51 protein-coding genes, 1 pseudogene and 1 riboswitch are annotated in these 45,949 nt (G+C 64.0%); of the genes and pseudogenes, 14 read left to right on the plus strand and 38 right to left on the minus strand.

The genetic code is table 11. The annotated features are described in order from the left end of the window. The 9 genes from Q0316_RS08775 to Q0316_RS08815 all read right to left on the minus strand — a co-directional run. On the minus strand, positions 1-1,059 hold a 1,059-nt coding region (locus Q0316_RS08775), incomplete at its 3' end, for a hypothetical protein (protein ID WP_298671397.1). Positions 1,060-1,093: 34 nt separating this feature from the next. Continuing rightward, on the minus strand, positions 1,094-1,375 hold the full coding sequence (locus tag Q0316_RS08780; protein WP_298671399.1) for a hypothetical protein: 282 nt from the start codon (positions 1,373-1,375) through the stop codon (positions 1,094-1,096). Between the two features lie 28 nt (positions 1,376-1,403). Further along, the gene (locus Q0316_RS08785; protein ID WP_298671401.1) at positions 1,404-2,114 is read right to left on the minus strand and encodes a hypothetical protein; all 711 of its coding nucleotides are present in this window, start codon (positions 2,112-2,114) and stop codon (positions 1,404-1,406) included. Positions 2,115-2,309: 195 nt separating this feature from the next. Continuing rightward, positions 2,310-4,214: a hypothetical protein gene (locus Q0316_RS08790; RefSeq protein WP_298671404.1), complete on the minus strand. Its 1,905-nt coding sequence runs from the start codon at positions 4,212-4,214 to the stop codon at positions 2,310-2,312. Between the two features lie 267 nt (positions 4,215-4,481). After that, positions 4,482-4,658 carry a hypothetical protein gene (locus Q0316_RS08795; protein WP_298671406.1) on the minus strand — a complete coding sequence of 59 codons (177 nt, stop codon included), beginning with the start codon at positions 4,656-4,658 and terminating at the stop codon, positions 4,482-4,484. Between the two features lie 97 nt (positions 4,659-4,755). Further along, entirely contained in the window at positions 4,756-5,886 is a 1,131-nt protein-coding gene (locus Q0316_RS08800; RefSeq protein ID WP_298671409.1) for a PepSY domain-containing protein, read from the minus strand. Position 5,887: 1 nt separating this feature from the next. Then, positions 5,888-7,987 (minus strand): TonB-dependent receptor, encoded by a 2,100-nt coding sequence (locus Q0316_RS08805; RefSeq protein ID WP_298671412.1) that lies wholly within the window; start codon positions 7,985-7,987, stop codon positions 5,888-5,890. Between the two features lie 136 nt (positions 7,988-8,123). Then, on the minus strand, positions 8,124-9,524 hold the full coding sequence (locus Q0316_RS08810; protein WP_298671415.1) for a hypothetical protein: 1,401 nt from the start codon (positions 9,522-9,524) through the stop codon (positions 8,124-8,126). 228 nt (positions 9,525-9,752) lie between these two features. Further along, positions 9,753-10,070, minus strand: a complete 318-nt coding sequence (locus Q0316_RS08815; protein WP_298671417.1) for a hypothetical protein — start codon at positions 10,068-10,070, stop codon at positions 9,753-9,755. Positions 10,071-10,399: 329 nt separating this feature from the next. On the opposite strand from Q0316_RS08815, the gene Q0316_RS08820 reads away from it, so the two are divergent. After that, positions 10,400-10,699 carry a hypothetical protein gene (locus tag Q0316_RS08820; RefSeq protein WP_298671420.1) on the plus strand — a complete coding sequence of 100 codons (300 nt, stop codon included), beginning with the start codon at positions 10,400-10,402 and terminating at the stop codon, positions 10,697-10,699. 38 nt (positions 10,700-10,737) lie between these two features. Here Q0316_RS08820 and Q0316_RS08825 read toward each other — a convergent pair whose 3' ends face one another. From Q0316_RS08825 to Q0316_RS08855, 7 genes are all read right to left on the minus strand, one after another. Continuing rightward, a complete protein-coding gene (locus tag Q0316_RS08825) occupies positions 10,738-12,234 on the minus strand; it encodes a M48 family metalloprotease (protein WP_298671422.1) in 1,497 nt (498 codons plus the stop codon). Between the two features lie 163 nt (positions 12,235-12,397). Then, positions 12,398-12,826 (minus strand): hypothetical protein, encoded by a 429-nt coding sequence (locus tag Q0316_RS08830; RefSeq protein WP_298671425.1) that lies wholly within the window; start codon positions 12,824-12,826, stop codon positions 12,398-12,400. Between the two features lie 379 nt (positions 12,827-13,205). Beyond that, on the minus strand, positions 13,206-13,862 hold the full coding sequence (locus Q0316_RS08835; protein WP_298671428.1) for a hypothetical protein: 657 nt from the start codon (positions 13,860-13,862) through the stop codon (positions 13,206-13,208). Positions 13,863-14,158: 296 nt separating this feature from the next. Further along, entirely contained in the window at positions 14,159-14,605 is a 447-nt protein-coding gene (locus Q0316_RS08840; protein WP_298671430.1) for a hypothetical protein, read from the minus strand. Beyond that, positions 14,605-15,417: an FAD:protein FMN transferase gene (locus Q0316_RS08845; RefSeq protein WP_298671433.1), complete on the minus strand. Its 813-nt coding sequence runs from the start codon at positions 15,415-15,417 to the stop codon at positions 14,605-14,607. Before Q0316_RS08845 ends, Q0316_RS08840 begins: the two co-directional genes overlap by 1 nt. A 4-nt stretch (positions 15,418-15,421) precedes the next feature. After that, positions 15,422-15,940, minus strand: a complete 519-nt coding sequence (locus Q0316_RS08850) for an FMN-binding protein (protein WP_298671434.1) — start codon at positions 15,938-15,940, stop codon at positions 15,422-15,424. A 14-nt stretch (positions 15,941-15,954) separates the two neighbouring features. Continuing rightward, positions 15,955-16,869 carry a hypothetical protein gene (locus tag Q0316_RS08855; protein WP_298671436.1) on the minus strand — a complete coding sequence of 305 codons (915 nt, stop codon included), beginning with the start codon at positions 16,867-16,869 and terminating at the stop codon, positions 15,955-15,957. A gap of 203 nt (positions 16,870-17,072) precedes the next feature. Between Q0316_RS08855 and Q0316_RS08860 the strand changes: the two genes are divergently transcribed. Further along, positions 17,073-17,453, plus strand: a complete 381-nt coding sequence (locus Q0316_RS08860) for a glycine zipper 2TM domain-containing protein (protein WP_298671438.1) — start codon at positions 17,073-17,075, stop codon at positions 17,451-17,453. A 53-nt stretch (positions 17,454-17,506) separates the two neighbouring features. Here the strand turns inward: Q0316_RS08860 and Q0316_RS08865 are convergent, their stop codons facing one another. Beyond that, entirely contained in the window at positions 17,507-18,919 is a 1,413-nt protein-coding gene (locus Q0316_RS08865; RefSeq protein ID WP_298671440.1) for a hypothetical protein, read from the minus strand. A 65-nt stretch (positions 18,920-18,984) separates the two neighbouring features. Continuing rightward, positions 18,985-19,713, minus strand: a complete 729-nt coding sequence (locus tag Q0316_RS08870; protein ID WP_298671442.1) for an RNA polymerase sigma factor — start codon at positions 19,711-19,713, stop codon at positions 18,985-18,987. A 161-nt stretch (positions 19,714-19,874) separates the two neighbouring features. Here Q0316_RS08870 and Q0316_RS08875 point away from each other — a divergent pair, with 161 nt between their 5' ends. Both Q0316_RS08875 and Q0316_RS08880 read left to right on the plus strand, forming a co-directional pair. Further along, positions 19,875-20,405 (plus strand): DUF4142 domain-containing protein, encoded by a 531-nt coding sequence (locus Q0316_RS08875; RefSeq protein ID WP_298671444.1) that lies wholly within the window; start codon positions 19,875-19,877, stop codon positions 20,403-20,405. 26 nt (positions 20,406-20,431) lie between these two features. After that, positions 20,432-20,731 carry a cupredoxin family copper-binding protein gene (locus Q0316_RS08880; RefSeq protein WP_367179671.1) on the plus strand — a complete coding sequence of 100 codons (300 nt, stop codon included), beginning with the start codon at positions 20,432-20,434 and terminating at the stop codon, positions 20,729-20,731. Positions 20,732-20,759: 28 nt separating this feature from the next. Here Q0316_RS08880 and Q0316_RS08885 read toward each other — a convergent pair whose 3' ends face one another. Continuing rightward, the gene (locus Q0316_RS08885) at positions 20,760-20,981 is read right to left on the minus strand and encodes a GDCCVxC domain-containing (seleno)protein (protein ID WP_298671447.1); all 222 of its coding nucleotides are present in this window, start codon (positions 20,979-20,981) and stop codon (positions 20,760-20,762) included. Next, complete coding sequence (locus tag Q0316_RS08890; RefSeq protein WP_298671449.1) at positions 20,974-21,330, minus strand: mercuric reductase; 357 nt, start codon at positions 21,328-21,330, stop codon at positions 20,974-20,976. Before Q0316_RS08890 ends, Q0316_RS08885 begins: the two co-directional genes overlap by 8 nt. A gap of 93 nt (positions 21,331-21,423) precedes the next feature. Here Q0316_RS08890 and Q0316_RS08895 point away from each other — a divergent pair, with 93 nt between their 5' ends. Beyond that, positions 21,424-21,840 carry a helix-turn-helix domain-containing protein gene (locus tag Q0316_RS08895; RefSeq protein WP_298671451.1) on the plus strand — a complete coding sequence of 139 codons (417 nt, stop codon included), beginning with the start codon at positions 21,424-21,426 and terminating at the stop codon, positions 21,838-21,840. A gap of 80 nt (positions 21,841-21,920) precedes the next feature. Here Q0316_RS08895 and Q0316_RS08900 read toward each other — a convergent pair whose 3' ends face one another. Beyond that, positions 21,921-22,487, minus strand: coding sequence for a manganese efflux pump MntP family protein (locus Q0316_RS08900; RefSeq protein WP_298671454.1), 567 nt, complete (start codon positions 22,485-22,487; stop codon positions 21,921-21,923). Further along, a riboswitch (yybP-ykoY riboswitch) is annotated at positions 22,486-22,668 on the minus strand. Its footprint overlaps the gene before it by 2 nt. A gap of 130 nt (positions 22,669-22,798) precedes the next feature. Here Q0316_RS08900 and Q0316_RS08905 point away from each other — a divergent pair. Continuing rightward, the gene (locus tag Q0316_RS08905) at positions 22,799-23,689 is read left to right on the plus strand and encodes a nickel/cobalt efflux transporter (protein WP_298671457.1); all 891 of its coding nucleotides are present in this window, start codon (positions 22,799-22,801) and stop codon (positions 23,687-23,689) included. Between the two features lie 17 nt (positions 23,690-23,706). After that, positions 23,707-23,973: a metal-sensing transcriptional repressor gene (locus Q0316_RS08910; protein WP_298671460.1), complete on the plus strand. Its 267-nt coding sequence runs from the start codon at positions 23,707-23,709 to the stop codon at positions 23,971-23,973. A 132-nt stretch (positions 23,974-24,105) separates the two neighbouring features. Here Q0316_RS08910 and Q0316_RS08915 read toward each other — a convergent pair whose 3' ends face one another. The 4 genes from Q0316_RS08915 to Q0316_RS08930 are packed head-to-tail and all read right to left on the minus strand — an operon-like array spanning position 24,106 to position 27,817. Beyond that, positions 24,106-24,627, minus strand: coding sequence for a hypothetical protein (locus Q0316_RS08915; RefSeq protein ID WP_298671463.1), 522 nt, complete (start codon positions 24,625-24,627; stop codon positions 24,106-24,108). 6 nt (positions 24,628-24,633) lie between these two features. Beyond that, on the minus strand, positions 24,634-25,557 hold the full coding sequence (locus Q0316_RS08920) for a DUF1259 domain-containing protein (RefSeq protein ID WP_298671466.1): 924 nt from the start codon (positions 25,555-25,557) through the stop codon (positions 24,634-24,636). Beyond that, positions 25,554-26,954: a chromate efflux transporter gene (gene chrA, locus Q0316_RS08925; protein WP_298671469.1), complete on the minus strand. Its 1,401-nt coding sequence runs from the start codon at positions 26,952-26,954 to the stop codon at positions 25,554-25,556. Before chrA ends, Q0316_RS08920 begins: the two co-directional genes overlap by 4 nt. 8 nt (positions 26,955-26,962) lie before the next feature. Continuing rightward, positions 26,963-27,817: a sulfurtransferase/chromate resistance protein gene (locus Q0316_RS08930; RefSeq protein WP_298671472.1), complete on the minus strand. Its 855-nt coding sequence runs from the start codon at positions 27,815-27,817 to the stop codon at positions 26,963-26,965. A 746-nt stretch (positions 27,818-28,563) separates the two neighbouring features. On the opposite strand from Q0316_RS08930, the gene Q0316_RS08935 reads away from it, so the two are divergent. Beyond that, a protein-coding gene (locus Q0316_RS08935; RefSeq protein WP_298671476.1) for an IS5 family transposase occupies positions 28,564-29,321 on the plus strand; the annotation gives its coding sequence in 2 pieces (ribosomal slippage) (positions 28,564-28,882 and positions 28,882-29,321; 759 coding nt in all). A gap of 228 nt (positions 29,322-29,549) precedes the next feature. Here Q0316_RS08935 and Q0316_RS08940 read toward each other — a convergent pair. Further along, complete coding sequence (locus Q0316_RS08940; RefSeq protein WP_298671479.1) at positions 29,550-30,599, minus strand: HAMP domain-containing sensor histidine kinase; 1,050 nt, start codon at positions 30,597-30,599, stop codon at positions 29,550-29,552. After that, positions 30,596-31,276, minus strand: a complete 681-nt coding sequence (locus tag Q0316_RS08945; RefSeq protein WP_298671482.1) for a response regulator transcription factor — start codon at positions 31,274-31,276, stop codon at positions 30,596-30,598. Before Q0316_RS08945 ends, Q0316_RS08940 begins: the two co-directional genes overlap by 4 nt. Positions 31,277-31,634: 358 nt before the next feature. Between Q0316_RS08945 and Q0316_RS08950 the strand changes: the two genes are divergently transcribed. From Q0316_RS08950 to Q0316_RS08960, 3 genes are read left to right on the plus strand one after another with little or no spacing between them, the layout of a single operon-like run. Next, complete coding sequence (locus Q0316_RS08950; protein WP_298671484.1) at positions 31,635-32,813, plus strand: TolC family protein; 1,179 nt, start codon at positions 31,635-31,637, stop codon at positions 32,811-32,813. After that, positions 32,810-33,838 carry a hypothetical protein gene (locus Q0316_RS08955; RefSeq protein WP_298671486.1) on the plus strand — a complete coding sequence of 343 codons (1,029 nt, stop codon included), beginning with the start codon at positions 32,810-32,812 and terminating at the stop codon, positions 33,836-33,838. The genes Q0316_RS08950 and Q0316_RS08955 overlap by 4 nt, the downstream gene beginning before the upstream one ends. Further along, the gene (locus Q0316_RS08960; protein WP_298671489.1) at positions 33,838-36,957 is read left to right on the plus strand and encodes an efflux RND transporter permease subunit; all 3,120 of its coding nucleotides are present in this window, start codon (positions 33,838-33,840) and stop codon (positions 36,955-36,957) included. The genes Q0316_RS08955 and Q0316_RS08960 overlap by 1 nt, the downstream gene beginning before the upstream one ends. A 33-nt stretch (positions 36,958-36,990) precedes the next feature. Here the strand turns inward: Q0316_RS08960 and Q0316_RS19720 are convergent, their stop codons facing one another. Next, positions 36,991-37,197 (minus strand): MFS transporter, encoded by a 207-nt coding sequence (locus Q0316_RS19720; RefSeq protein WP_367179674.1) that lies wholly within the window; start codon positions 37,195-37,197, stop codon positions 36,991-36,993. A gap of 27 nt (positions 37,198-37,224) precedes the next feature. Between Q0316_RS19720 and Q0316_RS08965 the strand changes: the two are divergent. Further along, a pseudogene (locus tag Q0316_RS08965) lies at positions 37,225-37,458 on the plus strand (ATP-binding protein); the annotation flags it as partial. Positions 37,459-37,551: 93 nt separating this feature from the next. On the opposite strand, the gene Q0316_RS08970 reads toward Q0316_RS08965, so the two are convergent. From Q0316_RS08970 to Q0316_RS09010, 9 genes are all read right to left on the minus strand, one after another. Then, positions 37,552-38,109: an exonuclease domain-containing protein gene (locus Q0316_RS08970; RefSeq protein ID WP_298671495.1), complete on the minus strand. Its 558-nt coding sequence runs from the start codon at positions 38,107-38,109 to the stop codon at positions 37,552-37,554. 57 nt (positions 38,110-38,166) lie between these two features. Then, a complete protein-coding gene (locus Q0316_RS08975; RefSeq protein WP_298671497.1) occupies positions 38,167-38,463 on the minus strand; it encodes a hypothetical protein in 297 nt (98 codons plus the stop codon). 14 nt (positions 38,464-38,477) lie between these two features. Continuing rightward, entirely contained in the window at positions 38,478-39,089 is a 612-nt protein-coding gene (locus Q0316_RS08980; protein WP_298671500.1) for a hypothetical protein, read from the minus strand. Position 39,090: 1 nt separating this feature from the next. After that, positions 39,091-39,573: a hypothetical protein gene (locus Q0316_RS08985; protein ID WP_298671502.1), complete on the minus strand. Its 483-nt coding sequence runs from the start codon at positions 39,571-39,573 to the stop codon at positions 39,091-39,093. Between the two features lie 132 nt (positions 39,574-39,705). Further along, entirely contained in the window at positions 39,706-40,680 is a 975-nt protein-coding gene (locus tag Q0316_RS08990) for an AAA family ATPase (protein WP_298671505.1), read from the minus strand. Further along, the gene (locus Q0316_RS08995) at positions 40,680-41,219 is read right to left on the minus strand and encodes a hypothetical protein (RefSeq protein ID WP_298671508.1); all 540 of its coding nucleotides are present in this window, start codon (positions 41,217-41,219) and stop codon (positions 40,680-40,682) included. Before Q0316_RS08995 ends, Q0316_RS08990 begins: the two co-directional genes overlap by 1 nt. A gap of 347 nt (positions 41,220-41,566) precedes the next feature. Beyond that, on the minus strand, positions 41,567-42,076 hold the full coding sequence (locus Q0316_RS09000) for a hypothetical protein (protein WP_298671510.1): 510 nt from the start codon (positions 42,074-42,076) through the stop codon (positions 41,567-41,569). A gap of 46 nt (positions 42,077-42,122) precedes the next feature. Beyond that, positions 42,123-42,305: a hypothetical protein gene (locus Q0316_RS09005; RefSeq protein ID WP_298671512.1), complete on the minus strand. Its 183-nt coding sequence runs from the start codon at positions 42,303-42,305 to the stop codon at positions 42,123-42,125. 9 nt (positions 42,306-42,314) lie between these two features. Next, positions 42,315-43,568, minus strand: coding sequence for a hypothetical protein (locus tag Q0316_RS09010; RefSeq protein WP_298671514.1), 1,254 nt, complete (start codon positions 43,566-43,568; stop codon positions 42,315-42,317). 131 nt (positions 43,569-43,699) lie between these two features. Here Q0316_RS09010 and Q0316_RS09015 point away from each other — a divergent pair, with 131 nt between their 5' ends. Further along, entirely contained in the window at positions 43,700-43,936 is a 237-nt protein-coding gene (locus Q0316_RS09015) for an HNH endonuclease (protein ID WP_298671517.1), read from the plus strand. 443 nt (positions 43,937-44,379) lie between these two features. On the opposite strand, the gene Q0316_RS09020 is transcribed toward Q0316_RS09015, so the two are convergent. Further along, entirely contained in the window at positions 44,380-45,012 is a 633-nt protein-coding gene (locus Q0316_RS09020) for a tyrosine-type recombinase/integrase (RefSeq protein ID WP_298671518.1), read from the minus strand. A gap of 92 nt (positions 45,013-45,104) precedes the next feature. Here Q0316_RS09020 and Q0316_RS09025 point away from each other — a divergent pair, with 92 nt between their 5' ends. Continuing rightward, positions 45,105-45,701, plus strand: coding sequence for a hypothetical protein (locus tag Q0316_RS09025; RefSeq protein WP_298671520.1), 597 nt, complete (start codon positions 45,105-45,107; stop codon positions 45,699-45,701). Positions 45,702-45,949 lie beyond the last annotated feature (248 nt).

Below are 45,949 nucleotides of genomic sequence, written 5' to 3' on the forward strand. Positions count from 1 at the left end.
GGCGTCGCACTTGCTACCGCGATCGCGTTCTGGCTTTGATTGAGTCTGGAGCCTAATCTTGTGCGTTCCACCTGCGCCGCGAATAAATTCTAAGATATTCTGGCTGCGCCTCGTCCTGCTCTCCTCAAATCCCGCGATGATCGGCATTAATTTATTTTGAAGAAAATCCAGATATTTCGCGACATCGACAACATCAAATTCACCGCGATCTATTTTTTCCTGTTTTATACCGAGGGATGCAGCATTCCTCGCCGCATGCTTCATCAACTCGTGTTCATCAACGAACATACGTAATTTATTATCTACCGAATCGATCGACTTTCCATCATTGAATTCATCTTTGGCAAGTTTTGCCATTTTGTACATTTCATTGATAACGTTTGCGACGCTCTCCAGCGTCGCATTTTCTGGATTATCCAGGCCAGCCTCCAGTGGATTCCATTCGGCATGATGGATTCGATATGCGATGATCTGAAGGTCAAATAGCCCCCACATTATCGTCATCAGCCGTATCATTTTACGCTTTTTAGCGCCCGCATTGCTCCCATCGGCACAGACAACGTCGCAAGCATCGCCAAGGCGTCCAGAAAGGAGAAGCTCTGCCAAATTCCGATCCGTCTCCATTAGATCTTCGAGATTCGTAGCGACGAAAGATAACTCAAATCTCGGCAAATCACTTCCCATGCGCCCGGCTGGGGATAAGACACGAGAAAATACGGCGGACATTTTCTTCACCACATCCGGATTTCTCCGGCTATCGATCATCCATTCTAATTGCTTTAGAATACCAGCTCGATTATTCGGCAATCGATCAATCGGCAGCGTAATTCTTAGGTCATCGAACCAGCCAGACTGCAGTTCGGCAAAGTTACCCGAATCCATAAACAGCGCACCGATAGCGTCTCCCTCCCAGGGCGCATTCGTTACCCCAAATCTCCTCGCACGCCATATTTCAACGAGCTGTTTATTGAATCTACGCGGATCAAGATTGTCCAAATTTATAGCGTCAAATAAGTGCCCGATTCTCACGCCACGCCCTTTTTCCAAACGGAAGGGCATGGCGAGAGATAAGTTACCGAACAATAGATTTTAGCTAAATTCTGCTTTCCAACTTGATGAGCCAACCCTCCAGAAGGGCGATTTTCGCAGTTGCCTTATTAACCAAGTCACGCAACTCGGTCTGACGTCGTTGTGATTCGACTTTACCCATCTCGCCTCGTCTAGCTCGCTCCACGAGATCGGCCTGATCAGCCGCATACCGGTCGATTTGCTCCGCGATCGCGTCGATGCTTTCGCGTACAATCGCGCTTTTTGCACCGGGCGAACCGGTACCGTCCGCAACCCCTTCCAAAAGACCCGCTACTGGACTTTCCATATTGCTTCTCCTCTTGCTGATAGTAACTTTAATCGAGCCGCCACGGAGGCGGACGTGCGGGCGCAACCCAAAAATTAGGATGCGCGCCATTGATGCTGATCCAATCGTGCGCCGGACCGCAGCGTAGGTTGCCAGGCATGGGAATGGCGCCGCGAACCGAGATGAGTGTCATCATATAGTGCTGACGCGCGGTCATCGGCCCCTTCCGCCAATGCTGGGTCTTTCCCTCCCGACGCTTGTGGAATAGCGCCGACTCCGCCTCTCGCGCTGCTTTTGCATGCTCCCAGGCGAGCCTGGCGCCTTCCTTCCGACACCAATCCAAACGACGCGGATCTGCAAACACATGCCGCAGCAGTTCACCGCGGCTGCTCGCGAGCGTTTCAACCGCAGCTTGGGCTATCCAGAGCGCGTAGAGTTGGCCGTGGTGTTCAATGCCCGCGACCGCATAATCGTCGAGATCGAGATATCCCTCGCGCTCGACAATCGCACCAAATGCAAACAATAGATTTGCCGGTGAACGCCGCTGCTCTCGAACATCCGCCTGCTGACGGATGTGGAATGCCAGCACCTTTGCTTCACCCTGACGTACCCGAGCGGCGTTCTCCAGTATCCGCGCACGCGCCTTGAGCAGCCGCAGCGGATCGCGTAATTTGATAGCGATCTCGTTGACGAGGTTGTTGTGTGCAAGTTCCATGGCACGACCGTAGCGCCCCAAACCGCCAAAAATTGCCGGGGTCACTCGCCGAGAATTGCATCGCGCTATCGGAAGCCCAAAATCCGCGGCGCCCCGTTCGCGCTGCCTGATGACAAAGCGCTTGGAGATGCACGCACCTCAGGACTCGGGACCGCCTGCCAACCAAAATCGCTGACGAACCACCCTCGCCACTCTTCACCCTGACAGGTAAGCTTGTCGTCGCCCCTGGGATGCACGAGATCAACGCCCGCGATCATCACGATCGCGAACGAACCGATGATGCTCCGCTAGGCCACTGCCAGCAGGCCGATCGAGCCGCAGCTTCGACATAGATCGGGTCGGCGGCGCGTCGTTGATCGCCAAGGCCATATCCATCAACGCCAGCCAACCAGGTTGCGAATCCGCAATCTTTTGAAAGATGCGCGCCAGATCGTCGGACTGCGTGAAAAGATCGAGCTCCCCCTGAGACGCTCTTAGCGCCACGCTCTGCATCGACAGATATCGAACCGCCTCGTCGATATACGCGTCGTGGACCTCACGCTCGCGAAGACTCAATGCTCGATACTCAGCACGCTTCCGCGATTCGCGTGCCGCCGCTGCGAGTTTGCGCCGCCGCATTTCGTCGTCATCCATCAGCGCTGGCCCCGGCGAAACCGGCCTATCCGTAGCGCCGGTCCGCACTGTGGACGGCGCATCGACCGGTTTCAAAGGCTTGGTAACGCGTTCGACCAAGCCACCTTCTCGACCCGGCGCATCAGCGCGAGGCACCATGGCCTTATGCGCCGCAGTCGGCACGAATTGCGGATTCGCAATGCCCGTCACAGGGCCTGGAAGATCACCGCTTGCTCGATCGATATCAGACTGGCGCGCGCCAACAGCAGCGCCTGTACCGTTCCCCGCCACGACGGCGTCGTTCGCGGTGTTCGGCATTGCTCGATTTCCGGTCAGTTCCTCGGCGGCACGTTCGGCCTGATCGAGAATTCTAGCGCTAGCCTCGAGCTTCTCGACAATCGTCTCCAGGCGCTCGATTTCCTGAACCACCGCCTCCGAGTCGCTCACCAACTCGTTCTCCGAAGCGGTTTCAAGCATCTCCGTTGCTCGGTGACGGCGAGACACGCCGCCGCGCTTGGTAAAACCGCCAGGACTCAGCCCATCATCAGCCCGCGATCGATGCGTCCAGCGCGCGACGATCTTCTCAGCCTCGAGCGCACGGTTGAATGCCCGCGCAATCATCCGGCGCTGCAATCTCAAGCCAGCCGGCGTGCTCAACCACGTCAGCTTTGAAGCCGCGAATTCCCAGTGGTCGCCACGGCGTCTCATCGGACGCAGACTGAGCACGATATGCGCGTGAAAATTCTTCTGGCTGTTCGCCGCGTCGGGCTTATGCAGCGCCGCCGCGTAAGGAAGGTGGAGCCGCTCGTAGTGACCGCATAACTCCTTCAGCACCACCGCACGACCTTCAGGGGACAGATCGGCCGGCAGCGCTAGAATCGAATGCACGTAAACGCCGGCATCCTTTCGACCGAGGCCTTCAAGTTCCTCGATTCGCTCAGCACAGCCCAACCGTTCGGCCCGATCTTCCCCCATGTTGCTCAGCAGGTTCCCGGCAACAGGCTCCAGCGCCTCTTCGCGTTCGATATAGTCGATCTTGCTCTGAAACTCGCCCTTCTGCCAGGTGGCCGTCCGCGCATTAATTCGGGGTGACCCGCTTTTCTTGTAGCTACGCCCCTTGCCCGATCCGTATCCTCGCGAAATCCATTCGAAGTATAGGTCCCGACCGTCGCGACTGCGGCCGCCTGACTTGCCGGGGCTAAACTCGAACAGCGGGCCGTTTCCGCTCCCCCGCCCAGCGCGATCGGCGTCACGTTGATTTCGACGGATCGCGGCCCCCACCCGACGCGCGTCGCGATCGCGCTCGGCCTCTTCTCGCTGCCGTTTACGACGTACAAACGAGATGCTCTTGCGCCATTCCTGCCGCGAAAGAATCTCAGCGCGTGCGCCATCGCCACTGTCGCGCGCCGAAACAATTTTTGCCTTCAGCGCCGTATTGTCTGCCCTGCCGTTCCGATGTCTGCGCTTGTGCGCTTCCGCCAGCCACTTCGCCGTCTCGGCGCGCGACATCGTCCATCCGTTCCATTCATCCATGTGAGCCTAATAGGGTTTCGGATGCTGACGGGACCTTAATCCGCCTCGATAGGTGATTCCGTTTTGGGAGGGGGGACATGGGAATGCGCGGTCTTGTTCTTCGAGAACAAGACGTTGACGCGCCACCCCCCTCCCAAAACCCCTACCCAGTCAAAATCGCTCATCGGCGCGATTCTCTGACCGACGAGACCGAGCGCCGCGCCCAGCTCATCGAGAGCAGGTCAAATGGATTGAATGGTGGGAACGCTCAACAAAATCGCGAGCATCTCACTCCACAGACTTTTCTATGAATCCAAGGGTGTTGGCGTTCTCCACCAGGGCGCGGACCTTGGCGCGCTCAAGGCCGCCCGGCACATCAGCCTCGATCTCAAGCCTGAGCTTCACTTGACTGCCTGGCAAGGTGGTGAGCTTGTCGCGCCTCGCGGCCGAGGGCGCGGACGGCATCTGCCGGTGCCCGACGGGGGCTCACGCAAGGGCATAGGCAGGAGGTTCGCGACGCAGTCTTCAACCGCCCGCGGCGACGCCGGAGTTATCAACCCGTTTATCCAGATCCGGGTTCGCCACTTGAGGTGTAACGCCTGCAATCGCGACGGCTGACGCGTCCCGGGCTTTTTATCCAAAAGCTCCAGACCGAAAATGACCCGAGCAGCGCGAGCCCGATACCGACGATCGTCATGATCAACCGGTGGATGAACCCTCCAGCCTTGGCCGCGTGAAGCGGATAGGCAAGATCGAGTATTTTCACTCCTTTCGGAAAGGTGCGGGCGTCTTTCGCCGCAATCAACTGCGCACCACAGGGGGCAAACCATAGAAAGGTATGTCCGTTAGGCAGCCATTCGTCGGGCTGGCGCATCCGCACGAGGATCGGATCGCCCGCTTCGGCGGGAAAGCCGATCAGCCTGATCTCGGCCGCGGGAAACCGGCGCCCGGCGGCGGAGATGATCCCCGGCCAGTCCAGCGGCTCGCACCGATCGGGGAATTGCAGTCCGGGCCGCGCGGTCGCCGCCGCGATCTCGCTCGCCGACGACCAGGGGCTGACCAGCATCAGCCCCACGGGCTTCAACGCCATCGCGGTGCCGGTGACGAACGAGAGCAACAGCAGCGGCGCGATAACGATGCCGAGATCGCGATGATGCCGGACGATGGCGGGGCGGCTGATCCGCGATGGCCATAGCCTCGGCGCGAAGCTACGCCGGCGTTGCCACCACAGGAATATGCCGGTGACGACGAAGCCGATCCCCAGCAGCGCGGCGATCCCGACGATCGTCTCGCCGGCCTTGCCGATGAACAGATGGCGGTGAAGGTCGAACAGCCAGATTTCCGGGCGGCCCCATTGGCTATGCCACTGGCTGGCGATGCTGCCGGCGGAATCGAGATAGCGGCCCGATCCGTCGCGATAGGCGATGCGATGGAACGGGAAATCGCGCGAGGCGAAGATGATGTAATCGGGTCGGGCGGTCGCATGTTGCTCTACCCCGGCCGCGATCGCGGACAGCGACGCCGTGCGGTCGACGACGCGGGCGGCGGGCACGAACAGGCTTTCGGCATTGACGAGCAGCGCCCCCGACACACCGAGCAATGCGAGCAGCAACCCGATCACCGCTCCGGTCCAGCGGTGCAGCCAATCGACCGCCCCGATGAACGGCCCGGTCGATCGGCTTCGCGCGCCCATCTTACAGCTTGATCGAGAAGGCGAACTTGACCGACATCGGCAAGCCTTGCGCGAGCAGGCTGGAGCCGGTCGACGCCCAATAGCGTTTGCCGGTGATATTCTCGCCATAGACGCGCAGCATCGCCTGCTTCCCGAGCAGATCGAACGCGTAGCTCGCGCCCGCATCGAACGTCTCGTAGCCCGGCACGAAACCCTGGTTCAGCGCATTGACCGCGCGTCGCCCGACATGGAACACGCCGGCGGAAACGCGCAGCCCCGAAACCTGCGGGACGCGATATTCGAGAAACAGCGAGCCGGAGAATTTCGCGACATTCTCGATTCTTTTGCCGACGACATTCGCCGCGCCCGATTGCTGCTTGGCATCGAGCAACATCGCGCTGCCCGAAATCGACAGGTTCGGAATCAGTTCGCCGACCCCGCTGAACTCCGCGCCCTGATAGACCGCCTCGCCATCCTGAACGTAGAAATTGGCGCTGTTGAGATAGGCCGACGGCCGCTTGATGTGAAAATAGGCGCCGGTCAACAACAGGCCCCGCATCGGCTCGATCTTGGCGCCGGCCTCATATTGCTTGCTGACCGCCGCAGGCAGGATTTCACCGGCATTGTTGGCGATCTGCTGCGCGATCGGCCCCGGCTCCAGCCCCTCGATATAATTGCCGTAGAGGCTCGCCCATGCCGTGGGCTTCACCATCACGCCGTAGGAGAAAGTGTCGGGCTTGATGCTGTATCGGCTGGTACGGCTGACGTCGCGATAGTCGGTCTTACGATAGCCGATCGTCGCCTGCAGCCAGTCACCGAGCGACGCGCGATCGAAGATATAGAGCCCGAGATCCTCGGTGCGCGACGGGTTGGGGATGATGCGCGGCGCCGGCGCCTGCTGCGGGATCGGCACCGGATTGTAGAGATTCTGCGCGAAACTGCGGCGCACCGCGGTCGGCACGTTGCTGTTGCGCGTCAAATAGGCGGCGCCGACGAGCAGGTCGTGCCTGATCGGCCCGGTGCGGAACGTGCCGGATACGTCCGCGCGATAGATCACGTTGCGATAATCGTTACCGCGGGTCTGCGCGACCGAGACGATGCCGTTGCCGGTGGCGAGATCATAGCTGCCGAACGACGAATAAGCGCGATCGCGGCTGAGGAACGACTGCCCGATCGCGGTCGACAGGCGCCAACTCGGCGCGAAGGTGTAGTTGACGCGCGCGAGCAGGTTGGTTTCCCATCCCCGCCCCTGCATCCATTTGCCGCCGAGGTTGGTCGAGGGGGACTGCAATGGCGGCAGAGTGACGACACCATTGACCGCGCTCAGGCTGAACTCGGTCGGCTCGGTGATCGTCTTGTAGATATATTCCGCGTCGAGCAGCACCTCGAGCCCGGCGAGCGGCTGCCAGTCGAACGCGGCGGTCGCGAAATGGCGCTCGCCGCTGGTCAGCCGGACGCCGGTCTCGAGCAGGAAGGTGCCCGCATTCACCCTGATGCCGCCGTTGCCGAAGCTGCGGCTGATATCGACATCGGTGCCGATCGACCCGTTGCTGTCGCCGGTCACGCTGACCTGCGTGATCGGTGCGGCCGTCGGACGCTCGGTTACCAGATTGACGATGCCCGAGGGCGTGGCGAAGCCGTAATAGAGGCCCGCCGCCCCCTTCAGCACCTCGATCCGGTCCTTGCTCTCGATCGGCTGCTCGACGAGGTTGATGATGGGGAGGACGCCGTTCCACCGCACGTTGGCGAAATTGCTGAGCGTGATGCCACGGATCGCGAGGTTGCTGTAGATGCTCGTGTTGATCTGCGCCTGGGTGACCCCCGGCGTGTTGCGCACGGCATCGATCACCGACCGTGCCTGCTGCGCGTCGAGCAATTCCTTGGTCATCACCGCGACGGTCAGCGGCGTATCGAGCAAGCGCGCATCGCGGAAGGTACCGGCCTGCACGAAGTCGGCGCCGAAGCTGTCCTGGCGGTCCGCGGTGACGACGACATCCTCGCCGGCGCCCCGGTCACTCGCGGTCTGGGCTTGCGCGGGAACGCCGGCCAATACCGCAAGGGCGACGCCCAGCAGGATCGAATCCGAAGCGCGGCTACGGCCAAAACGGACAGCGGAAGACATGGAACGCTCACCCCCGATTAATGTCACGAGGGCTCATACGGTATTGCAACTCATTTGCAAATAAGATCCAGAGGCAGCAGGAACCCGAGGCTCCCAATACAGATCACGCTCGGGTTCCCGCCCGAACGAGCCGGGCCTATCGCACCCGGCGGATATCGCGACGCAAATAGACGAGCAGATGGTCGGCGCCGCGCGGTGCGACCATGATCAGGCGATACCCCTGCGCCAGCGCGCGCGCCACGACCGCATGCGTGGCGAGGTTCCACGGCGCGAGCGGATGATCCATGGTCACCACCACCGGCGGGCGCCTGGTCATGATCCGGCGCACCTCGGCGGTCTCGTCGATCCCGCTCGCGCCACGCTCGGCGTCATAAGCGAGCGTCGAGGGAAAAGCGTAAGCCGTGGGCAGGCACGTCCCGGCGAGATAATAAAGGATCGAATCCCCCGCGAAGACAAAGGGGCATTCCGCCCCGCTATCGGCCTTGATCACCCGCGCGATGGCGCGCGCCGACGTTCCCTCGTCGGGCTCGGTGACGATATGGAACGTCAATAAAGCGACGCCCCATCCGAGCGTGGCGACGAGCGCCGCGCGGTGCCGCCCCAGGACGGGCGCCGCGACGATCGCGAGCGGCACCATCAACGGCAGTGCGTAATGATCGAAGAAGGCCCCGATCATCACGAAGGCGACCAGCGCCGCCGCCAGCCATCCGCAAGCGAGGATCGTCTCGGCGCGCCGCGGGCGATCCCGCCAGTGAAGGGTCGCGATCAAGGCAAATGGCGCGAGTTGCGTCGTCGTCCCGGCAAGCCGCGCCGCGATCTTCGCGGCGGGATAGCCTCTGCGCAACCCGACCGATACGAAATTGGCAAACCAGAACGCCTGGAACACGGCCGAACCGCGCTCATAATAGTAAGCGACCGCCAGCGCCGTCGGCGCCAAACCCAGCGCAGCCCATAAGATCGCAGCGCCGCCGACCGCGAACAAAGATGCACCCGCCCGCCGCAGATACCAAAGGTGCGCGAGGCCGAAGAATGCGCCTTCCACGACCGGCGTGTATTTGGTCTGGATCGCTAGTCCGGCCAGCAGGCAGGCGGCGGCACCGTTGATCACGATCGCGCGGCGATCCCGTCGGGTCGCCAATTGCGGCAACCGCAGGGTCAGCAACCCGCCGCCCGCGACGAACAGATTGTAGAATACCGGCGATTGCCCGCCGCGCCCGCTCAACAGCGATAGCCAGAGAATGTAGCAGATCGCCGCCGCGATCGTGCCGCCCCTGCCCGCGCCCAATTGCTGGCCGGCGCGCGCGACCACCCAGGCGGTCACCGCGGCAAACAGCGTCGCGACAAGCTGATAGACGAGAATCCCGTCGCCCGGGATCAACCGGATCGCCGCGAAAATCAGGAACAGTCCGACCGGCTTGCGATCCCATATGCCGAGATAAGGCAGCGTGCCGTGCAACATCCGATCGCCGACGAGCAGATAATATTCCTCGTCGACATGGATCGCCGGATTGCCGAAGTCGCGCGCGCGAAGCAGCACCGCGACCACGAGCAACAGCGCGAATGCCGCACAGGCTACCGATCGCGCCTCGTGGATATGTCTACAACCGCCCGAGCCATTGGGGCACGCAATTAAGGCGCGCGCGGGCGGTCGTCTCCCAACTTATTTTTGGCCCCTCCCGTGCGGGAAGCTCGCATCGATGGCGTCATTGAGTGCCCCGATGTATTTCGCCGCGCCATCCAGCGCGGCGAAGGCGATCAGCAGCGATCAATTGTCGTCGTCATCATCGTCATCGCGATGCCAGCGATGCTCGCGCTCCCAGCGCTCATGCATCCAGTAGCGCCGCGTCCGTTCACGCTCCCAGCGCTCGCGACGATCCCGCCAATATTCGCGGCGATAATAATTATCGTAGTCGCGATAATATGGATGATCGTAATTGTAATAATATTGCCGGGGATACCATTGATCGTAATAGGGTCGTCCGTAGCTATAATAGACGCCCCAGCTTTGCGCCGAGGCGCTTGCCGGGACCAGCGCCAGCACACCGCCGGCGGCCGCGGCGAGCAATGAAAGCTTCCTGATCATACCATCTCCGGCCACATGGAATTCCCTGCTTCCACTTGGCCATCTCAACATATTCGAGGAGAGCTTTGCCGCGGCTGAATTGGCCGTTTAGCTGCGGTTAAGGAGCGCGTAACATACGGCTGATCCACAGCTCATTGCTCGCTCCTCATTCGAGGCCAACTGCGGGGATACGGCAGTTAAACCCTCTTTTGCAGCACGACTTCCATTCCTCCGCCATACCGCGCTTCGCCACATTTTCCGGTTGCCGCATGCAATTCAGGCTGCGGCAATCTGCGTCGACCGATTTGTACGCCACCGGGACAACGACGAGTACAAAGAGGGAATCGGATATGCGTAAACTGATAATTGCCGTGAGCGTGGTGTCGCTCGCCGTGCCGGTGTCGATGGTGTTTCCGAGCAGCGACGCGCAGGCCAGGACTTATCGCCACCATTATCGTGGTGTTAAACGCTGCCGCTATTCGAACGGCACGACCGGCCTGATCGCAGGCGGCGTCGGTGGCGCATTGGTCGGTAATTCGATCTTCGGCCATGGCGCGCTCGGTACGATCGCCGGCGCTGCGGGCGGCGCGGTCGCGGGCCGCGCGATCGACCGCTCGATGACCGCGGACCGCCGTTGCCGGTACAGCTGAGCCATTCCGCTCCTCCCCGCCAGGGAGGGGCGCAATTGCTATGATCGGTTCGACGTTCCCCAGACGATCAGCTTCACCTTGCGCCCCGGGGTGAGCGCGGTCGCCTCGGGCGACAGGCCGTTGAGCACACGAAAGCGATCGGCCTTGAGATCGGTGTAGGCCATCTGCGCGGCGAGGCTCGCGACGCTGTCGCCGCGCTGGACCGTCACCACATCGACGATGCGTGGCCGCACCGCCGCCGCCTCGGCAGCGGTCATGCGGCTGAAGCTCTGCACGAGCGGGGCTAGATCCCCCAGCCCCGCCCCCTGCGGCTGCAACACGACGAAACTATAGGCGGTGCCGGGCGCGAAGGCATAAGCGACGATCGTGACGTCGACCGCGCGCCCCGATCCGTCCTGCCCGCGCACCCGCGCGGTGGCCGTTTCCATCCCGTTGATCGCGCCCCGCGTCATCGCCGGGGCGGCGGCATTCTTGCTCAGCCCGGCCAGCACCTTGCCGACATAGCCGTCGAGTGTGCCGTCATAGCGCCCGCCACTGAAGCGCGCCTGTCCGCCGACATTACCGGACATGCCGCCGATCGTGACCGCATCGGTGCCGTTCTCCATCCCATAGCCGGCGGGCGCGGTGAACCGGAACCCGGTGTCGGGATATTTGAACGTCTGCCCGTCGATCACGCCCTGACGCGGATCGTCGCCGTACAGCATCCCTTTGAGCGACATCAGGAGGGCATCGTTGTTGCGATAGGATGATGCCGGCCGCTGCTGGCGCGCAAGGGCGAGCGCGCGGCCGACGCGGCTGCCCGGATCGGGATGCGACATCGCCCAGCGTAGCGTGATGCGTGCATTGCCGCTGATCCGTTTGTCGAGCGCCTCCTGTGCGGCGAGCGAGGTCAGCATGTCGGGCGCGGCGAGCGGATCATAGCCCGCGCGATCGGCGAAGCCCACGCCAAGGTCGTCGGCCTCGAACTCCTGCTGCCGCGAGTGATGCATGACGTTGCCGACCACCAGCCGGTTGATCCCGCTGGTGCCGAACTGCCCCAGCTTCTGCCCCAATTGCCCGTTGCCGAGGATCGCGCCCAGCACCGCCTGCCCCAGGCTGCCGAGCAGCACGTCGCGCTGCGCGACGCTGTTGCGCTGATCGGCGTGGTGGGCGGCGATATGGCCGGTTTCGTGCCCGAGGACGAACGCCAGCTCCGCCTCGTCATTCATCAGCGCGAGCAGCTGGCGCGTGCAATAGACATAGCCGCCGGGGATGGCGAAGGCATTCTCCACCGGCGAGTTCAGCAAGGTGAAGGTGAAATCGCGGTTGACGTTGGCGATGCCCGATTGCCCCGCGACCCGTCGGCCGACGCGCGCGACATAATCGGCCTGCGGCCCGGCATAAGCACCGCCATATTCGGCCAGCAGATCCGGATGCGCCTTGGCGCCGGTTGCCTTGTCCTGCGCCGAAATGCTCTGCGCTTCGGGAAGCTGTGAAAATGCTGCGGCGCTCAGCGACGCCACGACCAGCCCCGCGAGCAATGTGGATTTGCGCATCTACCCTCCCTGGGGGCGACCGATCGCCCGGTATTGCGAAGCCACTATGTGCGCCACCCGCCGCCGGCCGCAAGCCGGCAGATCGGCATCGCTTCCGAAATCTGATCGCGGGACCGACACTCGTGCCGCTTCCAAAGCCGCGCGCGATATGCGCGGCATTCCGTCAGGCGGTTTTCAAGGATGCGCCGCGAAGGCCCCACACGAGCAGCACGGAGGCTAGAATAATCGCCGCACCGACGGTCACGAACCCTGCCGTGACAAAGCCTTCCTGCCATTCGACCGCGTGATGGCCAGCCGCAGTAACCGGTGAGAGCGCGGCGGTTCCGAGAATAGCGGTGACCGACGTGACGACCCAGTTGCCATACGTCCCCCCGAGCAAGGCTGCGTACGTCAGTCCGGTCGCACGCTGCGATAACTTCATCTGGCCCCAGATGGCGCCGACGGCAATCAGGAAGGTTCCGTTCATCACGCCTTCCAGATGCGCAGCCAATCCCATGCGCACGTTCGTAAATTTCGCCTCGGCGAGGCCAGTCAGCAAGCCGAGCAAGAACAGACTCGCGCCATGGAACAGAAGGCGGCGGCGATGGTCCATCTCTCCCTCCTCGCTAAGCCAACAATATGTCTATCCTGGCGCTCGATTTACGAGAGCGTGCCAAGCACCGGCAGCGCTCACCTGGGCAGGTCGTTCAACCCCGAAGCTACGCCTGGTTCGGCGACTGAACAAGCGGGATCGCCTCGATGACCTCGGCGCCCCCTGCTCCGCCTGAAAAGGAACGCCGTGCAGAGCCTCGCCCTGCACGGCGTTCCGGGCGACGTGCGGCAAAATACAGACCGCACGTCTTGGGGGTTCGACAGGTCCGTGATTGCTGTCCAGGCGAACCGATCGCGGCCCCTACCGCATTTTGTCCGCAATCAACGGCGCGGCGTGCCCGCACTCGCCGAGCTTGAGCCGTTTACCGACGCCGATCCGCTTACCCCAACCGAGCCCGCCGCACCGGCGGCATCGTATGCATGACTGAGCGCTGCGCTCGCGTGGTGGCGGGCAGCGCCAGCTGCATTGGCGGCGTGGCGGCGCGCAAAACCGACGGTATACGACCAGCTGCATGACCCGAAACGGCCGCCGTGCCGCTCGCAGTGGCGCGCGCCTGTCCGGCAGCGCCGATCGCTGCCCGGTGCGCCGTGCCGACCGCTTCTCCAACCTGATCGGTGCCGATCAGATCAGCATTCACCCCGACTTTGCCGCCAGCGCTGGCTGAACCCGCGCTGTTCGCTGACCCGCCAAGCGCACGACCACGAACGCTGCTCGTGCCCAGCGCGGCGCCGGCGCTCTGGCTCACGGCACCGTCAACCGCGGTATCTACCGAGAGGTGCCCCGATCGCGTGTTGACCGAATGGCCGCTGGACGCGCGCGCCGATCCTTTCACGCCGCTCGCAACGCGATCTGTCGCAGAGCCGATACGGTCGGTGTGGACGTCGCCTCCACCAGACAGTGCACCTTCGAGATTGCCAGCCGCACCGATCGCGCCACCGCCCTGGCCGCCGAGCAGCTGCGCCGAAGCCGGAACCGCGCTGGCCCCCGCCAGAATCATCGCCGCGGTCAACAGATGGGTTCGGAACGCAATGGTCATACTTCGTCTCCTTGCTCGGAGCCGGTCGTTTCCGATCCGGCTTCAAGCGAGCAACGGCGGCCGAGGCGGGTTTAATCCCTCGCGCGAAAAATTATTTCGGCCACCGCTAGATCAGATGCAGGTTCAGCACTCTCTTCAATATGAACAGAGCGCCGCACCGCGCTCTGCGCCTGACACTCCCTTTCCAATTGTCAGGCAATTTGGGTCGCCGGGGAAACTCGACGGCCCATTTTTGCATCCTCTAGATGCGTGATGCTTTGGCAGATGGCTTACCTGGGGCGCGGTCTTTCGCCTGCTTATCGCCGGCGGGCAGCAATTCCATTGAGCCAGTGCCAGATGAACACGGCAGGCACGCCAAGCCCGACGATCCAATGAGCCTTCGAGGCCCAGCCGCGAACCATGTCGTCGCCGACATAATAAAGCAGGTAACCACTCAATATCAGCAGCCCAAGCACCGCGCCGAGCGCGACGCCGGCGACGCGCTGGCGCACATGGGTCCAGCCCTTGGGGATATGCACCACGAACATGCCGCCGATGCCGAGCAGCGCGGGCAGCAGCGCGAAGCCGTGCAGCCGCATCATCCACGGCTCGGCGGGATTGGTCTCCGGCCCGAACGCACCCTGCGCCTGCCCGAAATAATGCAACAACAGCCACGCACCGCCGCTCAGCCACAGCGCACCACCGGAGAGGCACAGCAGCCACTTTTGCCACTCGGCAAGCTTTGCGGTCCGCCGGTGCTGCATCAGCCCTCCCCTCGCATATCGCTTTCCCACAACATCTCGCCGCCGCGCGCGCGCAGCAATGCACCGGCGAGCACGCGGTCGGCGAGCGCGATCTTGGTCATCGCATCGGCGAACAGGCAGGTATCGGCGACGATCGTGACCCGCCCGGCGCTCAGCACCGGCTTGCCGCCGGCGCCGATATGCGGGCTCCACGACCGTCCCCCGGCGAGCCGCCGGTCGAGCAGATTGGCCGAACTCGCCATTGCGGCATCGGCGAGCGACATCTGATGTCGCACCATCCCGTCGGCATCACGCAAAGCGACCGGCCAGTGCCGCGCACCAAGCGCCGCAAGATCGCCCCCGGCGTTGACGCAGGCCGCCGGCACCCCGCTTTCGCGCAGCACCGCGATCGCGCGATCGACCGCATACCCCTTGGCGATCCCGCCGAGGTCGATCAGCACCGGTCTGCGAAGCGTGACCGTTTCGTCATCCATGATCTCGATATCGGCGCTCGTGCCGTTCCCGGGCGTGTCCACCGCCGGAAGAAAACCGGCAGCGACCAGCGCCGCGCCGATGCCGATATCGAACAGGCCATTGCTCGCGCGATAAAGATCGAGCGCCGCGCGCAACACGACGATCGTTTCGCGATCGACCGTCGCCGCCTCCCCCGGCGCAGCGGCACGCAGGCGGGCCAGGTCGCTATCAGGCGAATGAAACGACATCCGCTCATGCACATGCCGGATCGCGGCAAAGGCAGCCTCGACGCAGCCGGCCGATTCCGCAGGGACGGTGATCTCGACCAACGTTCCCAGCCACGGCTGGCAACGCGTCACCCACTCATCCGCGGGCGAGCACGATGGCATAGGTAGCCAGCAGACGACGCACGCCGTCGGTCACATGTTTCGAAGACAAGGTCGCGCCCGAGATGTTCTTCACATCGCGGCCGAGTTGCAGCGACTGGCCGGCGCGCCTGCCGGTGAATTGCGCGCGCCAGCGCGGATCGCGCACCTGCCCGCCATAGCTTTCGCGATAATCGAGGATCTCGACCGATTTCACCGCCCCCGCCGCATCAAGCGCGAGCGCGAAGGTGATGAATTCGTGCTTGCCCACCACCTGATCGACGATGAACCAGCCGCCGCCAGAGGCGCGCCACGCCTTCACCTCCTTCGACAGCGGGCTCTCGCCCGAGGCCTTGCGGATCTCCCCGATCTGCTGCGGGCTGAGCGCATGAAATGCCGGGTGCAAAGTTTCGCCCGGAAACATCGCCGCCTGCGCCTGCTCGACGGTGAGATAGGTCGTCGCATGGACCGCGCTCGGGGCGGCGAGGGCAGAGAGCAGCAGGATATGTCGCTTCATGGGATCACTCGTGCTCAGAACGGGAAGCCGATCTTCAGGCGGACACGGCGACGCTCGAAATCATTGTCGTAGACCCGGCCGCCGACGATCGCGCCGCGCAATGTGTCGCTATGCTCGCTCGCCCAGGGGAGCTGTTCGAGATAGCTCAATGTCGCGAAGAAGTGGCGTCCGGCAAAATGGACCGACGGCCCGAAATAATAGCCGCTGTTCGACAATTTGGTGAAGTCCAGGCTGTTATATTCGCGCTCATTGTCGAGCTCGACCGCACCGGACCATTTGGACGCGAAGCGATAGCTCGCGCCGATGCCGAAATTGGTGTCGGTTTCGAGCTGCCAGCTGTTGCGCCCCGGGTCATTGTCGTCGGGTAGCAGGCGATATTCCGGCGCATAAGTTAAATTGGCCGAAAGAACGAACTTGTCGTCCATGAAGTTCTTCTGGAGGATCAGCTTGGTCTCGACCTCGCGGAACCGCGCCCCCCAGGTCGGCTCGAGATAAACCGCAACACCGATCCCGTCCTTGTGCAGCATCGGGCTGCGCACCCGCCAGACCGCCTCGGCGGAGACCCCGGTGAAGCGCGAATTCGAATAATGCGCGTCGGGGCCGGGCTGGTCGTAGGTCAGCGGCTCGGGCGGCGTGGTCTCGCCGAACGGACCGTTATGATAGGCCTTGGCCCAGGTGGCATTGGCATAAAGCGCAACCTGGAAATTGTCGGTCAGCCCGTATTCGACCTCGGTCCGCTCGTCGATCTGATTGAAATCGCCCGCGATCTTCTCGTTGCGCCACGTCACCCATTGCTCGATCTCGACCTGCCCTTTCGGCAAAGTGTCGGTCGTATAGAGGTAACCAAACAGCGGCTCGCCAGCCCAGGCCGGCGATGCAACGCCCAGCCCCATCCCACACAGGATGATACCAGCAACCGCCCTTGTCATCAGATCCCCCAATAGATTCGCAAATGCGATCTATTTGCATTAGCGAAGCGGGCCAAATGAACATTCGGTAATGTGCTGTCGCCTCGCGCCGCTCAGGTTGATTGCTGAACGATGGCTGACAGCCCGGTTCAGGAACGCGCCACAAGAGCGACGCAAAGGAGGTCTCCGTCGAGGCGGAAACCGCCAGCCGGGAGGACAGAAACATGATGATAAGAAAGTCGCTCGCAGCGCTATCGCTTGCCACCATCATGGCAACGAGCTTTTCCTCGCCGGCGTTTGCTGATCACGGCAGGCGTGCCTGGGGCTGGGGCCGAGGACACCATCATCACGGCCATGATGATGATGATGATGACGATGACAATGACAATGATGGTCCGCGCTGGCGGCGTGGTGGCTATGACCGCGGCCGCTGGCACCATCGCTGCGGCGGCAATGGCACGACCGGCCTCCTCGTTGGCGGAGGCGCCGGGGCTCTGCTCGGCCGCGCACTCGACCATAATGGCGATCGCGCGGTCGGCACGATCCTTGGTGCGACCGGGGGTGCATTGCTTGGCCGGCAGGTCGAGCGCGGCTCGGGCTGCTGACGCCGCCCGCTGTCAGGCATTAGCTGAGACGCGCGCGACTGCGAAAAGCCGCGTCAGAACGAATAACCGATGCCCAAGTTGAATCGATTATTGCGGCTGTTTTCGAAGAACTTCTGATAATCGATTTTGACGACGACGACCTGAATCGGGTGGAAGGAGAAGCCGACGGTCAATATCCGGTCGCGGTTGAGCGGATCGGCAACCAGGCCCAGCGGCAATTTCGCCTGGGTATCGAATTTCTCGTAGCGGATGAACGGATTGAGCGTCGCCTCCCCGCCGAGCGGGAAGCTGTAGGCGCCCTGCACCAGCCAGCCATAGAAAACCGAGGGGAAGAATGGCCGCTCGGCGTTATTGGCCATGTTATAAGCGAGCAGGACGCTGTCGATCTTGTCGGCCCGACTGTAGGTGCCGCGTGCATAAAGCGCCTGGAAATCGAAGCCCTTCGGCTGCCAGCGCCCGTGCACGTCCCACAGGGTCACCTGCGAATTGATGCGCGCGAAATTGGGAAGCGTATTGTCCTCCCGGAAATCCGCATTCCGATGCACGACGCCGCCGTGGAAGACCGCGCCGCCGACCAGCAGACCTGGAACGCCCTTATATTCGAGCGACCCATAGACCGAGAGGTCGGCTGCCTTGGCGAGCTGCAATTCCTGATGCGCCGCGGCCAGTGGCGATCCCGCGTCGTCGAACTTCGCGACGTTGAAGCCGGTCGTGACGCCGACGTCGTAGGAGAGGCCGATCGGCGTATCCCCCCAAAGGCCGATGCCGCCTTCACGCCAGGTCGTCGGGATGATGCGGGTTTCGACCTCGTTGCGCTCGACGCCGTAGAAGACCGGCGGCTCGTGGTTGCGGTTGAGGAATCCAAACGGCATCAGGAACAGCCCGGCCTTCAGGTTGAGCGACGGCTTGAAGGCATAATTGAGATAGGCCTGCTCGACTTCGAACTCGCCCTTGTCGCTCGCGCTGGCAATCGCGTGCTCGACTTCAAGTTCGCTGTTGAAGCTGAGCTTATCATTGAAGCGATGGCCGACGAACAGGACCAGCCGCTTGAGATCGGCCCGGTTGCGACTGCCATCATGGACATATGCGTTATACGCGATCTCGCCATATCCGCCGATCGTCGTGTCCGAACCGATCGAAACCCCGGCCACTTGCGCCGGACGACCGATGGGAAGCGATGGGCTGGCATCGGCCGATGCCTGGTTCGCGGCTACGGCCGTGGGAGCCGATGGCGGTGACGATGGCGCGACCGATGCCGACGAAGCGCTGGCCGCCAATTCGCGATTGTCCTTCACCTGCGCCGCCAGATCATCGAGCCGCTTGGACTGCGCCGCGATCAACTGGCTCTGTGCAGCGAGTTGCGCCTTGAGCGCGGCGATTTCCGCCTGGAGCGACGCCTCGTCCGCGAACGCCGGGGTCGCGGTCGACAAGGCCGTCGCCGCCATCAGCATGGCCAGCTTGCGCAATGATTCCTCCGCGATTATCGAGTCGGCGCGCGGTTAGGGCATATGCAACCGACTCGCAATATCGCTTATGCCGCAGGCGGCGGCCCAAAAAGCGTCGCCACGACCCGCTCGGTCATCGACGCGCAATCGGCGCCGGCAAACGGGAAAGCGCCGGTTAGGCTGGCGTGGACCTCAGGCGCGAGCGCCTCGCGCAGCCGGCGCCGCGCCCGGAAGAGTCGCGTCTTGATCGTCGCGGGAAGCGTGTCGAGCGCATCGGCCACCTCCTCCACCGTCATCCCCTCAACATCGCGCATCACGAAGACGGTGCGAAACTCCGCCGGAAGCTGCGCGATCGCCGCCTCGAGGATGCCGCGCAATTGCTTGATAGCGAGCGACGCCTCGGGCTCGCCGCGCTCGAATGATCCACCCATCAGTTTTTCCCGATAGCGCTCAAGATCGGTGACCGACGCCGCGTCGAGCCGGGCGCGCCGTCGCTGCGCCGCGCGCTCGTGCCCCAGCGCCTCGTTGATCACGATCCGCGTGAGCCAGGTGGCGAGCGACGACTGGCCGGCAAAGCTGCCGATCGCGGCGAAGGCGCTGACATAGGCGCTCTGCACCGCATCCTCCGCTTCGGCGCGATTGCCGAGAATGCTCCACGCCGCGCGAAACAGCCGCTGGTTGTTGCGCGTGGTCAGCAACCGCACCGCTGCGGGATCGCGCAGCCCGATACGCCGCGCCAAGTCGACATCGCTCAGCGCTGCGATGTCCCGCGCCTGCATCATGTTCACCTCCCTCGTCGCGTTGGACTCCATCATCGCAAATATCCGTGCCGCCGTCGTTATGTTGTCCGTTCGGCCGATTGGATGCCGCAATCCCGGATCGGTTCCCGATATCCGGGAACTTCGCGCGGCAACCGGCATCAAATGGTCGATCGCGCCGGAAATGAGTCCGTCGCGCCGCCCAGGGGACCATCACGATGACAAGCAAATTCGTACCGATTCTGGGAAGCTTCGCGCTGATGCTCGCGCCCGCCGCCGCTTATTCCGACGAGGCGCATATCAACGACGCCCAGATCGCACATATCGCCTATACCGCGGGCGCGCTCGATATCGCGGCAGGCAAGCTCGCGCTAGAAAAGTCCAAGAACCCGAAGGTGCGCGCCTTCGCGGGTGAAATGGTGCGCGATCATCAAGCGGTGAACGATAAGGCGCTCGCCCTGGTGAAGAAGCTGGGCGTGACGCCGGAGGACAATCCGACCAGCGCAGGGCTCACCAAACAGGCATCGGCACAGCATGACGCGCAAGCGAAGCTGACCGGTGCGGCATTCGACCGCGCCTATATCGCGAACGAGGTCGCCTATCACCGCACAGTGAACGGCGCGCTCAAGACCACGCTCATTCCCGGCGCGCGCAATGCCGAACTCAAGTCGCTGCTGGAGACCGGGCTGACCTTGTTCTCCGAACATCAGATGCACGCCGAACATCTCGCCGCGAGCCTGAAAAAGTGATTCCACGCGCCGCTCTGTGGCGCGCCGTGGTCGCCCTGGCCGTCCCGCTTCTCCCCGGGGCGGCCTTGGCGCCACGTGCGACGCATACGATCGTCATCGATCAGATGAAGTTCGGCCCGGCCCCGCAAGGCCTACGCGTCGGCGATACGGTTACCTGGATCAACCGCGACCTATTCCGCCACACCGCGACGGCGCGCGACGGCAGCTTCAACCTCGATCTGATGCCCGGCAAGAGCGGCAGCGTGACGCTCCGCAGAGCCGGGAGCATCGCATTCTACTGCACCTTCCATCCGGGCATGCGCGGGCAGTTCGTCGTCGGCCGGTAGTCGCCGAACGAGGACGGACGTCGCGTGATCAGCCGCAACACGCCTTCCCGCCCTCCTGGATCGGCGGGCACGGTACGTCGCCATAGGAGCAATAGACGCAGCAATCGCCGGACTTGGGCTTCAGGACGGCACCGCATCCTCGGCAGTCGTAGAAATACTGGCACGCATTGGTCGGCATGGTTTCCGTCGCGCTGTGCCCACAATGGGGGCAGACCAAGGTCGAGCGCAATTTCAGTGTGATATCAGACATAAAGATAGCCCGCCGACAGCAGCGCGACGCCAAGAAGCAATCCGGCAAGCGTGAGGATCCGCACCCAGCGTGGTGCGCAGCTGTCGGCCCCGCATCGTGCGGCGGTCAATTGCTGGCGAGCAAGCAGCGCCGCGCCGGAGAGCAGGGACAAGGCGCCGACCAGAAGGAGCGGTATGCGAAATGGCACGGCGGCGATCGCAATCCCGCCAAGCCAGGTCGCGCCGACGCCGATGGAGGCGAGGAGGATTGGCAAGGCGCAGCATGATGCGACGGAGAAGGCAGCAGCGAGCCCGGTCAGGGCGAGAGCAGCACCGCCAATCCCTTCGGTCGAGCCTGACGATAGCTTCATGGGCGTTTCCTTGCGATGGACATGCGGCCGCCTTACCATCTGTAGCGACTACAGACTCAAGCCCTCTCAGGGTAACGCTCCATGGCCATCCAAATGATCCAGATCGGCGAGCTTTCCCGCCGCACCGGCTGCAACATCGAAACGATCCGCTATTATGAGCGTATCGGACTGCTACCGATTCCGCCGCATCGCGGCCGGTACCGCAGCTATGGCTCGGATGACGTGGCCCGCCTGGGCTTCGTGCAACGCGCGCGCGAACTGGGCTTCACGCTGGACGAGGTGCGCGCCTTGCTGGCGCTTGCTGCTGGCGGTCAGACTTCCTGTGCCGAGGTCCGCGATCTCGCGACCTCGCATTTGAAGGATGTGCGAGTGCGTATCGCTGATCTCAGCCGGATGGAGAAGATTCTGGCCGACGCCGTGCTAGCGTGCGACGCCGGACAAGATCCAGGCTGCCCGCTGCTCGATACGCTGTACGCCGAACCCGCGGTCGGTCAGGAAAACCAACCGTAAGCCGCTGATCAACCGCAAAGCCCTCGCGCTGGTGGATGACGTCGGCCCGACGCCGAAGGACAGTCCGACCAGCGCGCCGCTCAGGCGCTGAGGTGCTGGTAAAGGATCGAGCTGCCGATCACGATCAGCGCAAGGCCGCCGGCCATTTCGGCATAACGCCCGAGATAGTTGCCCGCGTGGCGCCCGATCATGACCCCGACAGTCGCAACGACCGTTGTGATCCCGCCAATCACAAGGCAGGCAGTCAGGATATTGACCTGCATGACCGCGACGCTGACGCCGACAGCAGTTGCATCGATGCTGGTCGCGAGCGCGGTTGCGATGAGCTGCACGATGCCGCGTTGATCCTTCGCCTCCTTGCCCTCATCGTCGTTCTTGAGCGCCATGCGGATCATGTTGCCGCCAACGCCGAGGAGCAAAGCAAAGGCGATCCAATGGTCGACCGCGGCAATCCGGGCACTGAGCGCGAGCCCGACGATCCCGCCGATCGCCGGCGTAATTGCCTCGAAGAACCCGAATATCGCGCCGACGCGCAGCGCATCACGCCAGCGTGGCGGCGAACCGCTCGCTCCCTTGCCAATTGCTGCGGCGAATGCGTCGACGGAAAGGCTGGCGCCGAGCGCGCCAAGCGCGATGATGCCGGTCATCGAACTTCCTCGGGGCCTCACGAACCAAACGACGCGGCCCACCTCCGGCCTTGGAAAGAGGTGGCGCATCGTTGGTCTTGCCTGACGGTCCGATGACCGCTGCCTGCGCCACGGGTCCTGGACCCGAGTGTGTTGACGAAGGCCCCGCTGAGGCGGGTGGCTACTCCCCAAAGATGCTGGTCCGATAGGTCGGATTCGGCGGCATCGCAATCGAATTTGCAGCAGCCACCCGCCAGAGCCCGAAAATGAGCCAAAAATATATCCCCCCCTATAGGATAGGTTTGCGCAAAAATCTCTGCTAACGGCCCCCGATGACCTCGCTTTCCGACCTGCTTCAGCAAAGCGCCGCGCACGCGTGGTTGTTCGTTCCAACCGCGATCCTGCTCGGCGCGCTGCATGGGCTCGAGCCCGGCCACTCGAAGACGATGATGGCCGCGTTTATCATCGCGGTGCGGGGCACCGTTCGGCAGGCGGTGTTGCTCGGCCTTGCCGCGACACTTTCGCATACCCTGGTGGTGTGGGTCGTGGCGCTCGGCGGTATGTGGCTGTTCGGCGGCCTCAACGCCGAAGCCACAGAGCCCTATTTCCAGCTTGCCTCAGGCATATTGATCGTCGCGATCGCGGCCTGGATGCTGTGGCGTACCCGCCGCGAGCAGATCGCAGCTGAACACTATCATCATGACCATGACTATGGTCATCACCACGGGCACGGGCATCACCACCACCATGACCATAGTCATGGCCACGATCACGATCATCACCATGATCATGACGAGCCGACCGAGGCCGAGGAGCACGGGCTGGAGGTCGCGACCGGCGGGTTCGTCGACGCGCACGAAATGGCACACGCCGAGGATATTCGCCGGCGCTTCGCCAATCGCAACGTCACCACCGGCCAGATCGTCCTGTTCGGCCTCACCGGCGGGCTGATCCCCTGCCCCGGCGCCATCACCGTGCTATTGCTCTGTCTCCAACTCAAGCGCCTCGTGCTCGGCGCAGCGCTGGTCTTCTGCTTCAGCATTGGCCTTGCCATCACGATGGTCGCCTCGGGGGTGATCGCCGCAATTAGCGTCAAACAGGTGTCGAAGCGCTGGAGCGGCTTTGGCGAGATCGTGCGCAAAGCACCTTATGCGTCGGGGGCGCTCATTCTCCTCGTCGGTCTCTATATGGCGATCCATGGCTGGGTCGCCTTGTCGCGTTGATGTGAGTATCTGAGCCCATGAGCCATGCAGCAAACCCCGATCTCATCAACCGGCTGAAGCGCGCGCAGGGCCATCTCGCCAAGATCGTCGAGATGGTCAGCGAAGGACGCGACGGCCTCCAAACCGCCCAGCAGATGCAGGCGGTGATCGCGGCGCTCGACAAAGCCAAGACTTTGCTGGTGAGCGACCATATCGAGCATCACCTGGAGGATCTCGTCGGTCCGCTGCCCAAGGAGGTCCGCGACGATCTCGCCAAGCTCAGCGAGTTTGCGAAATACCTCTGACGCGCGGATTACTGCCGTCAGACCGCGTTGCTTCAGTTCAGATCAGCCTCGACCGCGACGACCCCATTGCGCCAAAGCCGTATGCCGCGCCCCTGGCGGCCGACGCTATGGCAGACCTCGCCATAGCCTGCGTCAATGCAAAGCTGATCCCGGTCGATACGCCAGCGGCCTTTGCCGGTTTGACCATTTTCGTCGATTACCAGCCGTCCGCTCGGCCGAAACGTCCAGGCCCAATGCATGACCATTGCGCCGATCGATCCGGATATTGTCGGCATCGTCACCGAGGTCGATGCGCGCGAGTTCATGACGATCAGCAGCGTAAAAGCGGACAGAACCGTCTCCGCAGGCGACAACCAGCTCACGCCGGTCCGGCAGCCAGGCCATCCCCTGCGGTTCGGAAAGGCCGGTGATGCGCCCCGCAACCTTGCTCGCCCCGAGATCGACGATATCGACCGTGCCATTGGCAACCTCGGCGACGAACAGCCGACGATCGGCGAGATCGATCGCGAGATGATCAATCCTGCCCTTGGTATCGGGCAGCGCGATCTTCCGCTCGAGCACAAGCGGCGAGCCCGAATGATCCGGCCATGCCACGCCGCACCCAGGGAGTCCGATCAGCAAAGCAGCCATCATGACTCTGCGGGCGCGCATCACCGTGCTTCAGTTTGCCGCAATGGCGACGTGCTGCAGCGCCGCGGCGAGCCCGCGCGCTAGTTTCCGCGCATCGTCATTGGCCCAGAAGTGCATGAAGAACAGCCGTGGCTCATCGTCGAGCATATGGTTGTGGAGCGCGGTCACCTCGATACCGTTCTCGCGCAAAGCCCGCAGCACGGGATTCACTTCTGAAGCAGCGAGCACGAAATCGCCGGTAATCGCGGCCTTGTCGCCGCCGGTCGGCTGGAAGTTGATCGCAATCGCGGCGCCCATCGCGGGCGGCAAGGGCATGCCACCGTCGCGCGGAGCCTCGGCGCGCGGGATACCAAAGGCATAGACCCCGCCGCCAACCTTACCCTTGTGGCCAAGAATGCTGTCGAGCGCGGCGGTATCCAAATCGAGTGTTTCGGGCGCTGCCGGCGCGGTCGACGGTGGGGCTGACAGCGGCGTCCCACTCAGGGCAAGCGCGTCGTGGAGCGTCTTCGCCAACTGCGCCGGATCGCCATGGCCGGCGATGTGCATGTACATGGTATGGGGCGTGTTGCGCAGCAGGTGGTTGTGGAGTGCGGTGATCTCGATGCCACCGGCGATCAGTTTTGCCATCACCGAATTCACCTCGGTATCGGTGAGCACGAGATCGCCCATGACCATCGCCTGCCCTGCCCCATGGGGTACGAACGCCAGCCATGACCCGAGCGCCAGTGCGGGCTTCAGCGTTACGCCGTCGAGCACGACCTTGAGATCGCTACGCGGCAAGCCGATGCGATAGACTCCGCCCGGCATTTCAGTGCCGGGCTTGCCAATCTCCGTGGCGACCGCCTGCTCCCAAGGCTCGGCTGCCCGCGCGGGAGCTGCGAGCGCGAGAAGGCCCGACAGGCCCAGTGCGAAAATCGGCTTCACTTTATTTCCCTTCAGATGATCAGGTTTCAACGGACCACACCCGCAAGATAGAGCACAACGCCCACCACCGACGTCACCGCCAGCGTGGGGATCATGCCGATCTTGAACCGGAACACCGCGATCCCGGCGCCGATGGCCAGAAGGGTCGCGGCAATCTGGACAGATCCGAGCACGGGCAGATCGAAGGTCAGCCCCGCGAACCGAACTCCGCTAACCTCACGAAACAAGGTGTGGATGGCGAACCAGACGGCGAGGTTGAGGATCACCCCGACCACGGCGGCGGTGATCGCGCCCAGTGCTCCGGATAGGGCGCGGTTGCCGCGCAGGCCCTCGATGAATGGCGCCCCGGCGAAGATCCACAGGAAGCACGGGGCGAAGGTCACCCAGGTGGTGAGAATCGCGCCGAAGGTGGCGGCGACCAGCGGCTGCAACATGCCGGCGTCGCGATAGGCGGCGAGGAACCCGACGAACTGCGTCACCATGATCAGCGGTCCGGGCGTCGTCTCGGCGAGCCCGAGGCCGTCGAGCATCTCCCCCGGCCGGAGCCAGCCATAGGTGCCGACCGCCTCCTGCGCGACATAGGCCAGCACGGCATAGGCGCCGCCGAAGGTCACCACCGCCATCTGGCTGAAGAACAATGCGATCTGGCTGAACACATTGCTGGGGCCGAGCAGCGTCAGGAGCAGCGCGACCGGTGCCAGCCACAGGAGCAGGAAGATGCCGGAGATGGTGAGCGACCAGCGGAGATTAGGACGCGCATGATCAGGCAGGCTTTCGCCGAGCGCGGTGTCGCGGTCGTGGACTACATTGCCGCCCGATGGGCCGTGCCCGCCTCCGCCCGAAAACGCGGGCAGGCCAAGCCGGCCGCCGACATAGCCGATGATCGCGGCGGCGAGCACGATCAGCGGGAATGGCGCATTGAAGAAGAAGATCGTGACGAATGCCGCAGCGGCGATCCCGCGCATCACATTGTTCTTGAGCGCGCGCGATCCGACCCGGATTACCGCTTGGACGACCACCGCCAGCACCGCCGCCTTGAGCCCAAAGAACAGGCCCGTGATCAGCGGTGTGTGGCCGAGCAGCACATAGATATAGCTGAGGCCAAGGATCGAGATGAACCCTGGCAGCACGAACAAGCCTCCGGCGATCAGCCCGCCTTTGGTCTTGTGAAGCAGCCAGCCGATATACGCGGCGAGTTGCTGCGCCTCGGGACCGGGGAGCAGCATGCAATAGTTGAGCGCGTGCAGGAAACGCTCTTCGCCGATCCACTTTTTTTCATCGACGAGGATGCGGTGCATCACCGCAATCTGTCCCGCCGGCCCGCCGAAACTCAGCGCCGCGATCCGTATCCAAACGCGAACGGCTTCGCTGAGCTTGATGGCGTGGCCAGTTGGGGGCGCATCGAACCCCAGGGGAGGTTCGGCCACAGCGGCGCTCATTGCCGCTTCTTTTCCTTAGCGCGCGCCTTGGCGGGCTGATGCGAGACCCAATTATGGGTTTCGTCGGTTGCATCGCGGCACCACCGGAAGAAAGCGTCGTAAAGCAGCATCCCGGCCTCAAGCTGCTCAAGATCGTCCGCATACATGCGCGAGAGACCGAGCGAGGCCGCGAGCAAGCCCGCCGCCTCCGACGCGAGATCGGGCCGGGCCGTATCCGCGCCGCGCACGATCGGCGCGAGGCGGGCGAGCGGCACGTACCCGCCGAGCCCGAACGCGTCGACCATCACATCGAAGGTGCAAAGTTCGCCGCGATGGCTCCATCTCACCCCTTCGCCTTCGATGTCGAACGGGGCGGCCCCGAAACGTTCCGCAACGCCCTGCACCTCCGGGGGGGCAACGAACAGGAAGATGGCGCTGGGGTCGACAAAGCGGCGGATCAGCCACGGGCAGGCAATCCGGTCGACCTTGGGCCGGCCGCGCGTCACCCAGACCGTCTGGCCGTTTGCATCGCGCGGCGGGAGAACTGCTTCGGGCACCATTGGCAAACCCGCCGCGGCCCATCCGCCCATACCGTCCTCAAGCACCTCGGCTGCAACACCCTCATGGCGTAACCAGGACGCGACGCCCTGGCTCAGCGTATTGCCGTCCCGGCACACGACGACTGCCGACCGGCCGCGGAACTCCGACGCCCAGGTGGCGATATCTGCCGAGGGCCGCCGCAGGGCGCCTGGAATGAGAAGCGGTTCGGCGGCGAATTCTTCTGCCGGCCGCACATCAATCAGCACAGGGCCGGCCGGAATACCGATCAGGCGCGCAAGCTTGTCAGATGGGATCGTGTTTAACGCAGGCATAACGCGTCCTTTCAAGAAGCAGGACGCGATGCTTCAGCCTGTCGCCTCGTGGGGAGATCGCAATCCCCATTCCCCAATTAGACGTCGCGGACCGATCGATGTCAACCTCACGAGTGTTGCGCGATAAGCCTCGTCGCGCATGGACGTGGAAATTTGCTCGACGACGGGTGAACGGGGCCGGCCGACGCGCGACTCCAACAAGGCTGAGCTCGAAAGCTGGTATCTGCGCATTGGCCATCTCCGCTGCTGCGGTTGCGAGGGCGAGACATGCAATTATGTCGATAGAGTCAGTGTGCAATCAGCGAAAATCCGGGATTTTTCGCAGGGCGGACAACATAGTTCCTCGGTCGACATAATAGAGATTATGTATGTCCGTAGCCATAGCGCGGAAGGGTAGCGTATGGCCGCCCATTTCGTACGCCTCATTCGAGCAGAAGAGCCTGTTATTTTGACGAAATTCCGTTTCTTTGCGATATTTCTCTTCGCTATTCCCTGAGACAATTTGGCATCAACCCTGACGTCGGCGCCATCGTTCACCGGGGACAGATGGCCCAACGCAGCATGAGTTCACGCACAAGATCGTCGATCGACCTAGCAAAAATCTTGGTCCCGATCTGCCCGATCAGCTCCCAGTCTGCGCGTGTCGCTGTCGCGGTGCCAGGATCGCAAGGGTTAGGCGCTGTCTGCATTCACAAGATTCCCTTATGTGGAGAATTCTGATTCAAGGTCGTCGAAGGAGACGATTATTGAGCCGGCGGACGCTAACAGACGAGCAATGGGGTCGAATTGAGGGTCACCTTCCTGGGCGGGTGGGCACACCGGGGCGGAGCGGTGTCGACAACCGGCTGTTCGTCGACGCGATCCTTTGGATGGCGGGGAATGCGGCGCATTGGCGCGATCTGCCGGAGATGTTCGGCAAGTGGACGGCGGTCCATGCGCGCTTTCGCCGCTGGTCCCGTAACGGTGTATTTGAAGGTCTTTTCCAGGCCTTGGCTGATACACCGGACTTTGAATATGTCCTGATCGACAGCACGATCTCGAAGGTCCCTGCCGATGCGACGGGCGCAAAAGGGGGGCTGAAGCTGCCTGCATCGGTCGTTCGCGCGGCGGGCTGACGACTAAATTACACGCCGCCGTCGATGCGATCGGCTTGCCGTTGCGGATCCATCCAACGCCAGGGCAATATGGCGATTGCCCGCAAGCCGAGGCGCTCCTGCGCGGCTTCGAGGGCGTCGGCCATGTCATCGCCGATGCCGCCTATGACGCCGATCCGTTACGCGCCTTCATTGCCGACGATCTTGGTGCAACCGCACAGATCAAGGCCAACCCCAGCCGCGCCACAGCCCCGCCAATCGATTGGAGGCTCTACAAGGAGCGCCATCAGGTCGAATGCTTCTTCAACAAACTCAAACGCTTCCGTCGCATCGCCCTGCGCTGTGAGAAAACTCTCTCCGCATTCATGGGCTTCGGCCATCTCGCTTGCGCCATGATCTGGTTACGTTGAATGCAGACAGCACCTAGTGCCAGGACTGTCGCTGGCATCTTCGGACGGGGTCCGGACGGTTCTAGCGGAGGCCCAATTGTCATTTCATCTCTCGAAATCGCAGCGGAAGCTCGGATTTACAGAAGAGCGGACATCGCCGATCTTTGCATCTGGCATAGCATTGCGTCCTCCTGACCATTACCGGCTTCGCCCGCGCGCCGACGCGAGCATCTGCATATCCAATCTCGACTATCGGCTCGCCGCGCCGGCAATCGGCAATTCTGCTCGGACGCGACTCGATTGCCCGGTGACAAATGCGATATGGCCATCGTGAGCCTCGGCTACCTCGCGCGCGATGGCGAGACCAATGCCGTGCCCCTCACTATCGGACCTTCCCTTCCTGAAACGCTCGAACACGATTTTCTGAAGCGAAGGGGGGACGCCAGGACCATCATCGGTGACTACCAGGACGGCAAGCGAACTATCGTCAACGCGGTGTTCGATGCCCCCGGAAAGGCAGATCAGTCCCTCACCGTGCACCAGCGCATTGTCGAGCAGGTTACGGATCATATCGTGCAGATCCGGAGCGCGGCCGTGCACCGGCAGGTTGTCGGGAAGGTCGACATCGAGCTGCCGGCTTGCCTGGTCGACGAGCGGGAATATTCCTGCGGCGGCCTCGCGCGCGATCCGAGACAAATTGACGATCGGCTCGTCCGCGCCGCTCACTGCCTGTCTCGCATGTTCCTTGCGAGCGAGATCGAGCAATTGATCGACCAGTTTGGAAAGCCGCACGACATCCTGATCGATCGTTGGCCAGTCGATTTCCCCGCCGAGCTTCGCGCGTTGAAGATGCAGGCTGAGGACGGCGAGCGGCGTCCGCAACTCGTGCGCCGCATCGGCGACGAAGCGCTGCTCGGCCCGATACGCATCGGTGAGCCGATCGAGTGCGCCGTTGATCGCGCTCACGAGCGGGCGGATTTCTTCGGGCAGTCGCGCGGTCGAGATACGAGCGTTGGGATTGCCCGGCCCGACGATCGCCGCTTCGCGCGAGGCGGAGGCGAGGTGGCGCAGGCTCCAGCCGCTCACCAGCCACAGCAAGGCGATCGCCCCGAGGCTGAACGGGACGAGCATCAGGATATCCTGATAGGGATCCTGGAAAATGATCGATTCGGCCCCGCCGATCGCCTGCGCGCGGCGCGCCACCGGTTCGAGCAGGAATGCCCCGCCAAGCCCGAGCGCGAACATCAGCAGCATGCCCGCAACCAATCGTCCGCGCAGGCTGCCGAGCAACCGCCTCATTGTCCGCCCTCCGCCTGCAGGCGATAGCCGATGCCGCGCACTGCCTCGACCCGCACGATCGACCGGGCCGCGGCGAGCTTGCGCCTAAGTCGCGACACCGAGGCCTCAAGCGCGTTCGCGCCGACCTCGTCGTCGAACCCGTAGATGCGCTCCTCCAGTAGGTCCTTGACCACGATCCGCCCCCCGGCACGGATCAGTTCCTCCAGCACCGAGGCTTCTCGGCGCGTCAGCTCGACCGCGGCATCGATCACCGTCGCAGAGCGCGATGCCGGGTCGAACGTCACGTCGCCGTAAGCGTGGACGATATCGCGCCGCATTCCCGGCCGGCGAAGCACCGCGCGCAGCCGCGCGTCGAGCTCGGTCAGATCGAAGGGTTTGAGGATATAGTCGTCGGCGCCGGCATCGAGCCCGCCGACGCGATCCGCTATCCCGTCCCGCGCGGTGAGGATGATGGCGGGCAGCTGCGGGCTGGCGCGGCGCAGCGCGCGGAGAACGTCGAGCCCGTCCATGTCAGGAAGGCCGAGATCGAGGATCACCGCATCATAGGGGGCGACCGCAGCGGCTTCCAAACCGTCCTCGCCGCTGCCAACCGGATCGATCGCGAAACCACTGCCGCGCAGATGCTCTGCGATCGTCTCGCGCATCGCGCGATTATCCTCGACCAGCAGCACTCGCATGAATCGTGTCTCCGTTGCACCGGCAGTCCTTCTAGCATGCGGCTGACGCGACGCTGACAGGATTGCCGGCGGCGTCAGCCTCCCGTCAGCTTCGACGTGGAGAGGCCCATGACGACCACCGGGAAAGCGGGCGATGCGAGAATTTTCAGGACGAAGGGCTGGGAGAACAGGATGTCTTGCCATCCTCGCCCTTACGCTCGCCAGCTGTGCGTCGATCCCACCGCGGCCGCTTGTAGCGGACAGCAATGCGGCCAGCCTCGAAGCGCGCGAGCTCGACGATCCGCGGCTGCTGGCGTTTCTCGCAGCGGCCGACGCTTCGGCCCCGGCGGGTGGTCGGTGGGATCTGCATCAGCTGACGTTGGCGGCGGTCTATTTCCACCCCGATCTCGACGTTGCCGACGCGCAGCTCGCGGTCGCGCAAGCGGCGATACGGACGGCAGCGCAGCGCCCCAATCCATCGTTCAATCTCACCCCGCAATTCAATGCGACCAACGCTAATCCGACCGCCTGGACGATCGGCACCGCGATCAACCTGCTGCTCGAACTGTTCGGCAAGCGCGAGGCGCGGACCGATGAGGCCAAGGCCCTGACCGAGGCGGCGCGGTTCGATGTCGCCAATGTGAGCTGGCAGGTGCGCGGCCGGGTTCGAGCCGCGATGCTTGCACTATGGGGCGCTGAGCAACGCGCCGGGCTGATCGCACGGCGGCGCGACCTGCAGACCGAGCTGGCCGCGCTGGTCGAGCGCCGCCTCGCGGCCGGCGACGTTTCCGCGCTTGATGCCGGGCGCGAGCGCGCGAACCGCGATATATTGGTGCTGGCGGTGTCCGACGCCGCCCGCGACATCGCTGATGCACGTGTGTCGCTTGCCAGCGCGATCGGCGTGCCGGTTCATGCGCTGACCGGCCTTGTCCTCGATTATGCCGCGCTCGCCGATGCGAAGCAGCCGTCCGACGTCGCCACCTTACGTAAGACTGCTTTGACCGCGCGCAGCGATGTTCGCGCGAGCCTTGCGCGCTATGCCGCGAGCGAAGCGGCGCTGAAGCTGCAACTCGCCAACCGCCTGCCCAACCTTTCGATCGGTCCCGGCTATCAATATGACCAGGGCGACAACAAATTTTCGCTGAGCTTGCAGACCGACCTTCCGGTATTCAACGCGAACGGCGGCCCGGTTGCCGAAGCCATGGCGCACCGCCGCGAGGCCGCCGCCAATTTCACCGCGCTCCAGGCCGGGATCATCACCGAGATCGATCGCGCGGAAGCGGCCCGGAAAAGCACCGGCGCCAGCCTTGTCGCGGCCGACACACTTGCTGCGCAACAGGCTGACCGCGCCAGACGCAACATGCGAGTATTCAACGCGGGCGCGATCGATCGGGTCACCTTGCTGACCGGCGAGATCGACTATGCCGCAGGCCAGGAATCGCGATTGCAGGCGCTGATCGCCGAGCGAACCGCGCTCGGCCAGCTCGAAGATGCATTGCGCGTCCCGATTTTCACCAAGGCGTTGCCGGCCGCCTCCACCAACAGGACGATGCCATGAAGATCGCGCGATCCCGGATATTCGTCATTGCCGCCGTCGGCGTAGGACTAGTGACGGCCGTTGGTCTGGCAGGCGTCGTGCGCGAGGCCGCGGAAGCCGATGAAAAGCCCACGGCGATCCCGCAACGTGTCTTCACCGATCAGGGCGAGACCGTGCTTCGCCTCGATCGGGCGACGCTGGCGCGCAGCGGGATTACCACTACGCCGCTCGCGGCGAGCGACGGCGCGACGAGCACGCCGGTCTTCGCCACGATCGTCGATACCGCACGGCTGACCGATCTCGCCAACGCCTGGTCGGTCAACAGTGCACAGGCCGCCGCGGCTCGCGCGCGGGCGACGGCTTCGGCGGCCGCGCTCGCGCGAACCCGGCAACTCTATGCCGATGCCCAAAATGCCTCGCTCGCGCAGCTGCAGGCTGCCGAAGCGGCGTATCAGACGGATCGCGCCGGAGTGGAGGCCGCCCAGGCACAAGCGACGACCGCGATCGCCAGCGCACGGCAGGAGTTCGGGTCCGCGCTGCTGCCCGGCTCTCCGCTCGTCGCCGCGATCGTCGGCCGCCGTTTGCTGCTGGTGCAGGTCGCGCTGCCGGCCGATATCGATGCGGCGCCGGCCACCCTCACGCTCGAAGGCGACGGCGGCGCACGCGCCACTGCCCGTTTCGTCGGCGTCGCGGCGCGGAGTGACCCGCGCGTCCCGGGGCGCGGCGCTTATTATGTTGTTCCCGCTTCAAGCGACCTCGTCCCCGGGATGAGCGTCACCGCCGATCTGCCAGTCAGGGCAACCGGCCGCGCGGCCGCCGTCCCACAATCCGCGATCGTCGACTGGCAGGGGAAGAGCTGGGTCTATCGTCGTCGCGCCGACGGCGCCTTCGCTCGTCTGCCCATTACCGCCGACCGGCGCGACCAGCGGGGCAATTTCATTGTCGCCAACCTGCAGCCCGGCACAATGATCGTGACGCATGGCGCGCAGCTCCTGCTGTCCGAAGAACTGCGCGGCAACGCGCCCGCCGCCGATAGCGACGATTGATGACCGCGCAGCCTAAGGGGCCGCAGGCCGCGCTCATCGGCCTTGCGGTGCGGTTCCGCGGCATCACGGTCGCGCTCGCCTGCCTGCTGGTCGTCTATGGCCTGCTGAGCCTTCGTCACGCCGAATATGGCGTCTATCCCGAGTTCGCGCCGCCGCAGGTCGGCATCCAGACCGAAGCGCCGGGGTTATCACCCGAGCAGGTCGAGCTGCTCGTGACGCGGCCGATCGAGGCGGTGGTCACCGGGCTGCCGGGTGTCCAGGCAGTGCGCTCGAACTCGATCCAGGGGCTGTCGGCGATCAATCTGGTGTTCGCGCCTGGCAGCGATATCAATCGCGATCGACAGCTCGCTGCCGAGCGGCTGGCCTCGGTCGCGCAGTCGCTGCCGCAAGGTGTCGCCGCGCCGGCGCTGACCCCGCTGACCACCTCCACCAGCACGATCCTGGTCGTCGGCCTCACATCGACCCGCCAGTCGCTGATGACGCTCCACACGACCGCTGAATGGACCGTCCGCCGGAGCCTGCTCGCGGTGCCCGGGGTAGCCGACGCGACCGTCTTCGGCGGCGAGGTGCGCTCGATCCAGATCCAGCTTCATCCCGACCAGCTGCGGCGCTACGGTGTTGCGACCAATGACGTGCTCGCCGCCGCGCGCAATGCCACCGGGCTGCGCGGCGCCGGCGTGATCGACACCGCCAACCAGCGTATCGTCCTGCAGAGCGACGGGCAGATGCTCGACCCGCGCGGGCTGGCGCGGACGATCGTCTCAGCCGCGCCGACCGGCCGGGTGACGCTGGGCGATGTCGCCGAGGTGGTCGAGGCGCCCGAGCCGCCGATCGGGGCCGCGACGGTGATGGGCAAGCCCGGCGTCATCATCAACATCACGCAGCAATATGGTGCCGATACCCTCACGGTGACACGCGCAGCGGAGGCGGCGCTCGCCGATCTCAAGCCGGCGCTGGCGGCACAGGGTATCATGCTCCACGACCGGCTGTTCCGCCCCGCCGATTTCATCGGCACCGCGCTCGCCAACATCCAGCATTCGCTGCTGCTCGGCGGCGTGCTGGTGGTCGTCGTGCTGTTCCTGTTCCTGTTCAACCTGCGCACCGCGGCGATCGCCTGCACCGCCATCCCCCTGTCGCTGCTCACCGCGACCTTGCTGTTGTCGCGCTTCGGGATCACGCTCAACACGATGACGCTCGGCGGCCTCGCGATCGCGATCGGCGAGGTGGTCGACGATGCTGTGATCGGAATCGAGAATATCGTCCACCGGCTGCGCGAGAACCAGGCGCTCGATACGCCGCGTCCACGCGCAAACGTCGTCATCGACGCGGTGTTCGAGGTGCGCAGCGCGGTGGTCTATGCGACGCTCGCGGTGATCCTGGTGTTCGTGCCCGTGATCGCCTTGTCGGGCCTTGGAGGCCGTCTCTTCGCGCCGCTCGGCATCGCCTATATCCTCGCGGTGCTTGCCTCGCTGCTCGTTGCGCTCACCGTGACCCCGGCGCTGGGCATGATGTGGCTCTCAGGCCAGCATCACGAGACCGACGATGCGCCCGTCGCGCGCTTCACCCGCTCGCGCTATGAGAGCATTCTTGCGCCGTTGATCGGCCGGGCGAAGCCGATGATGATCGGCACCCTCGGCCTGATCCTGGTCGGATGCGCGGCTTTGCCCTTCTTCTCGCTGAGCTTCATCCCGAAGCTCAAGGAGGGGCATTTCATCCTGCATATGGCGGCCGCACCAGGCACGTCGCTTAATCAATCGCTCGATCTCGGCGCGCGGGTCACGCAGGCGCTTCGCCATATCCCCGAGGTTCGTTCGGTATCACAGCGCATCGGCCGCGCCGAGAAATCCGACGATATCTGGGGGCCGCATTACAGCGAGTTCGATATCGACCTGGTGCCGCTCAACGGCGCACCGAGCGACGCGGCCGAAGCGAAGATCAATCGCACGCTCGGCAGTTTTGTTGGCGCCAGCATGTCGCTCAAGACCTTTCTCACCGAGCGAGTCGAGGAAACGCTGTCCGGCACCGGCGCGCCGGTCGCGGTCAACATCTTCGGCGACGATCTCGATGCGGTCGATGCCAAGGCGGCTGAGGTCGCGACCGCGCTCAAGAGCATTCCCGGTGCCGCGGATGTCCAGGTGCTCGCCGCGCCCGGCCTGCCACAACTCGGGATCCGATTGCGGCCCGCCGATCTCCAGCGTTGGGGGATGAACCCGGTCGAGGTGCTCGACGCGGTGCGTATCGCCTATCAGGGCGACATCGTCGGCCAGACCTATGAAGGCGATCGCGCCTTCAACGTGATCGCGCTGATGGACCGCGCGAGCCGCGACGATCCGTCGCGCATCGCTGATCTGCCGATCAGGACGCCGGGCGGCACGTTCGTCCCGCTGCGACAGCTCGCGGATATCGTGCCCTCCTCGGGCCGCTATCAAGTGCGCCATGACGGCGGCCGCCGCGTCCAGACGGTGACCGTCAATGTTCCGAGCGGCGATATTGCGGGCTTTGTCGCGAATGCGCGCGAGCGGGTCGGTCGGATCGCGCTGCCGGCGGGCACTTATATCACCTTCGCCGGCACCGCCGATGCGCAGGCGGAGGCGCAACGTAGCCTGTTCATCAACACGCTGGTCGCGGCGGTCGGCATCGTCCTGCTGCTCGCAATCGTCACCCGCAACTCGCGCAACCTGCTGCTGGTGCTCGCCAATCTACCGTTCGCCTGCGTCGGCGGCGTGCTTGCCGTGCTGGTGACCGGCGGACAATTATCGCTCGGCGCCCTGGTCGGATTTGTGACGCTCGCCGGGATCACGCTGCGCAACTCGATCATGATGATTGCGCATTTCGAGCATCTGGTGACGGTGGACGGGCGCGCGTGGAACGCCTCGACCGCGATCGAGGGGGCGAGCGACCGGCTGGTGCCGATCGTGATGACCTCGCTCGTCACCGCGCTCGGTCTGCTGCCGCTCGCGATCGGTATGGGCGATCCCGGGCGCGAGGTGGAGGGGCCGATGGCCGCGGTGATCCTCGGCGGGCTGATGACCTCGATGCTGCTCAACCTGCTCGTGCTCCCGACGCTGGCGCTGGCGTTCGGGCGGTTTGGCGACTGGGCCTCCGTCGCCGAAAGCTAGCATTCGCCCGGTACGCGGGCAGTCCGGCGAGTCCTACCTGTCATCGACGTGATCGGCTTTGTCAGCTCGCAATACCAGCATCGCAAAGGTGAGCGCGGCGAACACTGCCCCCGCGACAAAAGTAGCCCGGGCACCCAAATGATCCCATAGCAGACCCGCGAGGATGCTCGCTGTCAGCAACGCGCAGCCCGTTGCCAGATTGAATAGCCCGAAACCTGAACTGCGCAGGTCTGGAGGCATAAGAGACCTTTCAGCGTTGCAGCAGACGGCGAAAGCGTGAATCTCGGCGTCCGCGACGACGGCCCGGGCGTTGCCCCCAATCAATATGAGCAGATCAAGCGCAGATTTGTACGGCTCGACTCCGCCAGAAGCACGTCGCGGTCGGATTTGGGGCTCGCGCTGGTCGATGCAATTGCGCGTTTACATGGCGGCCAGCTAGTCTTGGGAAATGCCGCACCCGGCTTGGCGGTGGATGTGCGCATTCCGCTTGCACCGGTATGACCGATACCTGCTTCGTCAATCTTCCGTCCGATGCCTTCAGCAGTACGGTCTGGAAGAAGCCCTTTATCCAGCGTTTCGAATCCAAATAACCGATTAAACGGGCTGATCGACACCCAGGCCCTCCGCCAGCGCGCGCATTAAGCGTACCGCATCATCCAGCGCCCGATGAGGGACCGGAGTCAGGTCCAGATAGCGAACAACCCGCGCGTACCCTTCCCGCTCAAGGCGAAGGGCGACGTGGTCAAAATCGGAGAGACGGAAGATCGCGCGATCGAGCGACGCACCGACCAGCATATTCAACCAGCGGACATCGTGTTCCCCGCCATCGACCAAGGCGTGACCACGAAAGCCGATAATAGAATTCAGCCGCTCAAGAGCGGCCTGAGGCTCTAAGCCCGCCTCCAGATCCTCGCGGGCGATACCATGCACGAGGGCCGAATCGGGCGACCAGACGCCAAGTTCGACCCACTTCGCTGTTGGCTTGATCAACGTCGACCACCCCTCCAGCGGCTGGCCGGGTCCCACCCATCGGCACACGCCAACTTCGATCGGATAGGTGCCTGGGAGCAGCGAGCTCGCCTCAAAATCGAGGGTGACCAGCGGCCACGGAAACAGGGAATGGTTGACCATCTGGATTTTACTCAGACTCATAAATCTTGAGAAACCATCGAAATACCGGGCGCGCGTCGTTGCGTCGGCGCACCTATTTCACCCAGGCCCTGGAGGTTTCGCGCCCACATCGAGCCCGCCAGTGGGACCGTGCAGCGCTCGCGCGAGGATCGCGTGCACCAGCGCCCATGGTCCGTCGCTGCGCCGGTGGCCTGCCACCTCGAACGCCAGTTCCAGCGGCTCGACGCCCATGGCAGGGGCGCCGTTTTGCGAGAGGTGGACCGAGTAGCGACTGACCGCGGCGAGATCGCTTTCGTTGCTCGCCACGATCGTCCCGATCCGATGGCGGACCCGTGGGTCGCCGGCCGGCCAGACTTCGGCTGTGATCACCAGCATCGTGCCGTCCTCTCTTAGTTTGCCACCAGATGGGCCTGCCAGGCTTGCCACGCGCTGCGATGACCGGGGTCCGAGCAGAGTGCGGTCGCCGCAGCGCCGAATCCGCCGGCGGTCAGAAACCGTGCTGGGATGATCAGATGGCAATGCGGCGCATTGGCCGAGAGCGCGAGCGCCGGCTGGTGCAGCACCAGGATCACCGCGTGGCAGCTGTGCGTGAAGGAACTGGCATAACTTCGCACCCGCTCGTAGCCGACATGCAGCGGCTCGCTTCGATCAAGGTCGATGGTAATTTGAGCAAAAGCGTGCCGCGCAAACAGCGGCAGCATTTCATCGTAACGGGCGAGGAGGTGCTCGGGCACCATATATTCGCTCGGCGCCGCGCGTGGGAGGAGCACGTCGTACCGTGCCGCGCGACCAAATTCCGGATCGTCACCTGGCCGGAGCTTCTTGAGGACGTAGCCGGCGATTCCCGGCCGCGGGCCATCGCCTTGCCACCACGCCCGGAGGAAGCGGAAGCCCTCGTGAGTGCCGCCGCCATCGCAGAAGCGTTCGAGCGAGGCCTGCGCTGGCGATGCGGTTGGTGCGGCAGGCGCTGGCGCCGCGGTGGTTTTCTTCTTCGTCGCCATGTCAGCAGCCCTCTGTCACGAAATCGGGGGCAGCGGGCAGCGATCGGCAGGTCACCAGCCCCAATTGCGACACGCGGACGATCGGCTCGGCCGGCGATGCGGGGACAAATTCGAGACCACGCTCACCGCGGCGCGCTGTGCAGCGTTCGAGCCAGCCGTCGCCGCCGTGATCGGCGAACAGCAGGTCGTAATCGACTGCCCCGGCATCGTACCTCACCAGGATGAGATCATAGCCAGTCGCATCCGCGATCCTTGCGGCCTCGGTCGCTACCAGCGGTCGCCAGCACGGCGTCCCACCGATCACCAGCATTGCCTGCGGCAGCAGCAGGCAATGCGCGAGGCATGGATCGTATTGCTCTGGAGCAAGGTCGACCGGTCCGCCGATATCGGCGGCGAGCTTCATCATGACATTGCGGATCGCCTGACGCGGGCGCGGCAGCGGGTCGGCGCCAGTGTTCGGGCGCCGGATCGGCATATTATACATTGAGGTTTTCTACCTTTTCCGAGGAGCGCGACAGCGAGCCGGGTCGCACCCTTCTTTTTCATTCAATCGGCTCAGCCACTGGCGAGACCGCTTCTTCATCTGTCGTTCGCCGCGCGGGCGATCTTCGCGCGATCAACTCCTCCGCGGGCCGTGGCCGTCGGCCAGCGCCGCGGTGAGCAAGGCACGCGTGTCGCGAGCAAGCGCACGGATCGACGGATGCCGCGCGAACCGATCGCGCAGCAGCGTGACTGCGCCGACCGGCAGGTCGGGCAGCATGGTCACGGGCACCTCCCACCGCTTCGCCGTTTCGCGGATGACCGAGGTCAGCAGCGCGTCAAAATCGTCCGCTCCGAGTTTCGGCACCTCGATCACATGGAACCGCGACAGCAGCGGCCGCGGAATCGGGGACAGGTCATTGGCGCAGGCGATCCAGTTGACGTGGCTGAGATCGCAATCGGTCAACAGATACTGGTCATGCCAAGCAACCGACGAGGCGCGGTCGAGCATCGCCAGCAACGCGCGATGCGGATGGCCGCTCCGCTGTGACCCGCCCGCCTTATCGAGTTCATCGAGGATCAGCAGCGGGTTGGCGCAGTGATTGTCCGCCATGACGATCAGCGGCCAGGCCGGCTGGGCGCTGCTCCAGCCACGTGCGGTGCCGGACAACATCCGGTCATCGCTGGTCGAACCGAGTTCGAGCGTCGCGCTGTCGAGATCCAGCGCAGCACCAAGCCTTCGGGCGAACCAGGTTTTTCCTGCACCGGGCTCGCCCACCAACAGGAGCGGATCGAAGTTGATCCAGGGACGCCCGAGCGCGACCTGTGCGCGTAACTGGCGTTCGACATCGCCAACCAGTTGGCGGCTCCACGGCGCCTCCGTTGCCAGCGCGGCAAGCCGGGGCAACTGACCATGCCCGTCCGGGCGCATCGCGTCGGCGCCGGCCAGCCGCAGCGGGACGGTCAACCGGTCCCACATTGGATCCGGCTGTAGCGTTGGGCGGCAGATGACGCGGAACTCCTCGTTCGGCCATCTTTGACGGTGACGGACCACCGGCGGCGTTGCGGGTGCCGGTTGCTCCGAGGTGTTGCGGATATTCGAGTCTTCCATCACTCGTCTCCCTCATCACCGTCGATCGGCCGGGCGGATTCCAACTTGCGCAGCCGGTCGGCGACGAGCAGGTCGGCCGCCAGAAGGCCCGCATCGCGTTCGGCGAAATCGGCCCAGGGATGCTCATTGACCGCGCGCAGCTGCTGGCCGAATCGGAAACAGCACCCGTCGCGATCCTCACCATCGGGATCGGGCACGAACCACAGGTCGCCGGTACTCGGCGCCGCCCACAGTCGCCAGGCGCGATGCCAGTCGATCCCGTTCGCGGTCCACACCGCGATGGAGATGTACATCGTATCACGCCCGTCATTGGTCTTGCCCATGCCGGGGGCCAGCCCGTCGCAGCGCGCCTTGGCCAGCACGTTGGTAATCCGCTCATCGCTGTTCTTTGCGTTCAGCGGCACCAGAAGCAGATCGCCCGCCTTCGTATAGCGGTGATCTTTGAGGAACCGGATCGGCGAGTCCGGCCGCATCTCGAGTTGCCACCCGGCAAGCTCGGCAAGCACGACCACCGGGGCGAGCGCGCGGGCGCGCTCCATTCGGCGAGCGAGATAGGATGTAGTCATTGTATAGGTCCGTGACTGGGGCGCCCGATCGGCTGCGATCGCGGCGCGCAGGAAGATTTTCACCTCTCGGCGACAGCCACGAACCTTCCCCAATCACTTTCTATAAAGCCGGCCGGATGGCCGATGATCGGCTCACATGGCCGACTGCGGGCGGAATTTCCTATTTCCGGACCTGGGCCGTCTCCTGCCAGTCCGGTCTGTGATGGTCGGGCCTGGGAAGCTGCCGATCGCCTTCCGACCCATTTGCTGCCGCCCGTGCCTGCTGCTTTTTCGGACGCGGAGTGAAACCCGGAGCCGCACCCCGACGCCGTCCGGACGGGTCAGCCGCGCAGCCTGGGAGACCTCATCCAGTCGTCGTTGCCGTTGATGAAGGCGAGGTAGCGCTCGGCCCGTCGGAAGCGATATAGCAGCCGGCGGGTCACCACGACGATCGCGGTGAGCCACGCCGCGACCATGAGCAGCGTGATGGTCGGAGGCTGTCCGCTGGTCGCGCGCGAGAGCGGACCGCCCACGACTAGCGCGATCAGCCACAGCGTGATCAGGCCGGAGTTGCCGAGCCCGCGGCTCCCGCGGGAGCGCATCCGCTCGAACTCGCGCCTCTCCTCGAAGTACCTGTCCGACTGCGCGTCGGTCCAGCCGCGGATCCGGAAGTCGGCGGAGGCGAAGTCGTCAGGAGGGGCGAACCTCCGCACGATACCCACGACGAGCGCCACCAGCCCGCCGATCGCGAGCAGACCGGCAACGGATGCGCCGCCGAGCGCCTCGAGGGCGCCCTGGACGGTCAACGCCGGTCCCGAGCGGAGAGCCAGGATCCCCGCCCCGACGTCCATCCGATCGCGACGGCGGGGAGTGCCGCGGTCGCGCGACGCTGCCGTCTCAGGTGTCGGCCACGACCACCCAGCCTTGGTTGACGTAGTTCCGCACCGCCTCGTCGTGACGATCGTCCCCGTAGGTGGTCAGCACGTCGTCGAACTCGTCGAGGACACGCGTGCCCCGCTCGTCCGTGACGACCAAGATGCGCTGCGCCCCGTCCTTCTCGAGCGTCGTCGTTCGCGCCATCCCCGCCTCCTAGATGTCCTGCCACTGCTGCTTGACCTCCGCGTCGAGCGCGAGGCCCGGCAGCATGCACGTAATCACATCCTGGAACTTGGCCTTCAGACACTCGGTGAAGAGCGCCTTGAACGCCGCGATCGCTGACGCGAAGTTGCCCATCGCTACCCCGATGACCGCCCCGGCCAGCGCCGCCTTCCAAGCGCAGTCGGTCACCGCGTTCTCGATCAGCTTGCCAAGGTCTGACGGGTATCGCGCGAATGCGTAGAGCGTGAGGTCGGACCAGCGGATTTGCAGGACCGGGTAGCTCAAGACGATGTGGACGCCGCACCCGATATTGATCTCGAGGTCGCGCCAGACCACCATGAACTCGGGGAACGTCAGGAGCGTCGCGATCTTCCACTTCTGAATCTGGTACTCGTCCCCGCTGCAGGATGCGTTCTCCGCCTCCCTGTTGACGACGACGTCCAGAGCACGGTCGAATTCCGCGGCAGGAGCTTCGATCCTATAGGGGTTCGGGGTCTCGACGGGGACGGACGAAACAAGCCGCGTTCCCACTCGCTTCGCTGAGAGCCTGCGCTGCACGAAATAGCCGGGATCGCCCTGCAACCGGTGCTCCGCGCCCGACCGGTCCCACACCGATCCCGGCCCGGCGCCGCGGTACGGCGCCAGCTTCCGGTCGCGCTCCTCGGTGTGCTCGACGACCTGCCCCTTGCGCACGCGCGCGAAGAGGTTGGTCCTGAACATGCTCGGCTGCAGACCGGCATCGGCGCGCAGCACCGTGGCCATGTAGTCGTCCGGGTCCTGCCCGCTCGCCGGATCGAAGGCGTCGAAGGCGGCAATGATCGCGGTCTTGGCCGCGTCGGCGATGCCGTCCCGCGCGAAGAGGTCAGCATAGACCTCGACGACAACCTGCTGCTCGGACGGCACGTTCACGTCGAAAGTGCCGACGGTCACCCCCGGCGAACCCGGCGCGCTTCCCTCCAGGACGTCGTAGGTCTCTATCAGGCAGAACGGCATCCGGATGGCCCGGGCGTTCGGGTCGGCGTCGATGCGTCCGGAGAGCTTGGGAGTCGCCCCGCTCGCGGAGAAGCCGGCGGGCGGGATCGACCTCTCGTACCACTCCTGACTCTGCTGATTGAGGACGAACGCCTGGATTTCGGGACTCCCGAGATCGATGCGGTGATCACGCTGTATCGCCATGAGCCCCCCGACCCGCGCGCCCGCCCACGGGACGGCGGGCGAGTCCTTTCGCGCATTGACGTGGGTCACCCTGCGCTCGTCTTTGTCACGATGCAAGCGTCGGACCGGCGGGTGGCCGGCGGACCCTCTACCCGTCCGGCGGGGCACGTGACGTCTCCGTCATTGCGCTACGTCGGCCGCCTCCCCAACTCCCGCCGCCCATGCACTGCCTGATCTGCCTCGAAGAACGACCTCGCACCGTCGAGCGCGTGTTCCCGCTCGACATTGGCGGTTCGCTCACCACCGACCGGCTCTGCGTTGACTGCAACTCGCTGCTGAGGCGCACCGCCGATACCGCGCTGAGCAAGCTTCCGTTTGTCGCCTTCGAGCGCTCCCGATTTGTCCTGCGGGGCAACAGCGGGAAGGTGGCCGGACGTTTCGCTGTCGTGCTGGAATAGCCTGAAGCGCTGGCGGGTGTCACGCCTCGTCTAGAGGGCGAGCGCCATGGCCTTGGCTAGATATGCCTAGCTGCGCCCGCGTGCGCAGCCCATGCGCGACGGGCGCGCAAAAGGGGTTTCCTGGGTGGTCAGCCGAACCCCATGTGCCGAGCATCTAGCGATGTAGAAGCGCACGACGCGCTCGCCGCGCTCGATCAGCGAGCCGCGTAAACGTCCGCGACGTGCGATCTGAAGCCCCGGAAGCAGCCGGGCCCCAATCGGCCCAATTATCATCACTCCGCGGTGCCACTCAGGGGAAGCGCCGAAGGTCTGCTCCAGAAAACAGCTGACATTCCGCCGGTCGTTTCTGAACGGCAGGAAAGTCCCCAATGGCAGGCGCTGGCGGGCTGGCTGCGACCTGCTTGGAGCGGTCGCTCCCGGAACATCGAACGACCGCTCCGCTATCAGATTTCGGTCCGCTCAGCGAGGAGGAGCGCGTCTTCGATGTCGACCCCGAGGTAGCGCACCGTGTTTTCGATCTTCGTATGCCCAAGCAGAATCTGGATGGCACGGACGTTGCCAGTGGCCCGGTAGATCATGGCCGCCTTGGTTCGCCGCAGCGAGTGCGTGCCATACTCGGTGCTGCGCAAGCCGATGGCGGTCACCCACTCATCAACCAACCGGGCATATTGGCGCGTACTCATGTGATTGGCGTGATCGACACGACTGGGAAATACATAGTCGGCGACACTTCCGCCCCGTCGTTCGAGCCATGCCAAGAGGCTCGTTCGGACATCGGCGGTCAGCTCGAACTGCACAGGTCGGCCAGTCTTCTGTTGCACGACGATCGCCCGGGTCCGTATCTCTGCCCCAGAGACAATGTCGCCAATCTTGATTTTCACCAGGTCACATCCGCGAAGTTTACTATCGATCGCAAGGTCGAAAAGGGCGCGGTCCCGGGCACGCTCTTCCCGATCAAGAAAAAAGCGAACAGCCCAGATCTGTTTCTGCGTAAGCGGTCGCTTGGTTCCGACGGTCTTGCCCGCGTTCCAGGCTGGACGAGCTTGGACCGGCGTATCATATTGTGAATATCCCATTTTCGTTCTCCTCGGCCATGAGTGGCCACCCAGGAAAACGCGCTCACCTCGCCGCTCTTGCCCCGGCACTAGGCGGAAGGCACATCGGGCACATGAGGATCGAATTCTGTCTCCCGGCCGCGCACCTCGATTTGTCACCCCTGCACCGCGCAGCCGTGCTGACCTTGCGCCATCTCGTCGAGACAGGCCCCATCGGCTTAACTCCGAATTACGCTTTGAAGCGCTATTTCGTGACCTGGGCTGCCGAAGCCTTCGATTGGCCTGGCTACCGAACAGAGGACCTATACGCCGTCAACAAGGTGCTAAACGAGCACGACTTTCCGCCTCTCTATGCCCTCCATGATCTGCTGCTTGCAGGCAAACTCGTTCGGCGCCGCAAAGGCTTTCTGTACATCACCAAGTTCGGCAAAGACCTACTCGCCCATCCCGTGAGCCTCTGGCTTGCGCTGACGCAGCATATGCTGGCCACCACCGAAGTGGACTGGCTGTCGATCCTGAACGCCATCAACATTGCGGCAAGCGTGACAGATCGAGACTTCGGCGGCGGTGCGGCACTCGTCTATGTGCATGTGCTGCGCCCGCTGGCGTGGCTCGGCCTGCTTCAAGAGGAGGCGAGGGTCTTCACGAAATCGCCGCTCTGGGGCGCAGCGCTGTCGTTCGAGGCTGGCACCCCAATGACCCGGCACTGATCCCTGCCACCCATTCTGTGCCGAATCTCACGGGGGAGTTTTTTGGGCCGTTTTCTGCCTGTCCGGTTTCGGACGTCAACGATGAACTAGCGGCACTTCATCAACCCGCCATGGCGCCGACGGATGTCGACCATTCGGCGTCCCGAGCCTGGGCGTCCACATCCGGCAAAAGCCATCATATTGCTCTTAGAGGGTAAGCGTGGTGAGAGGGCCGCGGTTTAAGCGGCTTGCGCGAGCGGCTGATCTGC

The sequence above is a fragment of the uncultured Sphingomonas sp. genome, from assembly GCF_937871615.1.
GTDB lineage: Bacteria > Pseudomonadota > Alphaproteobacteria > Sphingomonadales > Sphingomonadaceae > Sphingomonas.

What these genes read in the sequence shown, in the direction of transcription:
- Q0316_RS08945 (WP_298671482.1), bottom strand. Translation starts at nt 31,276, where the DNA reads ATGCGAGTGCTGCTGGTCGAGGATAATCGCGCGATGCGCGAGACGATC.
- Q0316_RS08905 (WP_298671457.1), top strand. Translation starts at nt 22,799, where the DNA reads ATGACCTCGCTTTCCGACCTGCTTCAGCAAAGCGCCGCGCACGCGTGG.
- Q0316_RS08900 (WP_298671454.1), bottom strand. Translation starts at nt 22,487, where the DNA reads ATGACCGGCATCATCGCGCTTGGCGCGCTCGGCGCCAGCCTTTCCGTC.
- Q0316_RS08895 (WP_298671451.1), top strand. Translation starts at nt 21,424, where the DNA reads ATGATCCAGATCGGCGAGCTTTCCCGCCGCACCGGCTGCAACATCGAA.
- Q0316_RS08885 (WP_298671447.1), bottom strand. Translation starts at nt 20,981, where the DNA reads ATGTCTGATATCACACTGAAATTGCGCTCGACCTTGGTCTGCCCCCAT.
- Q0316_RS08805 (WP_298671412.1), bottom strand. Translation starts at nt 7,987, where the DNA reads ATGTCTTCCGCTGTCCGTTTTGGCCGTAGCCGCGCTTCGGATTCGATC.
- Q0316_RS08870 (WP_298671442.1), bottom strand. Translation starts at nt 19,713, where the DNA reads ATGATGGAGTCCAACGCGACGAGGGAGGTGAACATGATGCAGGCGCGG.
- Q0316_RS08970 (WP_298671495.1), bottom strand. Translation starts at nt 38,109, where the DNA reads ATGAGTCTGAGTAAAATCCAGATGGTCAACCATTCCCTGTTTCCGTGG.
- Q0316_RS08975 (WP_298671497.1), bottom strand. Translation starts at nt 38,463, where the DNA reads ATGCTGGTGATCACAGCCGAAGTCTGGCCGGCCGGCGACCCACGGGTC.
- Q0316_RS08930 (WP_298671472.1), bottom strand. Translation starts at nt 27,817, where the DNA reads ATGCCTGCGTTAAACACGATCCCATCTGACAAGCTTGCGCGCCTGATC.
- Q0316_RS08825 (WP_298671422.1), bottom strand. Translation starts at nt 12,234, where the DNA reads ATGCGCAAATCCACATTGCTCGCGGGGCTGGTCGTGGCGTCGCTGAGC.
- Q0316_RS09005 (WP_298671512.1), bottom strand. Translation starts at nt 42,305, where the DNA reads ATGGCGCGAACGACGACGCTCGAGAAGGACGGGGCGCAGCGCATCTTG.
- Q0316_RS08960 (WP_298671489.1), top strand. Translation starts at nt 33,838, where the DNA reads ATGACCGCGCAGCCTAAGGGGCCGCAGGCCGCGCTCATCGGCCTTGCG.
- Q0316_RS09015 (WP_298671517.1), top strand. Translation starts at nt 43,700, where the DNA reads ATGCACTGCCTGATCTGCCTCGAAGAACGACCTCGCACCGTCGAGCGC.
- Q0316_RS08980 (WP_298671500.1), bottom strand. Translation starts at nt 39,089, where the DNA reads ATGGCGACGAAGAAGAAAACCACCGCGGCGCCAGCGCCTGCCGCACCA.
- Q0316_RS08890 (WP_298671449.1), bottom strand. Translation starts at nt 21,330, where the DNA reads ATGAAGCTATCGTCAGGCTCGACCGAAGGGATTGGCGGTGCTGCTCTC.
- Q0316_RS08790 (WP_298671404.1), bottom strand. Translation starts at nt 4,214, where the DNA reads ATGGATGAATGGAACGGATGGACGATGTCGCGCGCCGAGACGGCGAAG.
- Q0316_RS08940 (WP_298671479.1), bottom strand. Translation starts at nt 30,599, where the DNA reads ATGAGGCGGTTGCTCGGCAGCCTGCGCGGACGATTGGTTGCGGGCATG.
- Q0316_RS09000 (WP_298671510.1), bottom strand. Translation starts at nt 42,076, where the DNA reads ATGGACGTCGGGGCGGGGATCCTGGCTCTCCGCTCGGGACCGGCGTTG.
- Q0316_RS08910 (WP_298671460.1), top strand. Translation starts at nt 23,707, where the DNA reads ATGAGCCATGCAGCAAACCCCGATCTCATCAACCGGCTGAAGCGCGCG.
- Q0316_RS08840 (WP_298671430.1), bottom strand. Translation starts at nt 14,605, where the DNA reads ATGCAGCACCGGCGGACCGCAAAGCTTGCCGAGTGGCAAAAGTGGCTG.
- Q0316_RS08990 (WP_298671505.1), bottom strand. Translation starts at nt 40,680, where the DNA reads ATGGAAGACTCGAATATCCGCAACACCTCGGAGCAACCGGCACCCGCA.
- Q0316_RS08850 (WP_298671434.1), bottom strand. Translation starts at nt 15,940, where the DNA reads ATGAAGCGACATATCCTGCTGCTCTCTGCCCTCGCCGCCCCGAGCGCG.
- Q0316_RS08815 (WP_298671417.1), bottom strand. Translation starts at nt 10,070, where the DNA reads ATGATCAGGAAGCTTTCATTGCTCGCCGCGGCCGCCGGCGGTGTGCTG.
- Q0316_RS08875 (WP_298671444.1), top strand. Translation starts at nt 19,875, where the DNA reads ATGACAAGCAAATTCGTACCGATTCTGGGAAGCTTCGCGCTGATGCTC.
- Q0316_RS08860 (WP_298671438.1), top strand. Translation starts at nt 17,073, where the DNA reads ATGATGATAAGAAAGTCGCTCGCAGCGCTATCGCTTGCCACCATCATG.
- Q0316_RS09020 (WP_298671518.1), bottom strand. Translation starts at nt 45,012, where the DNA reads ATGGGATATTCACAATATGATACGCCGGTCCAAGCTCGTCCAGCCTGG.
- Q0316_RS08795 (WP_298671406.1), bottom strand. Translation starts at nt 4,658, where the DNA reads ATGCCGTCCGCGCCCTCGGCCGCGAGGCGCGACAAGCTCACCACCTTG.
- Q0316_RS08820 (WP_298671420.1), top strand. Translation starts at nt 10,400, where the DNA reads ATGCGTAAACTGATAATTGCCGTGAGCGTGGTGTCGCTCGCCGTGCCG.
- Q0316_RS08830 (WP_298671425.1), bottom strand. Translation starts at nt 12,826, where the DNA reads ATGGACCATCGCCGCCGCCTTCTGTTCCATGGCGCGAGTCTGTTCTTG.
- Q0316_RS08835 (WP_298671428.1), bottom strand. Translation starts at nt 13,862, where the DNA reads ATGACCATTGCGTTCCGAACCCATCTGTTGACCGCGGCGATGATTCTG.
- Q0316_RS08995 (WP_298671508.1), bottom strand. Translation starts at nt 41,219, where the DNA reads ATGGAGCGCGCCCGCGCGCTCGCCCCGGTGGTCGTGCTTGCCGAGCTT.
- Q0316_RS09025 (WP_298671520.1), top strand. Translation starts at nt 45,105, where the DNA reads ATGAGGATCGAATTCTGTCTCCCGGCCGCGCACCTCGATTTGTCACCC.
- Q0316_RS08985 (WP_298671502.1), bottom strand. Translation starts at nt 39,573, where the DNA reads ATGTATAATATGCCGATCCGGCGCCCGAACACTGGCGCCGACCCGCTG.
- Q0316_RS19720 (WP_367179674.1), bottom strand. Translation starts at nt 37,197, where the DNA reads ATGCCTCCAGACCTGCGCAGTTCAGGTTTCGGGCTATTCAATCTGGCA.
- Q0316_RS08800 (WP_298671409.1), bottom strand. Translation starts at nt 5,886, where the DNA reads ATGGGCGCGCGAAGCCGATCGACCGGGCCGTTCATCGGGGCGGTCGAT.
- Q0316_RS08955 (WP_298671486.1), top strand. Translation starts at nt 32,810, where the DNA reads ATGAAGATCGCGCGATCCCGGATATTCGTCATTGCCGCCGTCGGCGTA.
- Q0316_RS08780 (WP_298671399.1), bottom strand. Translation starts at nt 1,375, where the DNA reads ATGGAAAGTCCAGTAGCGGGTCTTTTGGAAGGGGTTGCGGACGGTACC.
- Q0316_RS08855 (WP_298671436.1), bottom strand. Translation starts at nt 16,869, where the DNA reads ATGACAAGGGCGGTTGCTGGTATCATCCTGTGTGGGATGGGGCTGGGC.